General features: G+C 62.4%; 53 protein-coding genes (2 of these 53 only partly in view). 33 read left to right on the top strand and 20 right to left on the bottom strand.

From position 1 onward, the window contains the following. The 6 genes in view from RAH42_RS12650 to dapA are tightly spaced (at most 47 nt apart) and all read right to left on the bottom strand, a layout consistent with a single transcriptional unit that may run on beyond the window. Positions 1 to 388, bottom strand: the beginning of a protein-coding gene (locus tag RAH42_RS12650; protein ID WP_317539661.1) for a M20 family metallopeptidase. The gene continues 758 nt to the left of window position 1, outside the view; 388 of the gene's 1,146 nt are visible here — the first part of the coding sequence; the start codon lies at positions 386 to 388; its stop codon lies off the left edge, out of view. 47 nt (positions 389 to 435) lie between these two features. After that, a complete protein-coding gene (locus RAH42_RS12645; protein ID WP_317539660.1) occupies positions 436 to 639 on the bottom strand; it encodes a hypothetical protein in 204 nt (67 codons plus the stop codon). Between the two features lie 34 nt (positions 640 to 673). Then, the gene (locus tag RAH42_RS12640) at positions 674 to 1,918 is read right to left on the bottom strand and encodes an aspartate kinase (protein WP_317539659.1); all 1,245 of its coding nucleotides are present in this window, start codon (positions 1,916 to 1,918) and stop codon (positions 674 to 676) included. Positions 1,919 to 1,921: 3 nt separating this feature from the next. Then, positions 1,922 to 2,620, bottom strand: coding sequence for a 2,3,4,5-tetrahydropyridine-2,6-dicarboxylate N-acetyltransferase (gene dapD / locus RAH42_RS12635; RefSeq protein WP_317539658.1), 699 nt, complete (start codon positions 2,618 to 2,620; stop codon positions 1,922 to 1,924). 27 nt (positions 2,621 to 2,647) lie between these two features. Beyond that, on the bottom strand, positions 2,648 to 3,295 hold the full coding sequence (locus RAH42_RS12630) for a dihydrodipicolinate reductase C-terminal domain-containing protein (protein WP_317539657.1): 648 nt from the start codon (positions 3,293 to 3,295) through the stop codon (positions 2,648 to 2,650). Further along, complete coding sequence (gene dapA / locus RAH42_RS12625) at positions 3,295 to 4,185, bottom strand: 4-hydroxy-tetrahydrodipicolinate synthase (protein ID WP_317539656.1); 891 nt, start codon at positions 4,183 to 4,185, stop codon at positions 3,295 to 3,297. The genes RAH42_RS12630 and dapA overlap by 1 nt, the downstream gene beginning before the upstream one ends. On the opposite strand from dapA, the gene RAH42_RS12620 reads away from it, so the two are divergent. Next, positions 4,184 to 4,381, top strand: coding sequence for a hypothetical protein (locus tag RAH42_RS12620; RefSeq protein ID WP_317539655.1), 198 nt, complete (start codon positions 4,184 to 4,186; stop codon positions 4,379 to 4,381). The genes dapA and RAH42_RS12620 overlap by 2 nt on opposite strands. Positions 4,382 to 4,439: 58 nt before the next feature. Here the strand turns inward: RAH42_RS12620 and RAH42_RS12615 are convergent, their stop codons facing one another. The 3 genes from RAH42_RS12615 to RAH42_RS12605 form a co-directional block, all read right to left on the bottom strand. Then, entirely contained in the window at positions 4,440 to 5,426 is a 987-nt protein-coding gene (locus RAH42_RS12615; RefSeq protein WP_317539654.1) for an aspartate-semialdehyde dehydrogenase, read from the bottom strand. Between the two features lie 537 nt (positions 5,427 to 5,963). Further along, positions 5,964 to 7,337, bottom strand: a complete 1,374-nt coding sequence (locus tag RAH42_RS12610) for an MATE family efflux transporter (RefSeq protein ID WP_317539653.1) — start codon at positions 7,335 to 7,337, stop codon at positions 5,964 to 5,966. A gap of 244 nt (positions 7,338 to 7,581) precedes the next feature. Next, on the bottom strand, positions 7,582 to 8,781 hold the full coding sequence (locus RAH42_RS12605; protein WP_317539652.1) for a dicarboxylate/amino acid:cation symporter: 1,200 nt from the start codon (positions 8,779 to 8,781) through the stop codon (positions 7,582 to 7,584). A 336-nt stretch (positions 8,782 to 9,117) separates the two neighbouring features. Here RAH42_RS12605 and RAH42_RS12600 point away from each other — a divergent pair, with 336 nt between their 5' ends. Then, positions 9,118 to 10,566 (top strand): M20 family metallopeptidase, encoded by a 1,449-nt coding sequence (locus tag RAH42_RS12600; RefSeq protein ID WP_317539651.1) that lies wholly within the window; start codon positions 9,118 to 9,120, stop codon positions 10,564 to 10,566. 56 nt (positions 10,567 to 10,622) lie between these two features. Further along, positions 10,623 to 11,768 (top strand): DUF362 domain-containing protein, encoded by a 1,146-nt coding sequence (locus tag RAH42_RS12595; protein ID WP_317539650.1) that lies wholly within the window; start codon positions 10,623 to 10,625, stop codon positions 11,766 to 11,768. An 88-nt stretch (positions 11,769 to 11,856) separates the two neighbouring features. Here the strand turns inward: RAH42_RS12595 and RAH42_RS12590 are convergent, their stop codons facing one another. Continuing rightward, positions 11,857 to 12,555: an amino acid racemase gene (locus RAH42_RS12590; protein WP_288296860.1), complete on the bottom strand. Its 699-nt coding sequence runs from the start codon at positions 12,553 to 12,555 to the stop codon at positions 11,857 to 11,859. Between the two features lie 189 nt (positions 12,556 to 12,744). Here RAH42_RS12590 and cobT point away from each other — a divergent pair, with 189 nt between their 5' ends. From cobT to pcp, 11 genes are all read left to right on the top strand, one after another. After that, entirely contained in the window at positions 12,745 to 13,806 is a 1,062-nt protein-coding gene (cobT, locus tag RAH42_RS12585) for a nicotinate-nucleotide--dimethylbenzimidazole phosphoribosyltransferase (protein WP_317539649.1), read from the top strand. A gap of 113 nt (positions 13,807 to 13,919) precedes the next feature. Next, positions 13,920 to 14,240, top strand: a complete 321-nt coding sequence (locus RAH42_RS12580; RefSeq protein ID WP_078016442.1) for a cysteine-rich small domain-containing protein — start codon at positions 13,920 to 13,922, stop codon at positions 14,238 to 14,240. A 52-nt stretch (positions 14,241 to 14,292) separates the two neighbouring features. After that, positions 14,293 to 14,814, top strand: a complete 522-nt coding sequence (locus RAH42_RS12575) for a bifunctional adenosylcobinamide kinase/adenosylcobinamide-phosphate guanylyltransferase (protein WP_317539648.1) — start codon at positions 14,293 to 14,295, stop codon at positions 14,812 to 14,814. Further along, positions 14,802 to 15,590, top strand: coding sequence for an adenosylcobinamide-GDP ribazoletransferase (locus tag RAH42_RS12570; protein WP_168170062.1), 789 nt, complete (start codon positions 14,802 to 14,804; stop codon positions 15,588 to 15,590). The genes RAH42_RS12575 and RAH42_RS12570 overlap by 13 nt, the downstream gene beginning before the upstream one ends. Then, on the top strand, positions 15,575 to 16,150 hold the full coding sequence (locus RAH42_RS12565) for a histidine phosphatase family protein (protein WP_317539647.1): 576 nt from the start codon (positions 15,575 to 15,577) through the stop codon (positions 16,148 to 16,150). Before RAH42_RS12570 ends, RAH42_RS12565 begins: the two co-directional genes overlap by 16 nt. 52 nt (positions 16,151 to 16,202) lie before the next feature. Next, positions 16,203 to 17,120 carry an adenosylcobinamide-phosphate synthase CbiB gene (cbiB, locus tag RAH42_RS12560; protein WP_317539646.1) on the top strand — a complete coding sequence of 306 codons (918 nt, stop codon included), beginning with the start codon at positions 16,203 to 16,205 and terminating at the stop codon, positions 17,118 to 17,120. Between the two features lie 243 nt (positions 17,121 to 17,363). After that, positions 17,364 to 18,281 (top strand): NAD-dependent epimerase/dehydratase family protein, encoded by a 918-nt coding sequence (locus RAH42_RS12555; protein WP_317539645.1) that lies wholly within the window; start codon positions 17,364 to 17,366, stop codon positions 18,279 to 18,281. A 183-nt stretch (positions 18,282 to 18,464) separates the two neighbouring features. Then, positions 18,465 to 18,968 carry a winged helix-turn-helix domain-containing protein gene (locus RAH42_RS12550; protein WP_317539175.1) on the top strand — a complete coding sequence of 168 codons (504 nt, stop codon included), beginning with the start codon at positions 18,465 to 18,467 and terminating at the stop codon, positions 18,966 to 18,968. Positions 18,969 to 19,000: 32 nt separating this feature from the next. Next, entirely contained in the window at positions 19,001 to 19,342 is a 342-nt protein-coding gene (locus RAH42_RS12545) for a transposase (protein WP_317539644.1), read from the top strand. 243 nt (positions 19,343 to 19,585) lie between these two features. Next, positions 19,586 to 20,626 (top strand): aminotransferase class I/II-fold pyridoxal phosphate-dependent enzyme, encoded by a 1,041-nt coding sequence (locus RAH42_RS12540; RefSeq protein ID WP_199674714.1) that lies wholly within the window; start codon positions 19,586 to 19,588, stop codon positions 20,624 to 20,626. 43 nt (positions 20,627 to 20,669) lie between these two features. Then, the gene (gene pcp, locus RAH42_RS12535; RefSeq protein ID WP_317539643.1) at positions 20,670 to 21,287 is read left to right on the top strand and encodes a pyroglutamyl-peptidase I; all 618 of its coding nucleotides are present in this window, start codon (positions 20,670 to 20,672) and stop codon (positions 21,285 to 21,287) included. Positions 21,288 to 21,415: 128 nt separating this feature from the next. Here the strand turns inward: pcp and RAH42_RS12530 are convergent, their stop codons facing one another. From RAH42_RS12530 to RAH42_RS12515, 4 genes are all read right to left on the bottom strand, one after another. Further along, complete coding sequence (locus RAH42_RS12530; protein WP_317539642.1) at positions 21,416 to 21,817, bottom strand: nitroreductase family protein; 402 nt, start codon at positions 21,815 to 21,817, stop codon at positions 21,416 to 21,418. A 26-nt stretch (positions 21,818 to 21,843) separates the two neighbouring features. Next, positions 21,844 to 22,119, bottom strand: a complete 276-nt coding sequence (locus tag RAH42_RS12525; RefSeq protein ID WP_317539641.1) for a nitroreductase family protein — start codon at positions 22,117 to 22,119, stop codon at positions 21,844 to 21,846. Between the two features lie 167 nt (positions 22,120 to 22,286). After that, the gene (gene mnmE, locus RAH42_RS12520) at positions 22,287 to 23,663 is read right to left on the bottom strand and encodes a tRNA uridine-5-carboxymethylaminomethyl(34) synthesis GTPase MnmE (protein WP_317539640.1); all 1,377 of its coding nucleotides are present in this window, start codon (positions 23,661 to 23,663) and stop codon (positions 22,287 to 22,289) included. 110 nt (positions 23,664 to 23,773) lie between these two features. Then, the gene (locus RAH42_RS12515) at positions 23,774 to 24,631 is read right to left on the bottom strand and encodes an alpha/beta fold hydrolase (RefSeq protein WP_317539639.1); all 858 of its coding nucleotides are present in this window, start codon (positions 24,629 to 24,631) and stop codon (positions 23,774 to 23,776) included. 526 nt (positions 24,632 to 25,157) lie between these two features. Between RAH42_RS12515 and RAH42_RS12510 the strand changes: the two genes are divergently transcribed. The 3 genes from RAH42_RS12510 (at position 25,158) to RAH42_RS12500 (ending at position 29,117) form a co-directional block, all read left to right on the top strand. After that, positions 25,158 to 26,327: a hypothetical protein gene (locus RAH42_RS12510; RefSeq protein ID WP_078016408.1), complete on the top strand. Its 1,170-nt coding sequence runs from the start codon at positions 25,158 to 25,160 to the stop codon at positions 26,325 to 26,327. A 24-nt stretch (positions 26,328 to 26,351) separates the two neighbouring features. Next, complete coding sequence (locus tag RAH42_RS12505; protein WP_317539638.1) at positions 26,352 to 27,554, top strand: M20 family metallopeptidase; 1,203 nt, start codon at positions 26,352 to 26,354, stop codon at positions 27,552 to 27,554. Positions 27,555 to 27,770: 216 nt separating this feature from the next. Continuing rightward, entirely contained in the window at positions 27,771 to 29,117 is a 1,347-nt protein-coding gene (locus RAH42_RS12500; RefSeq protein ID WP_317539637.1) for an AAA family ATPase, read from the top strand. A gap of 214 nt (positions 29,118 to 29,331) precedes the next feature. Here RAH42_RS12500 and RAH42_RS12495 read toward each other — a convergent pair whose 3' ends face one another. Further along, positions 29,332 to 30,096: a VTT domain-containing protein gene (locus RAH42_RS12495; protein ID WP_317539636.1), complete on the bottom strand. Its 765-nt coding sequence runs from the start codon at positions 30,094 to 30,096 to the stop codon at positions 29,332 to 29,334. A gap of 151 nt (positions 30,097 to 30,247) precedes the next feature. Between RAH42_RS12495 and RAH42_RS12490 the strand changes: the two genes are divergently transcribed. Further along, complete coding sequence (locus RAH42_RS12490) at positions 30,248 to 30,817, top strand: hypothetical protein (RefSeq protein WP_317539635.1); 570 nt, start codon at positions 30,248 to 30,250, stop codon at positions 30,815 to 30,817. An 86-nt stretch (positions 30,818 to 30,903) separates the two neighbouring features. Here RAH42_RS12490 and RAH42_RS12485 read toward each other — a convergent pair whose 3' ends face one another. Next, complete coding sequence (locus tag RAH42_RS12485) at positions 30,904 to 32,088, bottom strand: amidohydrolase (RefSeq protein ID WP_317539634.1); 1,185 nt, start codon at positions 32,086 to 32,088, stop codon at positions 30,904 to 30,906. Positions 32,089 to 32,374: 286 nt separating this feature from the next. Next, entirely contained in the window at positions 32,375 to 33,058 is a 684-nt protein-coding gene (locus RAH42_RS12480; protein WP_317539633.1) for a GNAT family N-acetyltransferase, read from the bottom strand. Between the two features lie 79 nt (positions 33,059 to 33,137). On the opposite strand from RAH42_RS12480, the gene RAH42_RS12475 reads away from it, so the two are divergent. Beyond that, entirely contained in the window at positions 33,138 to 34,016 is an 879-nt protein-coding gene (locus RAH42_RS12475) for a LysR family transcriptional regulator (protein WP_317539632.1), read from the top strand. Positions 34,017 to 34,399: 383 nt separating this feature from the next. Here RAH42_RS12475 and RAH42_RS12470 read toward each other — a convergent pair whose 3' ends face one another. Then, positions 34,400 to 36,712 (bottom strand): hydratase, encoded by a 2,313-nt coding sequence (locus RAH42_RS12470; RefSeq protein ID WP_317539631.1) that lies wholly within the window; start codon positions 36,710 to 36,712, stop codon positions 34,400 to 34,402. 527 nt (positions 36,713 to 37,239) lie between these two features. On the opposite strand from RAH42_RS12470, the gene RAH42_RS12465 reads away from it, so the two are divergent. From RAH42_RS12465 to RAH42_RS12455, 3 genes are all read left to right on the top strand, one after another. Further along, positions 37,240 to 38,433, top strand: coding sequence for an OFA family MFS transporter (locus RAH42_RS12465; RefSeq protein WP_317539630.1), 1,194 nt, complete (start codon positions 37,240 to 37,242; stop codon positions 38,431 to 38,433). 87 nt (positions 38,434 to 38,520) lie between these two features. Then, entirely contained in the window at positions 38,521 to 39,789 is a 1,269-nt protein-coding gene (locus RAH42_RS12460; RefSeq protein WP_317539629.1) for a glycine/sarcosine/betaine reductase component B subunit, read from the top strand. A gap of 2 nt (positions 39,790 to 39,791) precedes the next feature. After that, complete coding sequence (locus tag RAH42_RS12455) at positions 39,792 to 40,838, top strand: glycine/betaine/sarcosine/D-proline family reductase selenoprotein B (RefSeq protein WP_317539628.1); 1,047 nt, start codon at positions 39,792 to 39,794, stop codon at positions 40,836 to 40,838. Between the two features lie 6 nt (positions 40,839 to 40,844). On the opposite strand, the gene RAH42_RS12450 is transcribed toward RAH42_RS12455, so the two are convergent. Continuing rightward, positions 40,845 to 41,207 (bottom strand): hypothetical protein, encoded by a 363-nt coding sequence (locus RAH42_RS12450; RefSeq protein WP_317539627.1) that lies wholly within the window; start codon positions 41,205 to 41,207, stop codon positions 40,845 to 40,847. Between RAH42_RS12450 and RAH42_RS12445 the strand changes: the two genes are divergently transcribed. From RAH42_RS12445 to RAH42_RS12400, 10 genes are all read left to right on the top strand, one after another. Continuing rightward, positions 41,206 to 41,814: a DsbA family protein gene (locus RAH42_RS12445; protein WP_317539626.1), complete on the top strand. Its 609-nt coding sequence runs from the start codon at positions 41,206 to 41,208 to the stop codon at positions 41,812 to 41,814. The two genes, RAH42_RS12450 and RAH42_RS12445, sit on opposite strands and share 2 nt — an antisense overlap. A 104-nt stretch (positions 41,815 to 41,918) precedes the next feature. Then, positions 41,919 to 43,496: a glycine/betaine/sarcosine/D-proline family reductase selenoprotein B gene (locus RAH42_RS12440; RefSeq protein WP_317539625.1), complete on the top strand. Its 1,578-nt coding sequence runs from the start codon at positions 41,919 to 41,921 to the stop codon at positions 43,494 to 43,496. Positions 43,497 to 43,702: 206 nt separating this feature from the next. Continuing rightward, positions 43,703 to 44,701, top strand: a complete 999-nt coding sequence (locus RAH42_RS12435; protein ID WP_317539624.1) for an ABC transporter substrate-binding protein — start codon at positions 43,703 to 43,705, stop codon at positions 44,699 to 44,701. A 99-nt stretch (positions 44,702 to 44,800) separates the two neighbouring features. Further along, the gene (locus tag RAH42_RS12430) at positions 44,801 to 46,978 is read left to right on the top strand and encodes an iron ABC transporter permease (protein WP_317539623.1); all 2,178 of its coding nucleotides are present in this window, start codon (positions 44,801 to 44,803) and stop codon (positions 46,976 to 46,978) included. Between the two features lie 30 nt (positions 46,979 to 47,008). After that, the gene (locus RAH42_RS12425) at positions 47,009 to 48,115 is read left to right on the top strand and encodes an ABC transporter ATP-binding protein (protein ID WP_317539622.1); all 1,107 of its coding nucleotides are present in this window, start codon (positions 47,009 to 47,011) and stop codon (positions 48,113 to 48,115) included. Between the two features lie 332 nt (positions 48,116 to 48,447). Continuing rightward, positions 48,448 to 49,392 carry a tripartite tricarboxylate transporter substrate binding protein gene (locus tag RAH42_RS12420; protein ID WP_317539621.1) on the top strand — a complete coding sequence of 315 codons (945 nt, stop codon included), beginning with the start codon at positions 48,448 to 48,450 and terminating at the stop codon, positions 49,390 to 49,392. A gap of 27 nt (positions 49,393 to 49,419) precedes the next feature. Further along, the gene (locus tag RAH42_RS12415) at positions 49,420 to 49,923 is read left to right on the top strand and encodes a tripartite tricarboxylate transporter TctB family protein (protein ID WP_296427059.1); all 504 of its coding nucleotides are present in this window, start codon (positions 49,420 to 49,422) and stop codon (positions 49,921 to 49,923) included. Positions 49,924 to 49,939: 16 nt separating this feature from the next. After that, positions 49,940 to 51,406 (top strand): tripartite tricarboxylate transporter permease, encoded by a 1,467-nt coding sequence (locus RAH42_RS12410; protein WP_078016395.1) that lies wholly within the window; start codon positions 49,940 to 49,942, stop codon positions 51,404 to 51,406. A gap of 195 nt (positions 51,407 to 51,601) precedes the next feature. After that, positions 51,602 to 52,972 (top strand): Trk system potassium transporter TrkA, encoded by a 1,371-nt coding sequence (gene trkA, locus RAH42_RS12405; RefSeq protein ID WP_317539620.1) that lies wholly within the window; start codon positions 51,602 to 51,604, stop codon positions 52,970 to 52,972. Further along, positions 52,969 to 54,435 carry a TrkH family potassium uptake protein gene (locus RAH42_RS12400; RefSeq protein ID WP_078016393.1) on the top strand — a complete coding sequence of 489 codons (1,467 nt, stop codon included), beginning with the start codon at positions 52,969 to 52,971 and terminating at the stop codon, positions 54,433 to 54,435. The genes trkA and RAH42_RS12400 overlap by 4 nt, the downstream gene beginning before the upstream one ends. 194 nt (positions 54,436 to 54,629) lie before the next feature. Here the strand turns inward: RAH42_RS12400 and RAH42_RS12395 are convergent, their stop codons facing one another. After that, a complete protein-coding gene (locus RAH42_RS12395; protein WP_296427065.1) occupies positions 54,630 to 55,514 on the bottom strand; it encodes a YitT family protein in 885 nt (294 codons plus the stop codon). Positions 55,515 to 55,726: 212 nt separating this feature from the next. Here RAH42_RS12395 and RAH42_RS12390 point away from each other — a divergent pair, with 212 nt between their 5' ends. Then, a protein-coding gene (locus RAH42_RS12390) for an LUD domain-containing protein (RefSeq protein WP_317539619.1) crosses the window boundary here: on the top strand, positions 55,727 to 56,299 show its 5' portion. Its footprint extends 30 nt past the window's final position; the window shows 573 of its 603 coding nt (coding positions 1–573); the start codon lies at positions 55,727 to 55,729; its stop codon lies off the right edge, out of view.

Here is a 56,299-nt window from a genome sequence, read left to right as displayed (position 1 = left end):
CGGGCTGAAAGAGCACGCGCAGGGTCGCCGCGCGTTTGCCCTCGCCGCGCAGCAGGCGCAGCGCTCCCAGAGCGCAGGCCATGTGCGCGTCGTGCCCGCAGGCGTGCATCTTGCCGGCGTGGCGCGACGCCTGAGGCAGCCCGGTGGCTTCCGTGACGGGCAGCGCGTCCATGTCGGCGCGCAGCGCCACGACGGGCGCGTCCGGCTCGCCCGCCAGCTCGGCGACGAGGCCGCCGGCGCAGGCGAAATGCGGCACGCCCATCTCGTCGAGGCGCTCCGCCACGTAAGCAGTCGTCTCGGGCAGGTCGCGGTCCAGCTCGGGAATGCGGTGCAGCGCCTGATGCACTTCCGTCAGCCAGGGCTGGATGGTTTGCGCTTTTTTATACATCGTCACACACCTCGTCGCGTTCGATCTGGATATTCGTCCGTATTTTCTCATGGCGCGGGAACAAAAGCTACCACGGAGACACGGAGAAAACCAAAAGAAAAATTCTTGAATATTTTTTGCGCGGAAAGTTTTTGCGAAAAATGGGCGAGAGTCTTCATTCCCGCACTGCAATTTTGCTTTTGGCTTTCGCCGCGCAGCGGCGGCGCGTTTTCCTCCGCTTCGCCGCTTCTCCGTGGCGCCCCTTGTTTCAAAAAAAGCCCCGCGGCGGGCGCGAGGCGGTGGTAATCACTCTCCGACCTTGCGGTCGAACTCGGTCATCAACGCGTCGGCGGCGCTCTGCGCCTGGGCGCGCGGCACGAGCACGGCGATCTTGATCTCCGAGGTGGTGGCGCCGAGCACGTCGATACGGGCGCGTTCGAGCGCGCCGAAAAAGCGCCCGGCCACGCCGGAGGCCGCCTGCATGCCGACGCCGATGGCCGACACTTTGGCGACCTCGCCGTCGACGGTCATCGTCCAGCCGTCCAGTCCCTGCAGGGCTGCTTCCAAAGCAGGACGGACCAGGGCCACGTCGCCGCGGATCACGGAGAACGTCACGGCCGCTTCGCCGCCCTCGGAGACGATGGCGATCATGTCGAGGTTGATGCAGCACGCCGCCAGCTCGTTGAAGACGCGCGTGTAGAGGTGCACGTCCTCGGGCAGACCGCGCAGGTTGACCTTGATCTGGTCGGCGTCGACGGCGACGCCGGTGACGACGGGATGCTCAAGCCATTCGGGAAGGTTTTTCACGATTCTCGTGCCTCTTTCGTCGGAAAAAGTGGAACCGCAGTAGAGCTCCACCTGCTGCTTGTCGGCGATCTCCACGCCGCGCGAGTGCAGCACTCTGGCGCCGCAGGAAGCCATTTCCAGCATCTCTTCGTAGGTGACATACTCCAGTTTTTTGGCGTCGGGGATGATGCGCGGGTCGCAGGCGTAGACGCCGTCCACGTCGCTGTAGATCTCGCACGGACAGTGCAGCGCCGCGGCGATGGCGATGGCGGACGTGTCGCTGCCGCCGCGCCCGAGCGTGGTCAAATCGCCGTTCTCGGCGACGCCCTGAAACCCCGTCACCACGACGACGCCGCGCGCGTCCAGCTCGAGGCGCAGCCGCCCGGCGTCGAGGTCGCGGATGCGCGCGCCGCCGTAGGCGTTGGTCGTCAGCATGCCGATCTGATAGGCGTTCATGGACAGAGCGTCGCATCCGAGGTCGCGCAGGGCCATGGCCAGCAGCGCAGCCGAGACCTGCTCGCCCGTGGCCATCAGCATGTCCATCTCGCGCTTGTAGCCGGCGCTGTTGCCGGACACGTCCGCGGCGAGGTCGATGAGACGATTGGTGGTCTTGCCCATGGCAGAGACGACGACGAGCAGGCGCTCGCCGCTCCGGCAGCGGGCGGCGACTTTGGCGGCGACGGCGCGGATCTTGTCCGCGTCGGCCACGGACGAGCCGCCGTATTTCAGCACCGCGGTGCGGACGATCTGTACGGGAGCCGCCATTTCCTAAAGCTCTCTCAGGGCTTCGACAACAGCCGTCTTGCCCTCGGTGCGGGAATCCACGTTTTTAATCACGCGCGCGGGCGTGCCGGCCACGACTACGCCGGCGGGAACGTCGGCGGTGACGACCGCGCCTGCGGCGACGACGGATCCGGCCCCGACGCGGACGCCTTCGAGCACGACGGCGTTGGCGCCGACGAGCACGCCGTCTTCGATCACGACCGGCTGGGCGCTGGCGGGTTCGATCACTCCGGCGATGACGGCGCCGGCGCCGATGTGACAGTTTTTGCCCACCTGCGCACGTCCGCCGAGCACCGCGTTCATGTCGATCATCGTGCCTTCGCCGACCGAAGCGCCGATGTTGATCACCGCGCCCATCATCACCACGGCGTTTTTGCCGATCTCCACCATGTCGCGGATCACCGCGCCGGGTTCGATGCGGGCCTCGTAACGGGTCAGGTCGGCGAGCGGCACGGCGCTGTTGCGCGCGGCGACTTCCACCTCGCAGTCCTCGATGCGGTCGCCGTTGGCTTCCAAAACTTTGAGGATCTCGGGCAGGTCGCCCTTGACGGTGCCGAAGTCGGAACTGCCCACGAAGTGCAGCGCGCCCCACTCGACGTCTTTCAGGTCGCCGGCCACAAAGACGCGGGCGACGGTGCGCTTTTTTGACTCCTTGATGAGGCGGATCACTTCTTCTGTGTTCATCGCGAAAACTCCTCCGTAACGGCGCGCTCAGCCGCGCACCACGTCTTCGAATGTGAACAGCCCCTTGTCCTTCGTCAGCGCGAAGCGGGCGGCCCTGACCGCGCCGATGGCGAAGACGCTGCGGCTGATGGCGTGATGGCGGACGCTGAGCGTCTCGCCCTCGTTGCCGAACAGGGCCTCGTGATCTCCCGGCAGGCCGCCGAGGCGGAAGGAATGCATGGGCACGTCGCGCCCCAGCGCTTTGCCCAGCATCAGCGCCGTGCCGGAGGGCGCGTCTTTTTTGTGGACGTGGTGCGCCTCGGCGATCTCGGCGTCCCAGTCGGCCAACAGCGGCGCGAACTCGCGCAGGATCATGGCCATGACGGCGATGCCAATGGAATAGTTGAAGCTCTGTACGACCGGAACTTCCTCGGCGAGATCGCGCAGCGCGGCCATGTGCCCGTCGTTCAGCGCCGTGGTGCCCATGACCAGCGCGCTTTTGTGGCGGCGGCACAGCTCGACGGTATGCGGCAGGACGGCGGCGGACGAAAAGTCGAAGATGACGCGCGGCGTACCGTCGCAGGTTTCGCCTTCGTCCCAGACGCAGAGACAGGGAGCTCCGCCGGCGGCGGCCGCGATCTCGCGCCCCATGCGTCCGGTAGAGCCGATCACGCCGTAGGAAACGGAGAGCGCCATTACTCGGCCTCCAGCGCGCTCAGCTCGAGCAGGTCGGCGCGCACCAGCTCGCGCGTTCTTTCGCCGGCGGGCACCAGCGGCAGACGCAGCTCGTCGCGGCACAGTCCCAGCTCGCCGGCGGCGAACTTGACGGGGATCGGGTTGGATTCGTTGAAGAGATCCTTCATCAGCGGCAGCAGCCGAAGATGCAGCCGGCGCGCCGCCGTCACGTCGCCGCCGAGCGCGGCGTCGATCATCGCCACGGTCTGCGCGGGCAGCACGTTGGACAGCACGGAGATGACGCCGTCGCCGCCGCCGCAGACGAGATGGAATGCCTGGTCGTCGTTGCCCGACCAGACGCGGAAGTCGGGGCGCACGACCTGAAGCGAACGGATCAGGCTGTCGCACTGATACTGGTTGCCGCTGGCTTCTTTGACGCCGACGATGTTCTCGATCTGGGCTAGGCGCAACACCGTTTCCGGCGCCAGATTGACGCCCGTGCGCCCGGGCACGTTGTACAAAATCACGGGGATCCTCACGGACTCGGCCACGGTGCGGAAATGCCGGTACAGCCCTTCCTGGTTGGGTTTGTTGTAGAAAGGCGTCACCACCAGCGCGCCGTCGGCGCCCAGTTCCTCGGCGCGGCGCGACAGGTCGACGGTGGAAGCCGTGTTGTTGGTGCCCGTGCCGATGACGACGGGGATTCGCCCGTCCACCGTGCGCAGCGCGAAGGAGATCACCTCGTCGCGTTCCGCGGGCGTCAGCGTCGCCGCCTCGCCCGTGGTGCCGAGCACGATCAGCGCGTCGACGCCGTTTTCCACCTGAAAGTCCAAAAGCTCGCCCAGCGCGTCGAAGTCGACGGCTCCGTTGCGAAAAGGCGTGATCAGCGCGGTGCCTGTACCTCTGAACATGAAAAATGCACTCCTTTGCGTGAAAGTCTTCTTAAATCAAAACAAAAGCAACCACGGAGAAACGGCGAAGCGGAGAAAAATAAAAAAATACCGGAAAAACATGGCGGCGCGCCGCCGTCAGACGCGCGAAAAAAGGGGAACTCTTTCTCCGCCGCGAAAGTCAGATGACGATAAACTCAGCAACTCCAAAGGGTGAAAAGGCGGAACTCGAAAAATGTTCCACGTGGAACATTTTCACATGAACGGCGAACCGCTCAGCGCACGCCGTTCAGCGCCGCATGACGGAGCAGGATGCGCACGGCGTTGGTAGCCGCGCCCACGCGCACGTTGTCGGCCACGTTCCACTGCAAAAAATGCCGGTCGTCGAAGCTGCGCACGCGGCTGACGAACGTCGCGTCCGTGCCCGCGGCGTCGACCGCGGGCGTGATTACGGGCTCGTCGCTGACGGTCACGTGTTCCTGCGTTCGCATCACTTCGAGCAGATCCTCGACCGTGCCGAAAGGGTCGCGCGTCTCCGCGAAGACCGCTTCGCTGTGGCCGTACAGCACCGGCACGCGCACCGTCGTGGGCCAGCACATGATCGAATCGTCGCGCAAGATCTTGCGTGGCTCGTCGACCATCTTCATTTCTTCCTTGGTGAAGCCGTTGTCCAGAAACGCGTCGATCTGCGGCACCACGTTGCGGTGGATCGGCGCCGCGAACTTCTTGTACTCCGTGCCGCCGCGCTCCTGCGCCAGCAGCTCGTCGATGCCGCGCCGTCCCGCGCCGCTGACGGCCTGGTACGTGCTGACGACAATGTTTTTGAGGCCGAAGCGCTCGTGCACCTTGTACAGCCCCAGCACCATCTGGATCGTCGAACAGTTGGGATTGGCGACGATGCCGCGGTAGCCCGCGAGCAGATCGCCGTTGATCTCCGGCACCACCAGCAGCTTTTCCGGATCCATGCGCCAGCGCGAGCTGTTGTCGATCACCACCGCGCCGCGCGAGGCGGCGACGGGGGCGAACCACGCCGACAGCTCCGACCCCGCCGACATGATCACGTAATCGAACGTCCCGGCGGGGACCCACTCTTTCGTCAATTTCTCGACCGCCACGCGGCGGCCGGCGAACTCCAGTTCCGTCCCCGCGCTGCGGGGCGAAGCGAAAAATCGGATCGTCCCGGGGCGGACTCCCTGCTCTTCCAAAACGCGGACCATCGTGCGGCCGACTTCGCCCGTCGCGCCTACCACCGCCAGTTTCATTTTACCCGACTCCTCCCTGTGAAAAAAGCGTTTCAATTTTTCTGCGATTAAAATTTCGGCTCAAAAACGGCGCGTCTCCGTGCGCCCGAAACTGAACGCACAGGGACGCGCCGTTCAGCCTCCAGCACGCGGTACCACCCTGCTTGAGCGCGATTTCGCGCCGCCGCGCACGGCGTACCGCCATACTAAAAAACTCGTCCCCACATCGTTCTGTAGGGACGAGCCATCACAGTCTCGCGGTACCACCCTGCTTGGACGCATTCCATCTCACGCCCCGCTTGGACCCCGGTCACGGAGGGTCAGTTCGGGAAATGTACTCCGGCACACAAGCCTTTCCATTCCGGCTCCCCGGGCCTTGCTCCCCGAAAAAATCGCGCTGAAAGCCCTTTCAGCCTGCGGGGCTTTCTCTCTGGCACGGCGACACGCTCTTCAAGGAGATCCGGTTCAACGCCTTTATATCGCTCTTCAGTTATGGGTGAAATTATAGCCTCATTTCTCAAACTGTCAAGGGAGAAAATTCTCACGATTTTGAAAATATCACGCCGCCGCATGCAGATGCCCCGCCCGGGCGATGCTGCGTTTCATCCAGCCGCTGAAAAAATAGTACAACACAAACAACGCCGCCGTCTGCGCCCAGCTGATCGGATAGCTCCAGGCCACGACGCGGATGTCCCAGTGCGAAGGCACTACCAGCCACATCCAGGCCAGCCGGAACGCGCACACGCCGACGGCCATGATCGCCGTAGGGGCCAGCGAATCGCCCGTGCCGCGGATGCCGCCGGAGATCGTCTCCACCACCACGTAGGAGAAATACCACGGCATCATCAGCCGCATCAGCATGAGCCCCTGGCCGATGACCTGCGGATCGTCGGTGAAGATGCGGAACCAGAATTCGCCGCCCGACAAGAATGCCGTCACGATGATCCCCGTGGCGACGAAAGCCATCAGCGAGCAGACACGAATGCTGCGGATCACGCGGTCGTAGCGCCGCGCCCCGAAGTTCTGTCCCGAGAACGTCGACAGCGCCATGCCGAACGCCGACATCACCATCCAGTAAAGCGCGTCGATCTTGCCCAGCGTCGCCCAGGCCGCCACCACGTTCACGCCGAACTTATTGGTGACCGCCTGAATGATGACGTTGGAAAACGAGTACATCGTCGCCTGGATCCCCGTCGGCAGACCGATGCGGATGATGTTCTGCAGCAGCAGCCAGTCGCAGCGCAGCTTGCGGAGCTCCAGCCGAAACGGTCCCGATTCGCGCGCCAGCAGGCACCACACGCCCGCGGCGCAGAATCCCTGCGAGAGGATCGTGGCGTAGGCTACGCCGTCCACGCCGCAGTGATAACGCACGATCAGCAGCAGATCGGCGGCGAGATTGACCGCCGTGCCGCCCGCCAGCAGATAGAACGGGCGCTTCGAGTCCCCCTTGGCGCGCAAAATCCCCGAGCCCATGTTGTACAGCAGCGAGGGAACGATGCCCGCGAAGTAAATGCGCAAGTAGGACACGGCGTGAGGCATCACGTCCGGCGGCGTCCGCATCTTTTCCAGCGTCCACTCCGCGGCCGTCACGCCCAGGACCGTCATCGCCGCGCCGGCCGCCAGCGCCAGAGCCATGGCCGTGTGCACCGCACGCGACGTGCGTTCCGGGTCGTCGGCGCCGTAAAACTGCGCGATCACCACCGTGGCGCCCGTCGACAGCCCGGCGAAAAATCCCACCAGCAGCGCGATCACCGTGCTCGTCGGGCCACCCACGGCCGCCAGCGCCACCTTGCCCACGTAGCGGCCGACCACGACCGCGTCGACCGTGTTGTACAGCTGCTGAAAAAACGTCCCCAGCATGATCGGGAAGAAAAAAGCCAACAGCTGCTTCCAGATCACGCCCTCGACGATTTGATTGTTCCCGCGCTCCATACGATTCACCCGATTTCATAAACGACGCCCGCGCCCGTAAAAGCATGATTGATTATTTTATCACCGCGACGCCGCCGCACTGAAAGAGTTAAGTCGTTCAAGACTTTTTATACCTTGCCAAGCGGGGAAAAACAACGACGTCGCCCGCGCCGGACAGAACACGAAAAAAACGCTCTCCCGCGACACTGTCGGGAGAGCGTTTCTTGTTCTCAATTCGCTGTCGTCGATTTTTCCCCGCTCGAACTTACAGTTCGGCGCCTTCGCTCTTGGCTACCACCGTCGCCACGGCCGCGTCGCCGGTGATGTTCAGCGACGTGCGGATCATGTCGAGCACCGCGTCGATGCCGGCGATCATGGCCACGCCTTCCATGGGCAGGCCGGCCTGGGTGGTGACGAGCGTGAGCATGATCAGCCCGCCGCCGGGAACGCCGGCCGTGCCGATCGAACCGAGCGTGGCGGTGACGAGAATGCCGAGCTGCGCCGTAACGCTCAGCGGGATGCCGAAGGCCTGGGCGATGAACAGCGCGCAGACGCCCTGATACAGCGCCGTACCGTCCATGTTGATCGTCGCCCCCAAGGGCAACACGAAGGACGCCACCTTGTCGGGAACGCCCATGTTATGGCAGCACTCCATCGTGACGGGCAGCGTGCCCGAGCTGGAACGCGTGACGAACGCCGTCAGGCTGGCTTCCTTGATGCCCTTGAAGAACCACAGCGGGCTTTTGCGGGCAAAAACGGCGACCAGTCCGGAATAGACGAGCACGGCGTGCAGGATACAGCCGATGTAGACGGCGCTAATCACTTTTATAAAAGGAAGCAGTACCGCGGCGCCGTACTTGGAAACGGTCACGGCGATCAGCGCGAAGACGCCGTAAGGCGCGAACTTCATGACGATCGCGGTCATCTTGTACATCGTCTCCGCCAACGAGTTGAAGAAGTCGAGCGCGGGCTTGCCCTTCTCTCCGGCCAGCGTCATGGAAACGCCGAGGAACAGCGCGAAGACGATGATCTGCAGCATGTTGGCGTTGACCATCGACGCGAAGGCGTTCTTCGGGAACATGTTCGTCAGCACCTGCCCCAGCGAAGGCGCGGCCTTGCCCTCGACCGCCTTGGCAAGGGCGATGTCCATGCCGGCGCCCGGCTGCATGAGGTTGCCCAGTGCCAGACCGATGGCGATGGCGACCGCCGTGGTGACCAGATAAAGGGCGATCGTCTTCACGCCGATGCGGCCCAGCGACTTGAGGTCGCCCAGCGACGCCACGCCGACGACGAGGCTCGACAGGACCAGCGGCACGATCAGCATGCTCAACAGGGCCATGAAGATCTTGCCGAGGGGATCCACATACGCCACCACATCCGGCGCGGCCATTCTGCCGAACAGGATGCCGGCGACAAAACCGATGCTGATCTGCCAAATCAAAGGAACTCCGCGTTTCTCTGCCATGAGAACCCCTCCTCAGATAAATAAAAACGATAAATAAAAAATCGCAGCAAAAAAACTGCTTAAGTAAAATTATATAACATGAAACAGGTGATTCAATGCTGTCTTTTAATGAAAATTTCGACGGCCTCCGCGAGATTTTCGTCGAAAAATATTGAGAATAGACCGCAAATTCAGAAAGTCTCGCCATGTTCTATCCGCGCGCCCGGCCGGAATGTGGAGAGCCGAAAGTTTTCTTGCGCAGGAGAAAAGGGAGGCGCTATAATAAAACTCTCAAACATTCCGCTGCCGGCATGGACCTGCGGAAGCGGCGTCATTCTTTGAAGGGAGCGATGTTCCATGGACAAGAAAAAGATCGGCGAGATCATCGAATCGCGCGGCACCCGTTACGCCGAAGCCGCCGACGAGATCTGGGGCTACGCGGAGACGGCGTTTCGCGAGCACAAGTCGATGGCGGCGCAGATCCGCCTGCTCGAGGAAGAGGGATTCAACGTGGCGACGAACGTCGGCGGCGTGGAGACGGCGTTCTGCGGCGAATGGGGCGAAGGGCGTCCCGTGATCGCCTTCCTCGGTGAGTTCGACGCGCTGGCCGGGCTGAGCCAGAAAGCCGGGCTCGACCGCAGGGATCCGGAAGTCCCCGGCGGCAACGGCCACGGCTGCGGACACAATCTGCTCGGCGTCGCCTCCATCGCCGCCGCCGCGGCGCTGAAAAAAGTCATGCAGGAACAGGGGCTGAAAGGCACCGTGCGCTATTACGGCTGCCCCGGCGAAGAGGGCGGCAGCGGCAAAGCCTTCATGGCCCGCGAGGGCGTCTTCGCCGACGTGGACGCCGCCGTCACCTGGCACCCGTCCAACTGCACCTTCACCGCCGGCACCTCGTCGCTGGCCAACGCGCAGATCTATTACCGCTTCCGCGGCGTCAGCGCCCACGCGGCCGCCGCGCCCCATCTCGGCCGCAGCGCCCTCGACGCCGTCGAGCTGATGAACGTGGGCGTGCAGTTTTTGCGCGAGCACGTCATTCAGGAAGCGCGCATGCACTACGCCATCACCGACGCGGGCGGCGTCTCGCCCAACGTCGTGCAGCCCTACGCGGAGGTGCTCTACCTGCTGCGCGCGCCCAAGAGCGGCCAGGTGAAGGAGATCGTCGAGCGCGTCGACCGCATCGCCCAGGGCGCGGCGCTGATGACCGACACGACGGTGGAAAAGGATTTCGTCAAATCCTGCGCCAACATCGTCAACAACGAAACGATGGAGCGCTGCCTGCAAAAAAATCTCGAATTCTTCGGCGCGCCCCACTTCGACGCCGCCGACGAGGAGTTCGCGCGCAAGATCTTCGAGACCACGCCCGAGCCGGGACGCTTCGAAGACCTGGAAAAGCGCGTCAGAGGCGCCGGCGAGGCGGGACGCCGGGCCCTCGAAGAAGCCAAAAAGGATCCGCTGCCGCGCCGCATCCTGCCCTACGTGCCTTCCGGCGTTCCCATGGGCGGCTCCACCGACGTGGGCGACGTCTCCTGGCAGACGCCCACGGCCCAGATCTACATGGGCACCTGGCCCAACAGCACGCCCGGCCATTCCTGGCAGGTCGTGACGGTCGGCACGTCGCCGCTGGCGCACAAAGGCATGCTCCAGGCCGGCAAGGTCATGGCCGCGGCCGGCTACGATCTGATGACCAACCCCGAGCTGCTCAAAAAAGCCCAGGACGAGCTGAAAGAACGCCTACGGGGCGAGACCTACGTCCCCATACCCAAGGGCGTCACACCGCGCGGTCTTTCCGGCGCCAAGAGCTGAACGCACCCCGCCTTCTCCGCCCCGGCCGGCGGATTTTTCCCAAGGAGAGTCATCCCATGACGACCGTCGCGTTTTTTCACTGTGAAGACTACGCGCCCGCCCGGCTCGACCCGATCGTGCGGGAATGTCTGTCGCTGCGCGCTTTCCCGCGCGGCGGCCGCGTGCTGGTCAAACCCAACATGCTCGCCGCCCGCGCGCCGGAGAAATGCGTGACCACGCACCCGGCGGTCGTCGATTCGGTTTGCCGCGCCCTGCTCGATCTGGGCTGCCGGCCGGTGATCGGCGATAGTCCGGGCATCGAACCCTTCGCGCTGGTGGCGAAGGCGTCGGGCATCGGCGAGGTGGGAGCGCGCCTCGGCGTGCCGGTGCAGGAGTTGGGGCGCTCCACGCTCTGCCCTCCGGCGCCGGGGCGAGTCAACAGGCGTCTCGAGCTTTCGGCCGACGCGCTCGAGGCCGACGCCGTCGTCAGCCTGCCAAAAATGAAAACGCACTGTCAGATGCAGCTGTCGCTGGCGGTCAAAAATCTTTTCGGCGCCGTCGTCGGCACGCGCAAGGCCCAATGGCACTACGCCGTGGGGCTGGACCGACGCCGCTTCGCCGATCTGCTGCTGGACATTTCGCTGTCGCTGCCGCCGCTGCTCTCGATCGTCGACGGCGTCATCGGCATGGAAGGGCGCGGCCCCAGCAACGGCCGGCCGCGCGCTTTCGGACTGATCGGCGCGAGCGGAGATACGGTGGCGCTCGACTCGGCGCTGTCGGCCATGATGGGGCTGCCTCCGCAGGATTTTTTTCTGCTGCAGGCGGCTCGCGTCCGCGGCTTCGCAGGCTGCGATCTGAGCGGCGTGGAATGGCGCGGCGACTTCGATCCCGCCGGCCGTTTCCCCGACGTCGACATTCCGGCGCTGGACGCGCTCAGCCTCATGCCGCGCTTTATGGACCGTTTCGGGCGGCGTTTTCTCGCCTCGCGTCCCGAGCAGATCCGCGAGCGCTGCATCGCCTGCGGCCGCTGCGTCGCCGTCTGTCCCGCCGGGGCGTTGAAGCTGGAAAACGGGACGCTGTTTTTCGACTACGCCGCGTGCATCCGCTGTTACTGCTGTCACGAGATGTGTCCCCGCGACGCCGTCGCTTTCCGCGAAGGGGCGCTGATGAAGCTGTTCGCTCTGCTGAGGAAAACGCGCCGCGCCGGGCGCGGGAAAATTTGAATCCGGCGCGAAAAACCGCGAGGGCGGGCGATTGGATTTTGGCCAATCGTCCGCCCTCGCGGTTCGTGATCTCTGTTCGTCTTTTCTCTTACTCTTCCGCGTAGAGGGCTTCGAGGCAGGCGCGCGCGAGGCTGCGCAGGCTGGAGATGCCCATTTCCGGCGGCAGCGAGCTGGCGTCGTAGGCGAGCGGCAGTTCCGTGCAGGCGGTGACGATCGGGGCGCGGCGGACGGCCCACAGCCTGGCGGCGATCTCGTCCATGACCGCGCCGCCGGCTTTCAGCTCGCCGGCCTTGACGTGGACGATGGCTTGGGTCGCCAGTTCGCGGACCTCTTCGCTGGCGTCGAAAAAACGGTAGCCGCGGCGCGCCGCTTCCTTCTCGTAGATGCCCGAGGCCAGCGTCGCGCCGGTGGCGATGATCCAGCAGCCGTCGGGCGCGGCTTTGACCGCGTCGGCGACGGTAGCTTCGACGATGTGGATCAGGGGGGCTCGCAGCTGGGCGCGGAACGGGTCGATGAAGATGTGCGCCGTGTTGCAGGGCACGGCCAGCAGATCGGCGCCCCAATCGCACAGCGTGTCCAGACCTTGGCGCAGCGCGGCGGCGGGGCTTTCGCCGCGGCCGAAAAACGCCGCCGTGCGGTCGGGCGTCTGCGCGTTGGAATAGACGTAGACGACGGGGTGCTCCTGATCGCGCTTCGCCGGGGCCATCGCCGCCAGCAGACGCATGAATTCGGCCGAGGCCGCCGGGCCCATGCCGCCGTAAACGCCGAGGATTTTTCGAGGGATCATGTCGTTCACCTGCGTTTCGCAAAATTTAACGCTCGCAGAGCGCGCGCCGATTATCTTATTCCCGTTTGCGGGCGCTGTCAAACGGCCGCCGTTTGGGGGAACGGCGCGCGAGTGATAGAATAGAGGCGAAAAAAAGCGCGCGGCTGGCCGGGCGCGGAAAATTCCGCACGATCAAAGGAGAAAATTCTCGTGAACGTCGATCTGAACGAAATCAACTCGCGCCTGACCGGCCTCGACGAGGCGGCGGTCAAGGCCTCGCAGGAAAGATGGAGCGTCGTCGCCAAGCCTTTGAAAAGCCTGGGGGCGCTCGAGGATCTGGTGACGCGGATCGCCGGGATCACGGGCGAGGCGCGCTTCGACATCGGCAAACGCGCGCTGGTGGTGATGTGCGCCGACAACGGCGTGATCGCGCAGGGCGTGACGCAGACGGACGAGTCGATCACGGCGCTGGTGGCCGCCGACCTGGCGAAGGGATGTTCCTCCGCCAATCTGATGGCGCGCGTGGCGCGCGTGGACGTGATCCCCGTGGACGTGGGCGTGAAAAATCCGCCCGACGCGCCGGGGCTGATCAGCCGCCGTATTGCCGCCGGCACGCGCGACTTCACTTCCGGGCCGGCAATGACGCGCGAACAGGCGCTGCGGGCGATCGGCGTCGGCATCGAAACGGCGCGCGAGTGCCGCGAAAAGGGCTACCGCCTGATCGCCACGGGCGAGATGGGCATCGGCAACACCACGACCAGCGCCGCCGTGGCCGCCGCGCTGCTGGGCTGCGAGCCGCGCGGGATCACGGGGCGCGGGGCCGGGCTTTCGGACGAGGGGCTGAAGCGCAAGATCGCCGCGATCGAAAAGGGCATCGCCGTCAACCGCCCCGACGCGGACGACGCGCTGGACGTGCTCGGCAAGCTGGGGGGCTTCGACATCGCCGCCATGGCGGGGCTGTTCATCGGCGGCGCGCTGGCGCGCCTGCCCGTGGTGATCGACGGCGTGATCAGCGCCGTCGGCGCGCTCGTGGCGCGACGGCTGTGCCCCGGCTGCGCCTTCGCCATGATCCCCAGCCACATGTCGGCGGAACCGGCGGCCCGGCGGGTCTTCGGCGAGCTGGGGCTGGAGCCGGTGATCCGCGCCGGGATGCGCCTCGGCGAGGGTACGGGCGCGCTGTGTCTGTTCCCGCTGCTGGACATGGCCATGGCGCTCTACGACGGCCTCGTCTTCAGCGATATCGGCATGAAAGCCTACACGCCGCAGTCATAAAGTTTTTGAGGACAAATCCGCCACGAAAAAACGCCGCCGGCGACTCGCGAAAGACCAGGCGTTTTTCTCCGTTCGCCGTCATAGCCTTTGTTTCCCGCACAGGAGGGGATTGCGTGAGCAGAAAAGACGTCATGAACAAAAAGCCGGAGGAGTGCAATTATTCGTTCTTCAGCCACAAGGACTGCGAGTTCTTCCCGTGTCACAGGGGCATCGCGCCGGAGGACTTCAACTGCCTGTTCTGCTACTGTCCGCTGTACTGCCTCGGGCGCGAGTGCGGCGGCAACTTCCGCTACCTCGAAAACGGCGTCAAGGACTGTTCGAACTGCCTGATCCCGCACCGGCGCGACAGCTACGGCTACATCGCCGCGCGCTTCACGAAGATCGTCAAGGCCATGCAGGAGCGCGAGCGGGCCGCGGCAAAGGACGGAGAATGAAAATGTTCCACGTGGAACATCTTCGCGCCCGAAGCCGCACGAGGCGTCGCGAATGCTGATTTTTCTGACCGGCGCCGCCAACAGCGGCAAAAGCCGTTTTGCCGAAACGATCGCTGCGCGCTTTCCCAGCAAAAAAATTTACGCCGCGACGATGATCCCCTGCGGGGCCGAGGGCGCGGCGCGCGTCGACAGGCACCGCCGCCAGCGTGCCGGGCAGGGTTTCGTCACCGTGGAGTGTCCGCGCGGGCTCGACGGGATTTCCGCCGGGAAGAACGCGCTGGTGCTGCTCGAGGACGTGTCCAACCTGCTCGCCAACGAGATGTTCGGCCGCGGCCGCCCCGGCGCGGAGGACGAGGCGCTGCGCCAGATCGTTTCTCTCGCCGGGCGCGCCGCCGTGGTGATCGCCGTGACGATCGGCGGCGTCAGCGGCGAGGGCTGCGACGCGGCCACGAAAAATTACGCGGCGGCGCTGAACCGCCTCAACGAACGGCTTGCCGCCGCGGCCGACGCGGTGATCGAAATGCGCGGCGGCGCGCCGCGGCTGCTGAAGGGAGAATGCCCATGGATTGCTTGAAACCGCTCTGGATCGCGCTGTCCACGTATTCGGCGATTCCCGTGCCGCAGTGCGGATGGGACGAAAAGTCGCTGGCCCGTTCGTTCTGTTTTCTGCCCGCGGTCGGCCTGCTGATCGGCGCGGCGCAGGGCGCGTGGCTGTGGCTGTGCTGGTTTGCCGGCTTCAATCTGCTGCTGCGCAGCGCTGTGGCCGTGGCCGTGCCGCTGCTGGTCAGCGGCGGCATCCACATGGACGGCTTCTGCGACACCATGGACGCGCTTGCATCCCATCAGCCGCCGCGGCGCTGTCTCGAGATCATGAAGGACTCGCGCGCCGGCGCGTTCGCGATCATTTACTGCGGCGTCTACCTCGTGCTCGATCTCGGGCTGGTCAGCGAGGCGGCGGGGCTGCCAGGGGTCTTCTGCCTGATCTTCACGATGTCGCGCGCCGTTTCCGTGCTGTCGGTGCTCAGCCGTAAAAACGCCCGCGGCGGCGGCATGCTGGCGCAGTTTCAGCAGCCGGCGCAGACTCTGCTGGTGCGACGCTGCGCCTGGGGCTGGATCGTCGTCTGCGCAGTCGTGATGGATTTCTGCGACCTGTACGCCGGCACCGGCGCGCTGCTGGGGGCCGTGGCGGCGTGGTTCGCCTATCACGCCATGGCGGAGAGGCGCTTCGGCGGCATCACCGGCGACACGTCGGGATTTTTCGTGCAGACGCTCGAGCTGGCCATGCTGGCCGGCATGGCGCTGGGACAGGCCGCGGAGATCGCGAGGTTCGCGCTGTGCGGATCCTTCTGATCCGTCACGGCGCGACGGCCAGCAACCGGGCGCGTCTCTATCTCGGCCGCCGCGACGAGCCGCTTTGCGAACTCGGCGTCACGCAGGCCCGCGTCTGCGCCGCCGGACTGCCGCCGGTGGAAAAAATCTTCGTCAGCCCGCTGCGCCGCTGCCGCCAGACCGCCGCGATCCTCTTTCCGCGCCTCGAACCGGTCGTGATCGGGGCGTTCGTCGAGATCGACTTCGGCCGCTTCGAGGGGCGGTCGCACGACCAGCTCGCAGGCGGCGACCCCGCCTACGCCGCCTGGCTCGAATCGCGCGGCGAAGGGCCGATCCCCGGCGGCGAAGACATGGCGGCGCTGCGGCGGCGCTGCCGCCAAGGATTTATGGACATGACCGCGCAGTCGCGCGGCTGCGGCCGTATCGCCGCGGTCGTTCACGGCGGCACGATCATGGCCGTCCTCAGCGAGTTCTGCGAGCCGCCGCGCCCCTTTTACGACGGCTTCGTGAAAAACTGCGGCGTCGTGCGCTGCGTCTGGGACGGCGCGCGCCTGCGCCTCGAAGGCGGCGACCTCGCATGACGTTCCCCGCTTCGGCGGCGGCGCTGACCGTCGGCTTCGCGCTCGATTTGCTGTGCGGCGACCCGCACGGCTTTCCCCACATCGTCGTCTTCGCCGGCAAACTGATCGCCTGGGGCGAAAAGATCCTGCGCCCGCTGTTCCCCCCACGAAATGGGGCGAGCGCGCCGCGGGGGCTCTGCTGGCCCTGACCGTCGCCGCCGTCTGCACGGCGCTGCCGGCGCTGCTGCTGCGCGCCCTGTACGCCCGTTCGTTCTGGACCGGGCTGGCGGCGGAGAGCTTTTTCTGTTATCAGCTTTTGGCGGCGCGTTCCCTCCGCGACGAAAGCCGCAAGGTCGCCGCGGCGCTGGAAGCCGGCGACTTGCAAAGCGCGCGTTACTGGCTTTCGATGATCGTCGGGCGCGACACCGAGTTCCTCGACGAGACCGGCGTCGTCGAAGCCGCCGTCGAGACCGTGGCCGAGAACACCGCCGACGGCGTGGTCGCGCCGCTGTTCTGGACCGGACTTTTCGGCGTGCCCGGAGGCTGCTTCTGCAAGGCCGTCAACACCATGGACTCGATGATCGGCTACAAGAACGAGCGTTACCGCCGGTTCGGCACGGCCGCCGCTCGCCTCGACGACTTCGTCAACTTCATTCCGGCCCGCCTGGCCGGGCTGCTGATGGTCGCCGCCGCCGGACTGTGCCGCTTCGACATGGCCAACGCGTGGCGGATCTTCCGCCGCGACCGCCTCAGGCACGCCAGCCCCAACTCCGCCCACGCCGAAGCCGCCTGCGCGGGGGCGCTGCGCGTCCAGCTGGCCGGCCCCGCCAGCTACGGCGGACAGGTCGAGGCCAAACCGTTCCTCGGCGATCCGCTGCGCCCCGTGGAGACCGCCGACATCGCCCGCGCCCACAAGCTCCTTTTCGCGACCGCCGCGCTCTCCTTCTTCTTCGCGCTGGCGCTGCGCCTTCTGATTGTCCGCGGCTTTTGATACTAATTTTTGATCAAAACGCTGACATAGTTTGCAGGGCGCTGCGGGGGAGTCCAGTCGCTCAGGACTATCTCGACCGCTGCGCGGTCTGCGCAGCTCGCTTTGTGAATCTCCCCCGCAGCGCCCTTGCGTTCGGCTTTTTAATTAAGAAATAGTATGAGCCGCGCCGGGGTACATGCGCCGCCGTCTTTTCGACGCAGGGGCGATCGGTAAAATCCAGTTTGCGAAAGCGGGAGGACGACGATGAAAAAAATTTTGGTTACGGGCGGAACGGTATTTGTGAGCCGTTATGTCGCCGAATACTGCGCCGCGCGGGGGCATGAGGTTTTCGTGTTGAACCGGGGCACCAAAACGCAGCCGCCCGGCGTCAGCCTGATAAAGTGCGATCGTCATTCCATCGGGGACAAGCTGAGAAACATCCGTTTCGACGCGGTCGTCGACGTGACGGCGTACGACGCGCGGGACATCGTCGATTTGACCGGCGCGTTGGGCGACTGCGGCGCTTACGTGATGATCAGCTCCAGCGCCGTCTATCCCGAAACGGGAGCGCAGCCGTTCCGGGAAGAAAGTCCGTTGGGGCCGAACAAGTTCTGGGGTGAGTACGGCGTCGGCAAGATCCTCGCGGAACGGGCGCTTCAGGCGCGCTTCCCCGGCGCGTATATTTTGCGCCCGCCGTATCTGTACGGAGAAATGAACAACGTCTACCGCGAGGCGTTCGTTTTTGAATGCGCGGAAAAAAAGCGCCCGTTCTTCCTGCCGAAGGACGGGGCGATGAGATTGCAGTTTTTCCACGTAAGGGATCTGTGCAGGTTCATTGACGTTGTTCTCGAAAAACGACCGGAACGCCATGTTTTCAACGTTGGAAACAACGATCCGATCACCGTGAAAGACTGGGCGGCCCTGTGCTATCGGATCGTCGGCCGAAAGCCCGAATACGTCGGCGTCCACGAGGACGTCGAACAGCGGAACTATTTCAGCTTTTACGATTACGAGTACCGCCTCGACGTGGAAAATCAGCGCGCGATGATGCCGGAGACGACGTCCCTGGAGGACGGGCTCGAAAGAGCGTACGCATGGTACCGCGGCAATCGGGAAAAAGTCGGCGTCAAACCGTTTATCGCTTATATCGACGAGAACTTCGGACGGATCCCGAAGTTATGATCGGCTGCCTGTACTGGCGGCCGCCGCCTCGCCCTGGAAGCTTGACTGATCCTCTTTTCGACACCTCGAGAGCCGCCGTCCGTACGGCGGCTTTTATTTTCATCGGCGCTGTGTTATACTATTTCATTATAGTATAGCCAAAGTATCCGTACCTCAGTTATAATGCCCCCGAGGTGATGGAGAATGCCCGTAAAATACGAGATCACATCGGAACAGCAAGCGGAAATCGAAGCGGCGCGGAAAAAGAATCGCAACAAGAAGATCGAAGCCAAACTGAGAATCCTCAGCTTGCGCGCCGAAGGGAAAACCCTGAAAGAAATCAGCGAAATCACGGAATACCACTTCACGAACGTCAGCAAGATCATCTCGCAGTTTATCCATCGCGGTCTCTCGTATGTGCTGCAATGCCATTACCTCGGCAACCATCGGAACATGACCTATGAGCAGGAAGAAGCCGTACTTGCTCCTTACCTGGAGAAAGCCGGGAAAGGAGAAATCGTTTCGGTGGCGGAAATAGCCCAAGCCTATCAGACCGCGGTGGGACATACTATCAGTCCGACTCAGATTTACGCGGTCCTGAAACGTCATGGCTGGAGAAAAGTCATGCCGCGCAGCCGTCACCCCAGGAAAGCGAACGAGGAGGCCATCGAGGCCTCAAAAAAATTAACGCTCAAGTTCAGGAATTAAAAGAGTTATCCACAACAGGGAACGTCAGACTGATGTTTCAGGACGAAGCCGGCTTCGGCAGAATCAACACGCCCAAATACTGCTGGTGCAGGAAAGGCATTCGACCGAACGTTCCCTGCCTTCACATCCGCGAATACCGCTATGCTTACGGTGCCGTAGAGCCGCTTACGGGAGAAAGCCTCTTTCTGATCATGCCCAACTGCGACAGCGATTGCATGAACGTTTTCCTGCGGGAACTTTCACACCGATTTCCGGAAGACCATATTCTGCTCTGCTGTGACGGAGCTGCCTGGCACAAGTCCAAAGCGCTTCAGGTTCCTGCCAACATCACCCTGTTCCATATTCCCCCTATACCCCGAGATGAACCCCATTGAGCAGATCTGGAGAGAGCTGCGCTGTCAGGGCTTTCGAAACGAGATTTTTTCGACGCTTGAGAACGTTGTCGAGCGTCTGTGCCGCACGATCAGAAATCTCACCGCTCAGACCATAAGGAGTATTACCGCAAGACAATGGATTGTTAGGTGCTTTAAATGAGAAATAGTATTAGTATGACGGCAGTCCGCCCCTGCTCGGCCTGGCGTCTTTCCGAAAGCGGGGGCCATTTGGGAGGCTTCGCTTTGAAAAAATTCGACCACGGCGGAGACGTTTATTCCCGCGACGTCGATCTCGATTTCTCCGTCAATCTCAATCCGCTGGGCATGCCGCCGGCGGTGCGCGAAGCGCTGCGGGCCGGCGTCGATTCCTACGCCGCCTATCCCGACCCGCACTGCCGCGCGCTGCGGGCGGCGCTGGCCCGCGCGCTGCGCGTCGAGCCGTGGCAGCTGCTCTGCGGCAACGGCGCTGCCGATCTGATCATCCGCCTCTGCCTGGCCCGAAAGCCGGAAAAAGCGCTGCTCTGCGCGCCGACCTTTTCGGAATACGAGAAGGCCGCGCTGCTCTCCGGCGCTCGGGTGAAGAAGTTCATCCTGCGCGAGGAAGACGACTTCGCTCTCGGCGGCGGGATCCTCGGCGAATTGACGGGCTCCTACGCGCCGGACCTATTTTTCCTCTGCAATCCCAACAATCCCACGGGACAGCTGACCTGTCCCGCGCTGATCGGCCAGATCGCCGCCGTGTGCGAGAAGCGGGGCACGCTGTTCGTCGTCGACGAGTGCTTTCTTCCCTTCACCGGGGCGCCGTCGGCGCGCCCGCTGCTGAACGCGCATCCGCATCTGGTCATCGTCGATGCGTTCACCAAGCTGTACGCCATGGCCGGCCTGCGGCTGGGCTTCATGATTTCGGCCGATCGCCGGCTGGTCGAAAAGGTCGCCGCTTTCGGCCAGAGTTGGAGCGTCTCCGCCCCGGCACAGACGGCCGGCCTCGCGGCGCTGTCCGGCGACGGGGAATGGACCGCCCGTACCCGCGCCGTCGTCGCGGCAGAACGAGCCTTCGTCCGCGCGGGGCTGCGCGAACTGGGATTCAAAGTCTACGACAGCGCCGCCAACTACATTCTCTTCCGCAGCGAGAAGCCGCTGTTCGAGCCCATGCTCGCGCAGGGCGTCCTGATCCGTTCCTGCGCCAATTACACGGGTCTCGACGAACGTTACTACCGCGTCGGCGTCAAACGGCGCGCCGAAAACGAACGGCTGCTTGCCGCCCTGCGCCGCGCGCTGGCGTGAATTTCACACTCTGCGATCGAAGAAAGAAGGAATGACCGTGAAAATGCTTCTCACTGGATTCGAGCCCTTCGGCGGCGAGACGATCAACCCCGCGCAGGAAGCGCTGGCGCTGGTGCCCGATCGGATCGGGGCGCTGGAGATCGTCAAGCTGATCCTGCCCGTCGTCTTCGGCACGTCCATCGCCGTGATCCGCGCCGCGCTGCGCGAACACCGGCCCGACGCCGTGCTCTGCGTCGGCCAGGCGGGAGGACGCATGGAAGTCACGCCCGAACGCGTGGCGCTGAACCTGAGCGATGCGCGCATCCCCGACAACGAGAACAATCGTCCCATGGACGAACCGATCTTCGCCGACGGCCCCGCCGCCTATTTCGCCACGCTACCCGTCAAGGACATGGCCGCCGCCATCCGTATCGCCGGTCTGCCGGCGCGCGTCTCCAACACGGCCGGGCTTTTCGTCTGCAACCACGTGATGTACGGCGTGCTCTATCACCTTGCCCACGAACTGCCTCATGCCATCGGCGGCTTCATGCACGTGCCTTACGCCCCCGAACAGGCCGCCCGTCAGGCCACGGCCCAGCCTTCCATGGCCAAAGACGACATCGCCCGCGCCATCGCCGCCGCCATCGGCGCCATCGAGCGCCATCTCGCGGCGCGGCGGTAAATCTCGAACGATGGACGGGAGCATCCATTCCGTTTCGCCTCGGCGTTGACCGCCCAACGCGATCCTCGACACAAAAAAGCCGCCGCTTTCGCATCGGAAAAGCGGCGGCTTTTTTATCGAACCATGAGTCAACGCCAGATCAGCAGTTCTTCCACGGACTTGCGCGGGCGCGCGGCGGGCGTTTCGGCGGGGCGTCCCAAAGCGATCAGCGCGGAAACCGACTGCCCCTCGGGCAGGCCGGCGAGACGGCAGACGTCGTCGTTGTCGAAGACGCCCATGATCACCGTTCCCAAACCGGCTTCATGCGCGGCAAGACAGAAGGCCTCGGCGGCCAGGCCGGCGTCGAACGACTGCCAGTGGCTGCCCTTGGAGGTGGACGGCACGCCGTCCTTGTCATAACCGCTGACGCCGTCGAGCGTTATGAGCAAAATCAACGCGGGCGCGCCGGCGACGATCTGCGCGTTCCGCTCGAAGCCCATCAGTCCCTCGGCGGCGATCCGGCCTTTCAGGGCCGGATCGAGCACGGCCATGTAATACTAATTCTTGATAGAAAGTATTAACATAGTTTCCTGGGCGCTGCGGAGGAGTTCAGTCGCTCAGGACTCCCTCGACCGCTGCGCGGTCTGCGCAGCTCGCTTTGTGAATCTCCTCCGCAGCGCCTCTGCATTCGGCATTTTAATTGAGAAATAGTATAACGTACCGTCTGCGAGTTCTTCCACGTCGGGGCGAAACGCGCCGTGTCCACGATGCGCTCGATCTCTTCCTTTGCCACGGGCGCGTCCGAAAATCTGCGCACGCTGCGGCGCCCTCTGATGCATTCGAGAGCTTCCATAGGTCCCGCCTCCTTTGCGTTTTTGACGATTTCAGCGTCCGGCTCGTCGCCGGACGACCGTCGCGGATGTTCCACGTGGAACATCCTTTCCGCGCGGCGCACGATGATCCGCTGGGCATCACGCGCCGCGCGCCCTTTGAATATTTTCCGGCGAAAAGTTTTCGCCGTTATTTGCCGATGCAGAAGCGGCCGAAAATCTCGTGCAGCAAGTCTTCGTCGCGGTCGCCGCCGAGGATGCGGGAGAGCGAGCGGCGGGCGTCGCCGACGCAGCCGGAAACGAGCGCCTGATCGAGACCGTCGCCGAGAGCTTTCAGTCCCGTGCCGACGCTGGCGATGGCGCCGCGCAGCTCCTCCACCTGGCGCGAGCTGGCGTTCAGGCCCGTATCGAGCGCGCCGGTGCCGGAGACAAGGCCGACGAGGGATTCCTTCAGTTCGTCGAGGCGCAGTCCCTTGGCCGCCGACACGGAAATCACCGTGCTGGCGGGGATCAGGGCCGTCAGCGAGGCTTCGCTGATCTGCTGCGGCAGGTCGGCCTTGTTGAGGACGACGAGGTGCGGCGTGTCGGCCAGCTCGTGGACGCGGTCCACGTCTTCCTGATGGAGCGGTTCGCTGCCGTCGATGACCCAGACGCAGACATCGGCCTCTTTCATGGCGGCGCGGGCGCGCTCGACGCCGATGGCTTCCACTTCGTCGTGATAGTTCTCGGTGATGCCGGCGGTGTCGACGAGGCGCAACGGGATGCCGCGGTAGGTCAGCACGGCTTCGATGACGTCGCGCGTGGTGCCGGGGATGGCGGTGACGATGGCGCGCGACTCCTTGAGCAGCGCGTTGAGCAGCGACGACTTGCCGGCGTTGGGGCGGCCGACGATGGCGACGCGGATGCCCTCGCGCAGGATGACGCCGGAAGAGCAGCGCTCGAGCAGATCCGCCAGCGACTGGCGCACGACCTCGAGGCGGCCGGCCAGCGACTCGTCGGCGACGTAGGGCACGTCTTCCTCGGGAAAGTCGAGGCCGACTTCGATCTCGGCGCCGAGGGAGGTCAGTTCTTCGTAAATCTCGCCGACGGCGCGCGTCAGCTCGCCGTCCAGCGTACGGTTGGCGGCGCGCAGGGCCTCGTTGCTGCGAGCCTGGATCAGCGCGCCGACGGCTTCGGCCTGCGAGAGGTCGAGGCGGCCGTTTTCGAAGGCGCGGCGGGTGTACTCGCCGGGCAGGGCCATGCGCGCGCCGCCGGAAATCAGCAGCTCGAGGCAGCGCTGCGCCGCCAGGCTGCCGCCGTGGCAGTGCAGTTCCACCAGATCTTCGCCGGTGTAACTGTGGGGCCCACGAAACGGCAGCACGAGGATGTGGTCGATCACCTCGCCCGCTTCGTCGAGCAGCACGGCGTTGCGCGCGAAACGCGCTTTCAGCGGCGCCTCGGTCTGAAGACGCACCTGGCGCTGCGCGATCGACCAGGAATCGGGGCCCGAAAGCCGCACAATGGCAATGCCGCTGTTTCCCCAAGCCGTCGAAATTGCCGCGATCGTGTCTCCGAACACAATGGTCACCTCCCCGAAAGAGTCGCCTTGCTTTCTCGTCTCCAACTTCCCGGTTTTATTATAGCAGAGCGCAAATTCATTATGACGATTTTAGTTAAAAAATCAAGAGCCGCAAATTTTCACCGCGCCAGCGAGTCGGCGATGAAGCGGGCCGCAAATTCCGCCAACGCCACCCGCGAGCCGCAAAGGCCGTGCGCGGCGGGATAAACGGCCAAGCGGCGCAGCGCGCCGCTTCGGAAGTTTTGCAAGCTTGCCCACAGCCGCCCCATCATCGGCTCGAAAGGCGCGACGGTATCGGCCGTGCCGGCGGCGCAGCAGACGTCCATGTCCTTCACGGCGTCGAAGGCGTTTTCGAAACTCCAGTCCCGCACGGAACGCACGTTTTCAAAGAGCGCTTCGGGGCCGTCGGAGTTCAGCACGGAACCGCTTTTCAGCAGTTCCTTCAACGGCCGCGGCTCGCCTTCGCGCAGGAAATACGTGGGATCATAGGGAGCTATCAGAATGAGCCCGCGCAGCCACGCCAGCCGACGGGCCGCGTTCAGGCTCGTCCAGCCGCCGACACTGTGCCCGGCCAGGAAGACCGCTTCGGGATCGATGTTGTGCCTCCGTCCCGTTTCGCCGCAGCGCGCTTCGTTCGCCAAGGCCACGGCGTCTTCGACGCAGTGAGTGAACGTGTATGTGCCCCGACTGCCCCAGGCGCCGCGATGGTGCGGCACGATAACGACGCAGCCGATGCGGCGCAAAGCCTGCGCCAGATCGTCGTTGCGTCCCGTGCCGGGGAAGCCGTGCAGCAGGATCACGCCGGGGCGCGCCCTTCTGAAGCTGCCGTCGGGCCACATCACCTGGCCATAGATATGTCCGCCGTCCACGGCCAGGTCGATGGCGTCGTAATCGGCAGGCGCAACGCCGTCTTCGCACGGTTTGTCCTTCGTCAGCCAGCGCAGGTCGACGCGCCCGTTTCCGCTCGATTCGTCCATACGGATCGCCCCTTTTCGGCAGCGTCTCCTCCCGAGACGCGCCCTTGTGATCTGTTCTTCATCAGATATACCGCGCCGCGTCCGCGCGGTCAAGTACGGACGAACGCTTTTCCGCCGCTTTCGTCTCATTTCGTCCTTGACAGCGAATAATTTTCGTGCTATAAGATGCCTCAAGCGATTTCCAATCTTTCGCAAAGGCGTGGATTTTCATGATCTCGGCAACCATCCCAAACAGCTTTGACAACGGCATGTGGTGGCGCAGCGTGGGGACTCTCTTCGACGAGGACCGACGCGCTGTCGTGCTGCGGTCTGAATAAATCCGTCCGGATACGAAGAGCCGGTTCCCATTCACGCGGGGACCGGCTCTTTTTATTTTATGCTCGGCGTCCGGAAAGGGGGATGTCCATGGAGCCCGGTTGGCGGCTCAAACAAAGCGAACAGCGCAGCGTGCGGAACTCGGCGGCCGTCGTCGGCCGGACTTCACGGATCCCCGCGGGATCCCGTTCATCTCAGGGAGGTTTTTGTCATGCAGTTCACTCAGCTTCAGTCGATTCTCGTCGTTCTCGGCTTCTTCACCGTCGGCGATCTGATCGCCTCGCGCACCCGGGCGCTCGTTTCCATGCGTTTCGTCTCCTCGGCCATGATCCTCGCCGCTTTCTGGCTGGGGATGCCCGCGGACTTGTTCAAGACTACGGGCCTGATGAGCCTGGCGATGACGTTCATTCCCGTGCTGATGGTGCACATGGGCACGATGATCGACGGCCGGGCCATGCTGGCGCAGTACCGCACCGTGCTGATCGCGCTGGCGACGATGTGCGCCGCCTCGGCCGCCGTGATCCTGATCGGAAGTCCGCTGATCGGCATGAACTTCGCTCTCACCGCCACGGGCCCCATCTCCGGCGGCAACGTGGCCATGCTGATCATGAGCGAAGCCGCCCAGGCCAAAGGGCTGAACGACATCCTCGTGTTCATCACGATGCTCTTGATCCTGCAAGGGTTCATCGGCGTGCCCATCGCCAGTTTCTGCCTGCGCCGCGAAGCGCGCCGCCTCAAGGCCGCCTTCGCCGCCGGCGGGCAGGTTGCGGAAACCGAAGCTGAAAAGGGCGAGCGCAAAAAGCTGATCCCCGAACTGCCGAAAAAGCTGCGCACGCCGTTCGTGCTGCTGTGCAAGAGTTTTCTCGTCGCCGCTCTGGCCGTCGCCGCCGCGCAGGCGACCGGCAACCGCGTCCATCCCTTCGTGATGGCGCTCGTCTTCGGCGTCGCCGCGTACGAGCTGGGCTTCCTCGAGGGGCGCATCCTCGACATCGCCGCCTCCAGCGGCCTCTCCATGTTCATCATGCTTTTGCCCACGTACGTCAACCTCAGCAAGGCCACGCCGCAGATGGTGCTGTCGCTCTTTTACCCGATCGCCGTCTCCTTCGCCGCCGCCGTGATCGGTTTGGTCGCCTCGGCGTACCTGATCAGCCGTTTCGCGAAAAGTTCGTTCGACATGACGCTGGCCATCGGCGCCTGCTGCCTGATCGGCTTCCCCGGCACCTACATCGTCGCCGACGAAGTGTCGCGCAGCTTCGGCGACACGCCCGCGGAAAAGGAGTTCATCGAAAGCCGTATCATGCCGCAGATGCTTGTTTCCGGCTTCACGACCGTGACCATCGCCTCGGTGTTTCTGGCCGGATTCCTGGTCAACTTCATGTGATCTCGAGAAAGGAAGAATAAAATCATGGACAAAGCGAAGATCCTCGCGCTGGCCGCTCAGGCCGAAGGCGAAATGACCGCGTTCCGCCGCGAGCTCCACCGCCACCCCGAACTGGGCTGGCAGGAAGTGCGCACCACCGACGCGATCGAACGCGAGCTGAAAAATCTCGGCTGCGCCGTTTTCCGCCGCGGCTTCTCCGGCACGCGGTGCGGCATCGTCTGCGACGTCAACCCCGACTCGCCCGGCCCCTGCGTGGCCGTCCGCGCCGACATCGACGCGCTGGCCGTGGCGCGCGAAGACAACGATCTGGAATACGCCTCCGCCGTGCCCGGCGTCATGCACGCCTGCGGGCACGACGCCCACGCCGCCTCGCTGCTGGGCGCGGCCAAAATCTTCAAGGCGCTCGAAAAAGAGCTGCCCGGCCGCGTGCGCCTCATGTTCCAGCCTTCGGAAGAGCAGGCCACAGCGCCCGGCGCCAAAGCCCTCATCGCAGAAGGCATGCTCGACGGCGTCGACGCCGTCATCGGCTATCACGTGCGCGCCGGCGCGCCCGAAGGCGAGATCCAGTTCACGCCCGGGGCCGCCACCACTTCCGGCGACATCTGGGAACTCGACGTCATCGGCAAGGGCGGCCACGGCAGCCGCCCGCAGGACGCCGTCGACCCCACCGTCGCCGCCGCGCAGATCATCTGCGCCCTGCAGACCGTCGTCAGCCGCGAGATCCCGCCCGGAGAGCGCGTCGTCGTCAGCATCGGCACGCTCAAAAGCGGCAGCGCCGTCAACGTCATCCCCGAAAAGTGCGAGATCGCCGGCAACATCCGCACCACCAACCCCGATATCCGCGCCGCGCTGCCCGAACGCATCGAACGCATCGCCAAAGGAGTCGGCCTGGCCATGCGCTGCCGCACCGATTTCCGCTTCATCCCCGTCTATCCCAGCATCGTCAACGACGAAGCCATGTGCCAGCTGCTCGAAGAGGCGGCCGGCGAACTGTTCGGCGCCGAAAAAGTGAAGCGCGTCCCCATCTCCTCCGGCTCCGACGACTTCAACTTCTACTCCGCCGAACGCCCGTCCGTCTACTTCAACGTCGGCATGGGCGGCCCCGGCACGCCCTACGCCGCCGCCCACCACTCGCCCCAGTTCCGCACCAACGACGCCATCCTCAAAACCTGCGCCGCCGCCGTCGTCGCCACGGCGTGCAAATTTCTGGAAGCGAAAACGAAATAAAGCATGAATGCAGCGCGAGGCTGCCTTTTTTCCCGCTCTCAAGCGGATCAAAAGGCAGCCTCGCGCCGTGCGTCCCGTAGTGTTATCTGCCTTTTCGTGAGAAAACTGCCATCTATAAAGTGCCTTTTCGTGATAAAATGGGAACAAACAAAGTGCCTTTTCGTGATGCACAACGACTGCTCGCTTTTAAACAGCGACGTGTGGAAGGAGGAAATCATGGCGGACATCAGACGAAAAATTTATGACCGGATGCTCGAGTGGAAGCGCCGCAACCGCGGCGCCAGCGCGCTTCTGATCGACGGCGCCCGGCGTGTCGGCAAGAGCTATATCGCCGAAAAATTTGCGAGGAGCGAGTACCGTTCGTATATTCTCATCGACTTCGCCAAAGCGCCGCAGACGATCAAAGATCTCTTCGACGAAGACGCGGACGACCTAGACCTGTTGTTCGGCAAGCTGTCCGCCTACTATGGAACGCCTTTGCACGAGCGCGATTCGGCGCTGATCTTCGACGAAGTGCAGATGTGCCCGTCCGCGCGCCAGCTCGTCAAGTACCTCGTACAGGACGGGCGATACGATTACATCGAGACCGGTTCGCTGCTGACGCTGAAACAAAACGTGCGGGACATCGTCATCCCCTCGGAAGAGGAGCATCTCGAGATGTTCCCGCTGGACTTCGAGGAGTTTCTCTGGGCGCTGGGAGACGAAACGACCATCCCGTTCCTGAAAGAGCGTTTTGACACCCTGACGCCGGTAGGACAGGCACTGCACCGCAAGATCATGAACGATTTCCGCCAGTACATGCTGGTCGGAGGGATGCCGCAAGCCGTCGCCGCATACGCAGGGAACAAAGATTTCGCGCAGGCTGACCGGATCAAAAAAAGGATCCTCAATCTGTACCGCGAAGACGTCTCGAAATTCGCCCGAGGCTATGAAAGCCGAGTCTACGCCATTTTCGACGAGATTCCCGGACAGCTGTCAAAAAAGGACAAAAAATACCGTCTGACGTCGCTGAACAAAAAGGCGCGTTTCCGAGAATATGAAGACGCGTTCGTCTGGCTCAGCGAAGCCATGATCGTCAACACGTGCGTCAACGCCACCGATCCGACGGTAGGACTGTCGCTGAGCCGCGATCATACGACGCAGAAATGCTACATGGCCGACACGGGACTGCTGGTGACTCAGACCTTCGTGGACGACTCCTTCGCGGACAACCGGCTGTACCGGGACATCCTTTTCGACAAGATCAACGTCAATGAAGGCATGGTCATGGAGAATGCCGTCGCCCAAACGTTCCGCAGCGCCGGACACAAACTGTTCTTTTATTCGAGAGCGGACACGGATCACCGCGAAAACCACATGGAAATCGATTTTCTGATTCGCCGCGACCGGAAAATCTGTCCCGTTGAAGTCAAGTCCGCCGCCTACCGCAAACACTCCTCGCTCGATAAATTCATGAAGAAATTCAGAGGCCGGCTCGGCCAGGGCTACGTGCTGTATCCCAAAGACGTGATGGTCAAAGGCGGCGTCGTCCATGTGCCTCTGTACATGTCGATCTTCCTTTGAAGCAAAGCCAGAGTGCCGTAAATAAACGACGTCGGACGACGGCTGCATGAGCCAGCCAGCGTCCGACGTCGTTTTAAAATCGGTTGAGTGCGGCCTGAGATAAAGCGGCGTTCCCTCGCAGAGCGCAACGACCTCGGCGCGATTGACCGAGCCCCGTTTTCGGACAAGGGGCGAAGCCGACGTGTCTGTCTTGGAAGTACCGCTCCGCAAGGCGTTACTTCCGGCGCGGCTTTATGACCAACGCGCGGATCTTTTCTTCGATGATCTCCCAGAAGATCCACAGCGGGATCGAAAGGACCATCAGCGCCGTGAACAGGACCTTCACGCCCACCGTCAGCCCCGAGGTCAGCTCGGACCCCAGCAGCGACAGCACCGCCATGCCGGGAGCGCGCCCCAGCAGGCAGACCAGCGACAGCGGCAGCAGTCTCAGTTTCGTCATGCCGGCGATGAAACACACCGCGTCGTCGGGCAGCGCCGGCAGCAGGAAGATCATGAAGAACATCGTGTAGCCGCCTTTCGTCAGCAGCGAGTCGAAACGCTTCATCACGCCGTCGGGCACAAGGCGGCGCACGAATCTCTCTCCCAGCAGACGCGCCAACAGCATGGCGAGCAGACTGCCCAGCGCCAGTCCCAGCGTCGTCAGCGCCCAGCCTTTCCAGAAGCCGAACACGAAACCGCCGGCCAGCGCCACTGCCTGGCCGGGGATCGGCGCGAACAACACCTGCAGCACCTGTACGCCGACAAAAAACCACGGCGCCGCCCCGCCCTTGCGCAGCAGCAGGTCGCGAAAACTCCGCGGATCGGCGAAAAACTGCCCGACGAACGACTGCCATCGCCCGGCAACATCTTCGGGCAGCAGCCACAACGCCGCCTCATACACGGCGAACATCGCCGCCGCGATCGCGCAAGCCGCCACGACCACCGCCGCCAATCCCGCCGCCTTGCGCCGCAGCAGGGCGAGGAACTCTCTTTTGTTCACCGGGGCATCCTCCGTTCAGATACGCGCCATCATCCCGATGCGGGCGGCGGCAAACCGCCGCTGCGCCGGCCGGAAAGATTCTTTTTCGTTCCACTTTACGCTACAATAGAGGCCGTTTCCCTTAGTCTCCTCCAAAGGAGTGGTTCCCTTGATGCGTCTTGGACTCCTCGGCGGCATCGTCGGCGTGCTCTTCGTTCTCTGGCTGATCCCCACGCTCGTGAGCGTTTTTTTCAGCCTCGTCTGGTTCCTGGTCAAGCTGCCGTTCCGCCTGCTTCATCTGATCGTCGTCGACGGGCTCTTCGGCCTGCTCGGACTCGCCTGGAAGCTCTGCAGCGGCTTTTTCGCCCTTTTCGGCGTCGTCGGTACCGTCGTCATGTGGCTGCTCATCGCCGCCGCCGGCGTTTGGGTCGGCATCTCCCTGCTCAACGCGTGCGCCGGAACTTCGCCGCCCCGCAAAAGCGGCGGCGCCTCCCCAGCGCCGCGCGCTCCCGAAGAAAATTCGACGCCGGAGCGCCGCGCTTCGCTTCGCGCCGGTGGGCGCTGGGGATTTTCGGCCTCGGCAGCGACGCTTCGCAAAGCGACATCAAAAGGCGCTATCGCGAGCTCGTCGCCGCGGAACATGCCGATCGTCCTGCGTCCGGCGCCGCCCCCGACGGAACCGGCGAACGGCGGCTGGCGCAGATCGACCAAGCTTACGAAATCCTCACCCATTGAATTATAAATCGTCACGGCAGCGCCGGCAAATCATTTTCCGGCGCTGTCGCGACGATGTCGGCCGCTCACAAGATCGCCGCGCTTCTCAAAGATTCAGCGCGCCTTGTTCGGCAGGGCGTTCCGCTCGAAATCGGCCTTCATCGCGGCGCGCAGCTCCGGCGACTGGAACACGTCGAGGCCGGTCATGGCCAGCCCCTTGGCGGCCAGCAGCACCACCTCGTCGGCGCGGCGAGACACGGCGGCTTCGCGCAGCTCGGTCGTGTGGCCGCCGACGCCAGGCGCGTGCAGCGACAGATAGGGATGGATCGACGGCGTGCGCACCGACACGTTGCCGATGTCCGACGAGCCGCTCATGCGGTCGGGCTCGGGCCATGACATGGGCTCGCCCAGCGCTTCCATGTTGGCCTTGAAAGTCTCGTCCAGCGGCCGGTTCGGATAGCGCTCGGAGCAGAACGGCGTATGGACGATCTTCAGCTCCGCTCCGGTCATGGCCGCGGCGGCCCGCGCCAGACGCTCGAGATCGGCGTACATCGGCCTGAGCTGGTTCAGCTTCTCGGCGCGAATGGAGAACGCGCAGGCGCTGAACTCGGGGATGATGTTCGGGGCCGTGCCGCCGGCGGTGATGATGCCGTTGATCTTGCTCTTGTTGGGCCAGAGATGGAGCTGGGCGTTGACGGCCGCAAACAGGTGCAGCGTCGAGGTCAGCGCGTTGACGCCGAGAGCGGGGCGCGAGGAATGGGCCGACGTGCCGTGAAACTCGACGAACACGTCGGTGACGGCCAGGCTGCCGGCGCCGACGAGATTTTCGCTGGGACTGGGATGGAACATCATGGCGCAGTCGAGCCCGTCGAACGCCCCGGCGTCGGCCATGGCGATCTTGCCGCCGCTCGTCTCCTCGGCCGGCGTGCCGAAGAGGACGACCGCGCCCTCCCTGCCTTCCAGCGCTTCGGCCAGCGCGATAGCCGCGCCGCAGGAGGCCGCGCAGATCATGTTGTGTCCGCAGGCGTGACCAAGGCCGTTGAGCGCGTCGTATTCGGACAGAAAGCCGATCTGCGGCCCTTTGCCCGGCGTGCCCTTAACGGCGCGGTACGCCGTGTCGAGCCCGCAGCAGGGATTTTCGACGACGAAGCCGTATTTTTCCAGCAGCGTCTTCTGCCAGGCCACGGCCTGGCGTTCCCGCATGCCCAGCTCGGGATGAGCGTGTACCTCATGGCTCAGCGCGATCAGCTCGGGGGCAAGACGTTCCACCGCAGCGGCAATTTTCTGTTTCGGATCCATCACCCAACCTCCTTAAAATAAACTCTTAAAAGATTATCCGATCGTATTTAAATTTTTGTTTCAGCCCAGTGTCGTTATTCTACACGCTCCCCTTCAATTCCGCAATCGAAAAAGCCATGCCGGCGCCGAGTTCTTCATCGGCGGCAGAGACACGCCCCGCCGCGCAAAAAACCGCGCCCCGAAAAACAAAATTTCGGAGCGCGGTTTTGTCGTTTTCGTCGCAGCCAGCACCCGATCCGCCCCGGCGAACGCCCGATGCGGAACGTTATGGCATGGCGAGCCTTTTTCAGGCGTTTCCCCGCGAACCCACGAAGGAGGCCCTTCCGGTCCCGTTCCCTTCGCCGCCCGCGGGCGCCCATTCGTAATAGGCCCGCTCGTCGGCTCCGGCTCCGAAGCGCACCGCGTTCTTCCTGCCGGCGCAACGGAAGCCCAGCTTTTCGCACAGACTCACGGCGGGCACGTTGCCCGACCACACGTCGAATCTCACGGCACGGCAGCGCATGCGGGAAGCCGTCTCCATGACGAAGTGCATCATCTGCGTGCCCAGCCCTTCGCGAAAGCGCAGCGGCGAAACGCACAGCGCCCGCACAACCACAACCGACCGCGGCAGAGCGCGGAACTTCCAGTTCACGCGGGCGTAGTCCTCGGGCTGCTCCCGGCTGATCGCCATGGCCGCGTAAATTTTTTTGCCCTCGCCCTTCTCGTCCCAGAGCGCGTACATTTCCTGCTTGGCGACGGCGCGGCGCACCGTCGTGCGGTCGGGATAAACGCCCGACACCCATTTGGAGTACGCCTCGTGACGGCGCTCCCAGGCGAACAGCTCCATGTAGATCTGCTGCACCGCGTCGATGTCGCGTCCCGTCGCTCTTCGTATCATGCGGAACTCGCCCCCCTTCGCAGACTGCGCCCAGTTTAGCACGAAAGGACGCGGAAGGGAACCGGGCGCGGCGCGCCCCCATGCCGACGTCATCCTTCTTTTCCGTTTGGCGCAATAGCGCCGTTTGGAGGAAAGACTGCTACAATGAAGCGGAAAAAAGGAGGCGAGGTGCATGAACGAGAAGGATTGGACACTGCTGACGGCGCTGGCGGCGGAAAAAAATCTCACGCGCGCGGCGCAGAGGCTGTACGTCACCCAGCCGGCCGTGACGCGGCGCATCCAGCAGATCGAGCGGGAGCTGAACTGCGCTATCGTCGTCCGCGGAGCGCGCGGCGTCGAGCTGAGCGCCGAAGGCGAAGCGCTGGCCCGTTACGCCGCCGAGGAACTGCAGCGTTTGCAGGCGCTGCGCGAATACATCGACAACCGCGGCGCCGACGTGCGCGGCACGATCCGCCTGGCCTGCGCCAACGCCTACGCGCGAGCCTGCCTGCCGGGGATCCTCAAAGAATTCTCCGCCCGCTGCCGCGGCGCGGACGTCCACGTCGTCACCGGGCACAGCGCCGCTCAGGCGCGCCGCCTGAGCGCGGGTGAAGTCCACGTGGCCATCGTGCGCGGACCGTTCGATTGGCCGGAAGAAAGTTTGCCTCTCGACGCCGATCCTTACTATTATATCGTCAGCGCCGCGCCCGTCGAGCTGGAGCGCCTGCCCGACCTGCCCCAGATCCGCATCACCACCGACGCGCCGCTGGAAGCTGAACTGCACCGCTGGTGGACGGAGCGCTACCGCCGGCCGCCGCGCGTTTCCACCGTCGTCGATCGTTCCGACATCTGCGTGGAGATGGTGCGGCGCGGGCTGGGCTACAGCCTGCTTTCCGGGCTCGACGTACAGGGCTGCCCGGATCTGTTCCGCGCGCGGCTCGTTTTCGCTTCCGGCAAACGCGAACTGCGCCGCGACACGCGGGCTTACTGCCGCGCCGCCTCGCTGCAGCTTCGCGCCGTCAGAGCCTTCTGGGATTTTCTGCGCGAACGGGGCCAGCGGAGCGAAAATTGATTTTCCACCCCCGCTGTGATATTTTGAAATCGCCGCGGCGCTTTCGCGAAAAGAAACGTCGCATCATTCGAGAGGGGTCGACCAAAAACAACACGTTCCCCCAACGCTGCCGATCGGCAGCATTGGGGGAACGTGTTGTTTTCACAAAGTATCTCGTCCTGATGGAGATAGTTCAAAACCAACGGCGCCCAGAGAACAAAAACGACCGCCTTGAGTACGCGGGAGAACCATCCCATTTTGGTGTACTTTTTCATCGTAAAGCCAGCGGCGCCGTAAGCACAAGCAGGAGCCGGAGCAGCCATAGGCATGGTCTTCGAAAAGCCGAAGCTTTCAGAGATTATTTTATCCTCCGGAAGCTTCGGCTTTTATTTCCTCTGCTATGGCTACTTGTCGTTGCGATACGCGTTCATCAGACAGCCGGCGAGGAGCATGTCCCGTTCGCCGCGCGTGACGCCGGGCAGCGACAGCGTCACGGGGAGGCGCGTTCCGCCGTCGAGCAGTTCGGCTTCGATCTCCGTGCCGTCGCCGCTCACGAACGCCTTCACGCCGGGGATGAAAAGCCAGGCGCCGGTTTTGAACTTGGCGCGGTCTGCGTCGCCGACGATCCACGGGGCCATGCCCCAGTTGACGAGGTTGCTGCGGTAGCGCTTGGTGGCGTACTCGCGGGCCACGTTGGCCTGGCCGCCCAGCATTTTCTGGCTGCTGGCGGCCTGCTCGCGCGCCGAGCCGTCGCCGGGTTTGACGGCGCAGACGAGGCTGCCGAGGCCGACGCGTTCGGCGGCGATCCCGGCGAGGTCGAGCAGTTTTTTCAGCTCCGCGGGCATCTCGCCGCCGTCTTTCACCGCCGCGGCGCGCGCTTCTTCGAGCGCTTTCGCCCTCTTGGCCGCGGGCACGTAATTTGGATCCTTGCGCTGCAGCGTGAACTCGGCCAGCTTGAGCGGGTTGCTGCGCAGCGACGAAGTTTCGCCGGAAGGGATCAGCTCGTCGGTGGTGGTGACGGGATCGTCGATCACCGAGGCGACCAGCAGCAGCTGGTTCTCCGGCAGCGGGGCGATCTCGGGCCACGGCTTGATGTTGGGGCCGTAGCGGAGCGCCGTCTCCGGCCGCGGCCTGCCGAAGCCGTTATAGACGCGTTTGGCGTAAATTTCGCCGTCGAAGACGTACGGCTCGTGTCCCGCGAGGCGGTCGGCGAACTCGAAAGCGCTGGTGAGCACGCCGCCGTTGGCCGCCGTGGCGGCGATGCTGCGCGCGTCCATGAGGGCCACGGCCGACCACTGGCCGGCGTTGGGCTTGGAACCTTCGCGATTGGGGAAGTTGCGCGTCGTGTGTCTGACGCTGAAGCCCTGGTTGCAGGGCGTTTCGCCGGCGCCGAAGCAGGGGCCGCAGAAGGCCGGATAGTTGACCGCTCCGGCGCTTAGTAGTTTCTGCATCCAGCCGCCGTTCATCAGCGCCTCGCCGACGGGCATGCTGGACGGATAGACGCTGAGGCCGAAGCTGCCGCAGCCGGTGCTGCCGCCGTCGAGGATCTGCGCCGCGGCGACGAGGTTTTCGAAGTTGCCGCCGGCGCAGCCGCAGATCACGCCCTGTTCGACGTGAAACGTTCCGCCGCGCAGCTTGCCGGTCAGGTCGATGTCCAGCTCGGGATTGTCCATCAGTTCGCGCGCGTCCCGTTCGGCCTGACGCAGAATGTCGCCGGCGTTGGCCTTGAAGTCGGCGATGGTGTAGGCGTTGCTGGGATGGAACGGCACGGCGATCATCGGCTCGACGGCGCTCAGGTCGACGACGAGCGCGCCGTCGTAACGGGCCGCCGCGTCGGGTTCGAGCGGGGCGTAGTCCTGAGGGCGGCCGTGGACGCGGAAGAATTCGGCGATCTTCTCGTCGGTGCGCCAGATCGAACTCCAGCAGGCCGTCTCCGTGGTCATCACGTCGACGCCGAGGCGGAACTCGGCGCTCAAGCTGGAGACGCCGGGGCCGACGAACTCCATCGCTTTGTTTTTCACGAATCCGTTTTTAAACACCGCGCCGCAAATCGCCAGCGCCACGTCGTGAGGCCCCACGCCGGGACGTGGCGCGCCGGTCAGATAGACGGCGATCACGCCCGGCCAGGCGAAGTCGTAGGTGCGGCCGAGAAGCTGCTTGACCATTTCCGGCCCGCCTTCGCCGACGGCCAGCGTCCCCAGCGCGCCGTAGCGGGTGTGGCTGTCGGTGCCGAGGATCATGCCGCCGCTTTTGGCCACGGCCTCGCGCATGTACTGGTGGATCACGGCCAGGTGACGGGGCACGAAAATGCCGCCGAACTTCCGCGCCGCCGTAAGGCCGAACATGTGATCGTCCTCGTTGATCGTGCCGCCCACGGCGCAGAGGCTGTTGTGGCAGTTGGTGAGCACGTAGGGCACGGGGAACTTCTCCAGCCCGCAGGCGACGGCCGTCTGCAGCGCCGCCACGTAGGTGATGTCGTGCGAAGTCAGCGCGTCGAACTTCAAATGCATCAGACCGTCGCCCCGAGCGGAATCGTGCGCGGCGACGATGCGGCGGGCCATCGTGCCCTCGCCGCTTCCGACGGGCAGCGCGCCTCCGTAGTGAATTCCTTTTTCCGCGAGCCGCGCGTTCAGTTCCCGCGCCTCGAGTTTTTCCGCCTCGGGCACCAGCGCCGTTCCCCCGAACAGCGTCACCGGCCTGTCGATCAAAGTAATCATGCAAGCACCCCGCTTTTACTGAAGGATAAAATATTCTATTTGCTACTATAACTGCATTCTTCCATAAAAACAAATTTCATCTTTTTATACTCTATCATGAGATTTCATCATGGCTAAAGACATCATCCGCAAGATATCTTTACGAAAATAATAATTTTCCTATATCACGTGAAAATAAATATTGCTTCAATTTTTATTGCAAGATTATCATCGTCAAGCAATTTTTTTTCCAAAGACATACGTTTTCCTTCCGCCAGATACTTCACAATCGCCCATAAATGTATCTTTTTTTTTACATTATGCGGCATTTGTAAAATGAATTTTTAAACTTTAGCGGATAACATGTTCATGCATAAAGTAATGGATCGGCCGATTTGACGTGCTGTTCGGGAATAAACGGGAGGTAGATAGAGCATATATAAATTTATAACGCAGCAAAAATTCTGCCATTATGCCACTATATCTAAAAACTTTACGTCCCTCTAAGGTGTCTTTTGTCTTATCTCAAGTTACGGGAGGAAAACATCATGAACCAGGGAAACGGTTCCAACAGGTGGGCAATATTGTTTTTCGGCATGATCTGCATGTTGATCATGGGAGTGTGCTACACATACAGCCTCTTTCAACCCTACATCATGCAGCACTTCAACGTGGATTCTCCCACGGCGAGTCTGCCATTTACCATCTTCATCGCCATTTTCTGTATCGGCAACTTTGTCGGCGGCCGCATGCAGCAGAAATACAGCATCAAGAGAACGCTGGTCGTCGGTTACGTTTTGATGGTCCTCGGCTGGCTCATCTCCGCTTATCTGCCCGCCGACATGTTCTCGGCTATGTACATAACCTTTGGAGGTCTCTTCGGTATCGGCGACGGGATCGTCTACAACGTCATTGTCTCACTGATGCCTAAATGGTTCGTTGACCGCAAGGGGCTTGCTTCCGGCCTGACCATGGCGATGCTCGGCATGTCCGCAACTGTCTTCAGCCCTTTCGTCAGCAGCTGGCTTAAGACCTACGGCTACACGACCGCTTTTCTTATCGTCGCCGCCATCTATGCCGGCGTCGGCGTGCTCGGAACCATCACAATGAAATTGCCGCCTGCGGGCTTCATGTCCGACTATGTGGGCACGGGGCCTGTGGTTACCTCCAAGAAACAGTATGAGGTCGGCGAAGTGCTTCGCCTCAAAGAATTCTGGATCATTATGGGGTTATATTTCTGCGCTGTCCCCGCCTATCTGCTGCTCAGCGCTATCTTTGTCAGCTACGGCGCCGACAGGGGGCTGACTCCTGCGCTTGCCACGCTTGGTGTCAGTGTTGCTTCCATGTGCCAAGTCGGGGGCCGCTTCCTTATCCCTACTATCAGCGACAAGATCGGACGCAAAGCTGCCTTTGCCCTCAGTTTTCTGATCACGGCCGGAGGCGTTGCTCTGCTCAGCGTGGCGACGGGAACTCTGTACGTGACCTGCTTCGGCCTTTTGAGTTTCTCCTTCGGCGGATGCCAGGCCTGCTTTGCGCCGATCGCCGCCGACCGTTTCGGCACCAAGAACGTCGGCACCATTTTGTCTCTGACGATGATCGGATTCGGCACCGGTTCCATCGCCAGCTCTATCGCCGCCAAGATGCTCGGCACCACTGCCGCTTTCACCTGTGCCGGTACCGTAGCTGTCATTGGTATCCTGCTGGTCCTCGCCCTTCCAAGTGCAAGAAAGGCCGAGGCCTAGTTCGTCGTTCGTTGGATTTTGGTGATTACAGCCTCCCTTCCTCCTCTTAAATGGAGGAAGAGGATTTCTGGAGAGGAAGTGCAAATTATGGGTAAGAGATTGCAGATCGACTATGTTCACGTCCGCGACGTACAGTTTGGTGAAAAAACTTCCCTTGTCAACGGTGTGCTGACCATTAACAAGGAAGAGGCAATGAAGATCGTCAGCAGCGATTTATTCGGTACGATCGATCTCAAGATTGCCAAGCCCGGCGAAAGTTGCCGAATCCTGAGTATTCACGATGTTATGCAGCCTCGCTGCAAGGCAGATCATCCCGAAGAGTCCTATCCTGGCATCTGGGGCAAACTGGCCCCCGCCGGCGAGGGACGCACGGTGGCGCTGAAAGGTGTTGTCATCTCCGACATCTACTATGCAAAGTGCAACATCAAGTATTACATGGACATGGGCGGAGAATGCGCTAAATACAGCAATTTCTCCCGTCACATCCATATCTGTATTGACGCCACTCCCGGCGAAGGGGTAGCCGACGTGACGTATGCCGAGGCTCTCAAGCACGCCTCGCTGTCGCTGAACGTTTATCTGGCCAAGCTGGCCATCGAACTCAAGCCCGACGAGACGGAGGTTTACGAGCGCAAGTCCGTGGATCCTTCAAAACATCTGCCTAAAGTCGCCTATCTCGTCACTCATATGGCGTCGCACGACACGTGGAATTTCCTGTACTACGGCCAGAGCGCGTTGAATTTCCTGCCCATGATCGTGCAGCCTACGGAGATTCTTGACGGCGCTATGATTTGGCGCTACTGGGAACCTAATTACTTCCTGCAGAATGAGGTTTACATCAAGGAACTGATGAAACGCCACGGCAAGGATCTGGAGTTCGTGGGCATCGTTTTTGCCAACAATGTCATGAAGATCGACGGCAAGGACACGATGGGCATGATCGCCGCCACTTTATGCAAGGATACGCTGGGAGCCGACTGCGTCATGTTGAACAAATCCGGGATGGGGCACTGCCAGCTCGACTCCGCTCTAGCGTTCAACTGGTGCCAGAAACTCGGCATGCCCGCCGCTTTGAACCTTTCCGCCGTTTCCAACGACCAGCCCGGCGACATGTTGGTCATCGCCGATCCCAATGTCGATGCCGTTATCAACAGCGGGCGCAACTGGGATCTGCACCATCCCAGAGTTGAGCGTCTGATCGGAGAACATTCCAACGTCCCGTGCCTGCTCGGCGTCGATCCTTGGGGACCCTTCATTCACACCACGAACTTCTGTTATCAGGGGATTTGGTCTCAGCTTGGCGACTGTTACGTGACTACCGATAGTGACATTATCCCCGCTGTTAAGGAGGTTTAATCATGACCAAGAAAGTAGTGCATTACATTAATCAGTTTTACGCCGGCATCGGCGGCGAAACGGAAGCCAGTATCGGATTGTCGGTCAAGGACGGTCCCGTCGGCCCGGGGCTCGCCCTCAAAGCCGCTTTGGGCGATGAGTATGAGATTGTCAAGACGATCATCTGCGGCGACAATACCATCGCTGAAAAGGCCGAAGTCATCCTGCCTCAGATTGTACAGGCCGTAAAAGATGCGGGTGCCGACCTCTTTGTCGCCGGCCCCGGATTCAACGCCGGACGTTACGGCCTGGGGTGCGGCAGCGCTACCGCAGCCGTCACGGAACAGCTTCGCATTCCCGCGGTAACGGCTCTCTACTCCGAGAACCCCGGTACGGATCTTTACAAGAATCGTTGTTACATTTTACAGACCAGCAATAACGCACATCAAATGGCAGAAGTCCTAAAACAGATCGCTGAATTCGCAAAGCGTCTTGTCTCCGGCGACGCGATCCGCGACGGCAAGGAAGAACACTACCACGGCAGCGGTCCCGCGGTTGTCATTGATTACTCTACTCCCGCGGCCGTCCGCGGCATCGACATGCTGTTGGCCAAAGTTGCCGGAAAACCTTACCATACCGAAGTTATTATGCCTAACCATGAACAGATCCCTGTCCCCACACTGAATAAGCCACTGTCCGAATGCCGTATTGCTGTGGTGACCGATGGCGGTCTGGTTCCCAAAGGCAATCCCGACGGTCAGGTCCCCACAAATTCCAAGGCGTTCAAGGAATATTCCGTGGCAGGAATGGACAGTCTCCAGGCCAAGGATTGGGAGGTCAGCCATCAGGGCTATAATAATGCCTTTGTTCTTGCTGACCCTAACCGCCTCGTTCCTATCGACGCCTTGCGTCGCTTAGCCAAGGCCGGGGTCATCGGTTCCGTTAACGACACGATCTTCTCCACCGCAGGCGTTATGACGCCCATGGAAAAATGCAAGTCGTTCGGCGAAGGCATCGCCGAGCTCTTGAAAAAAGAAGGCGTCGACGCGGTGATAGAGACAAGCACCTGAGGCACTTCAAGTCGTGGCGGGTCCATGATTACAAAAGAAATTCAGCGCGCGGGCATTCCCGTTGTCCAAGTTACCAATCTTACCAAGATTGCTGAAGGTATCGGCGCAAATAGAATCCTTCGCGGTAATAGCGTTCTCCACGTTTTTGGAGATCCCTCGCTGCCTTTGTCCAGTGAGCAGAACTTCCGCGAAGAGAAGGTAAAGCAGGCGCTTGACCTTCTTGAAAAGACTCCCGCGGAAGGCAAAACGGCCATCGTCGAAGAATAAAGGAACCAGAAGAAAAACAAAAAGAGCACGGACAGCCTTCTTTCGGCTGCCCGTGCGTTTCGCATGTTTATAAACATGACGCATTCTCAGGAGGAATTCCATGATTCAAATAAAGATGTTTACCGATATTATATGCGAGTGGTGTTATCTAGCTTGGAATATATTGGATACTCTTCATGACTCCTATGATTTTAAAGTTGATTGTCTCTGGTACGAGATTCACCCAGAGACCCCACCTTTGGGAATACCGATGAAGCAGCACAACATTCGCTACAAGCACTTTTTTAAGGTTCTCAATGAACTGGGCGCTCCTTACGGCCTTGAGCTCGCCTGCAAAGAGCACTTTGCCAATACACATCATGCGCTGCTGATGATGATCTATGCCCGCGAGGCAGGCAAGGGGGGCTCTTTCCTGCGGTCTGTGTGGGATGCATACATGAAACAAGGGCACGACATCAGCACGCCGGAGCAAGTGGCAGAACTGGCTCTGGGCGTGGGAATTCCTCCCGCCGGCATTCAGCAGGCCTTTTCTGACCCACATTATGCTGATGTGCTGGAACATAATTACCAGCTCAGCCTTGCCTATGACACAAAGAGCGTTCCCGCTTTCATCGTCAACGATGAATATCTCCTCACCGGTGTACAGTCCCGTGCTACATGGGCGCAGTTGTTTGATAAAATTCTCAGAGACAACAAAGAAATGAAATAACTTTAGAGCCATACATAATAGGAACATGATATTTAGTTCTCTATGGCTTCAACGTATTACCGCTGCATACATCTCCAGTTCCTTTCAATATAAAGGAGTCCCTCATGTCGAGAAATGAGATCACCAAGTCTGCCTTAGCAGCTTCCCTGCGAGAACTCATGAAAGAAAAGGAGTTCAGTCAAGTCACTATCAAGGATATCTCCGCTCGGTGCCAAGTCAGTCGGAACGCTTTTTATTACCATTTCCACGACAAATACGACTTAGTGAACTGGATCTTCTGTTCCGAAGCGCTGCCCCTCATTGACAGTTCGTCTTCCCTCGAAGGCAGCTGGGACGGCTTCATTGCTCTCTGCCATCATCTCTACAAAGATCGTAAATTCTATTCGGAAGTCTTCCACTATACAGGTCAGAACTCCCTGTTCGACGCCCTCGAGAATATCTATTTCGAACTGATGAAGACTTATATCTCCAGCACCAGCCGACAGACCGGCAACCATATCAATGAGGAACAGCTATCTATTGTAGCTCGTATGTATTCCCATGCCTTCGCTGGCACCATTGGAGACTGGATCAAAGGCGGCATGCGTGCCGAGGGGATTTCTCGCTTCGAAAAGTTAAACTCCATTAAGCCTAAACTTTCCATCATGCTTCTCGGTATGGCCGGAAGCCAGAGCTATGCCGCCATCCAGAACAGCCTGCAGGAACTCAATACGGCCCACGCCAGTTCCTTCTCTCAGCTGAAACAACTGCTTTTTGCCTTTTCCCCCGCTCTAGGGGAACATCAGACTCAGATCGTTGACGGTTCCCATTTTAAATGCATCAAACGTTGCCGTTCCCTCAACAGTAACTCATCCTGCGCAAAATGCAGCGCCAATCCTTCCTGCCAATCTGTTCCTGTCATTGATTACCACATTCCCGCAGCGCAGCGCGGCATCAACATGCTGCTGGCCAAATTTCGCGGCCGGAAATTCCGAAGCGAAGTCCCCATCGTTTGCCCGCAGTTCCAGCCCGCGCCTGTACTGAAGAAAAAGCTTAGCGATACCCGGATTGCTTTTGTCACCGATGGAGGACTCGTCCCTCGCGGCAATCCTGACAATCTTGTTCCTATCAATGCCGACCGTTTCTATGTCTACTCCTTCAAGGAAAAACGCAGTCTATTGCCCGAGGATTACGAGATCAGCCACCAGGGTTATGACAACCGATTTGTGCTTGAAGATCCTAACCGTCTTGTACCGTTAGACGCCGCTCGTATCCTTGAATTCGCCGGACAGATCCGAGAAGTTTCCGAGTCCTTCTATTCCACCACTGGCGTTATGGTCTCCGTAGAGCGAAGCAAACAACTGGGCTGTAAAATTGCCGCCGCTGTGGCCAAGAATGACGTTGATGGCATATTCCTTATTTCCACCTGTGGTACCAGTACTCGTTGCGGTGCCTACATTGCCTGCAGTATTGAGCAGTTAGGCATCCCTGTCGTACATGTTACCAACCTTATTCAGATATCCGAAGGAGTAGGATGCAGTCGTATCCTGCAAGGCAATAGTGTCAGCTGTCCTTTCGGCCGCCCTGACCTCTCTCCTAAACAGGAACGCATCTATCGTCTTTCTCTTTTCAAAAAAGGGTTGGAATTGATGAAAGCTGTGCCTGAAGACAATTCCTGTCTTGTCGCCTCATTGGCGTTGTAGAGATTCATCTGCGCTTCCTACTCACTATGCCGAGGCCGTCTCAACAGTCAATTGAGACGGCCTCGCTCCTTTCTCTACGCAGTTGAATGGTTTATTTCTTCGTTTTCTATGATAAAATCATATTGGTTAGTAAAAGTTCGTTTTATGAAGTTGCTCCTTCAACAGGGCAATTTCAAGAGAAAATCTTTTCGAAAGGACGAGATCTCATGAAAAAGTTTTTGGCCGCGCTGCTGTGCGTGACGGCGCTTTGCGTTCCCGCTCTGGCGGCGGACAAGGTGCGCGCCTACACGACGCTGGAAGAAGTTTTCGCGAAGGAGATTTTCGACGCCTTCGAGGCCGACACGGGCATCAAGGTGGAGTGGGTGCGTCTGGCCAGCGGCGAGGCCGTGGCCCGCATCGAGGCGGAGAAGGAGAACCCGCAGGCTTCCATCTGGGTGGGCGGCGTCGGCACGCTGCACATCAACGCCAAGAACAAGGGTCTGACGGCGCCGTACCGCTCGCGCGTGGCGGCCGAGAACGTGCCCGCGCGTTTCCGCGATCCCGACAACTGCTGGTCGGGGCTGTACCTCGGCTGCATCGCTTTCGCCACCAACAACGACCGCGCCAGGGCGCTGAACGTCGCCGCGCCCACGAAGTGGGCCGACCTGCTCAAGCCCGAGTACGCCGGGATGGTGCGCGTCGCCAATCCCGCCACCTCCGGCACAGGCTACAACGTGGTCACCAACGTGATCCGCATCAACGGCAACGACGAGGACAAGGGCTTCGAGTTCCTCAAGAAGATGAACGCCGCCATGGATCAGTACACCAAGTCCGGTTCCGCACCCGGCAAGTCCTGCGCGATCGGCGAGGTGCCCATCGCCATCGGCTATCTGCACGACCTGATCAAGCTGGTCGTCAACGGCGCGCCGATGACGCTGGCCGTGCCCGAAGAGGGCGCTGGCTACGAGACGGCCTCGATGTCGCTGCTCAAGAACGGGCCCGAACCGGTCGAGGCCAAGAAGCTCTACGACTGGGTGCTCAGCCCCAAGGGACAGAAGATCATCGGCGGCTGGTACGTGATCCCGCTCGGCGCGGACGCGGAGATCCCGGTGCTCGGCAAGAAAGTCTCCGAGCTGAAGTTCGTCGATCAGGACGACGTGTGGGACGCCGCCAACAAGGATCGCCTGCTGGCCCGCTGGAACGCCGAAGTTCCCGACGCGAAGTAATCGAATCCGAACCGCTGTGACGGGACAAGGCGAATCCTTTGTCCCGTCTTTCGTATCTCGGGTTCGTCGCGCGCTTTTATACAATAAGGAAGTGATCCCGTGACGTACAAGAAAAAGCTTCCGCCGCTTCTGGCCGCGCTGATCCTGTTCGGCGGCTGCGTCTGGTGGGTGTGGAGCAGCCTTTCCGGTTCGTTCGCCTCGCTGACGGCGTCTCAGCAGAAGAGCGCGATCCAGAGCGCTCTGGCCGGCGTGCCGGGAAAGCCGGGGGAGATCGCGCTCTGGCTCGCGCGTCTCAAGGAGCAGAAAAGCGGCTTCGACCTGCTCTACGTCCCGCTCGGCGCGGGCGAGGCGCAGAGCGGCAGCGCGGAACTGGCGGAATTTTACGGCGCGCGCAGGGAGTCGCCGCTTTTCCGGCGCGGTTTCGAGTCCGCCGAATACGAGGAGATCTTCGACGCCGGGCGCTTCGAGGTGGGCGGTTCGCCGCGGCAGCTGCTGTTCGCGCCCGTGTACGACGCCGAACGTTACGTTTCCGGCGTGGCGCTGTTCAGCTTCGACGTGGCCTCCGGCGCGAAATACCAGCATCTGCTGACGCTGTTCGCCGTCGGCGGCTTCTGCCTGTTCGCGGCGCTGCTGTGCATCGGCCGTCTCAGCCGCGATTCGTTCCTGAGCTTCTCCGTGCTGGGGCTGGTGCTGATCGCGCTGGTCTTTATCGTCTACCCGCTTTATGCGGCCGTGCGGCTGACGTTCATGCCCGACGGCCGGTTCGACCTGCGCGTGTGGCGGGGCGTCCTTTCCAGCAAAAGCTCGCTGGAGGCGCTGTTCGGATCGCTGAAGCTTGGCGTCTGCACGGCGACGCTGTCGACGCTGGTCGGCTTTCTCTTCGCCTTCGTGCTGACGCGCACGCACGTGAAGGGGCGCAGGTTCCTCGGCGCGATGGCGACGCTGCCGGTGATCTCGCCGCCGTTTTCGCTGACGCTGTCGATCATTTTGCTCTTCGGCAACAACGGCCTGATCTCCAAGGCGCTGGGCTGGACGAACGCGAGCATCTACGGCCTCGGCGGGCTGACGGTGGTGCAGACGATGGGCATGTTCCCGATCGCGTTTTTAACGCTGTCGGGGGTGCTCGAAGCGATCGACTCGACGCTGGAGGACGTGGCGCTCGACCTCAGCGCCACGCGCTGGACGACGTTCCGCACGGTGACGCTGCCGCTCTCGGCCCCGGGCATCCTCAGCGCCTGGCTGCTGGTGTTCACCAACTCGCTGGCCGACTTCGCCAATCCGATGATCCTCGCCGGCAGCCTCAAGGTGCTGTCGGTCGAAGCCTATCTCGAGGTGACGGGCATGAACCGCCTCGGCGAAGGCGCGGCGCTGTCGCTGCTGCTTCTGCTGCCGACGCTGACGGCTTTTCTCGCGCAGCGTTTCTGGGTGGCGCGCACGTCGTTCGTAACGGTGACGGGCAAGCCATCGGGCCGCCTGCGCGAGATCACGTCGCCGGGCTGCAAGCGCGCGCTCACGGCCGGCGTGTGGGCCATCTCGTTCTTCCTGATCGCCCTCTACGGCACGATCGTGGCCGGCTGCTTCGTCAAGAACTGGGGCATCGACTACACGTTCTCGCTCGACAACATCGCCGAGGCGCTGTCGCGCGCCAAGGACGCCTTCGCCGACACGATGACGCTGGCATCCTGCGCCACGCCGATCGCCGGTCTGCTGGCGATGCTGGCGGCGGTGATCCTCGTGCGGCGGAAGTTCCACGGCAAGCGCCTGCTCGAAGCGCTGCTGATGACTCCCTTCGCGCTGCCGGGGACTCTGATCGGCATCAGCTACATCCTCGCCTTCAACAAGCATCCGCTGCTGCTGGTCGGCACCGGGGCGATCATCGTCGTCAACTACGTGGTGCGCGAACTGCCCGTGGGCATCGAAGGCGGCGTGGCCTCGCTGCGCCAGATCGACCCGTCCATCGAGGAGGCCGCGCAGGATCTGGGCGCGAACAGCGCCGTGGTCTTCAAGACCGTCGTGCTGCCGCTGCTGCGTCCCGCCTTTTTGTCGAGTCTTTCCTACACGTTCGTGCGCGCAATGACCGCCGTCAGCGCCATCATCTTCCTGATCTCGGCCAGGTGGAACCACCTTACGGTGCTGATCCTGAACTTTTCCGAGAATCTGCGCTTCGGCTACGCCAGCGTGCTCTCCACGGTGCTGATCGTCATCGTGCTGGCGGCTTTCGGGCTGATGCGCGTGATCGTGCGCAAAAACGAAAACCTGGAAAAGAACCTGGTCTAGGTTCCTTTGAGCCGTAAACGGAGGATTTCCATGAGACGAAGCATCTCGGTGACTCTGGAAGGGGTCTCGAAAGTTTTTCACGACACGCAGACGGGGCGCGACGTCGCCGCCGTGGCCCCCTGCGATTTCACGATCGAACCGGGCGAACTGGTGACGCTGCTGGGTCCGTCGGGCTGCGGCAAGACCACCATGCTGCGCATGATCGGCGGTTTCGAGCTGCCCACGACGGGGCGCGTCCTTATCGGCGGCGGCGACGTCACGGCCCTGCCGCCCAACCAGCGCGACACGGCCATGGTGTTTCAGAGCTACGGCCTGTTCCCGCACATGAACGTGTTCGACAACGTGGCCTACGGCCTGCGGCTGCGCAAAGTCCCCGCCGCGGAGATCGCCTCGCGCGTCGGCGAGTATCTGAAGCTCGTCGGGCTGGAAGAGCTGGCGCTGCGCCCGCCGTCCCGCCTGTCCGGCGGCCAGCAGCAGCGCGTGGCGCTGGCCCGCTCGCTGATCGTCAATCCCGGCGTGCTGCTGCTCGACGAGCCGCTTTCCAACCTCGACGCGCTGCTGCGCGAACAGATGCGCGTCGAGATCCGCCGCATCCAGCGCGGCCTCGGCATCACCGCCGTCTACGTCACGCACGACCGCGTCGAGGCCATGAGCCTGTCCGACCGCATCATCGTCATGAGGAAGGGGCGGATCGCCCAGATCGGCACGCCATACGAGATCTACCTCGATCCCGTTTCGGCGTTCGTGGCCGAGTTCTGCGGCAAGGTCACGTTCTTCCGCGGCCGCGTGAACGCGATCGAAGCGGACGGCTGCGCCGTCGAAGTGTGCGGGCAGACGCGCCTGTTCCCGCGCTGGTCGAAAGAGCTGAAAGCCGGCGACGAATGTTCCGTGATGTGCCGCCCCGAGTCGATGGGCGTGGCCGAGCCGGGCGCGGGCTTTATCGACGCCGCGGTGAACACGAACGTGTACCTCGGCCACAGCATGGAGACGTACCTGAAGGACGACCGGGGCGCGGAAATCCTCGTGCAGATCGACGACCCGCACGCGCACAGGATCTACCGCGAAGGCGAGCGCTGCGCCGTGACCATCTCCGAAGAGGCGGCCAAAGTCCTGCCCGTGGAAGCGGAGCCGCGCTGAAAAAACGCCATTCCCCGCATCTGCCTTTTGAGACCGCGACCCAAACCCGATCCCGAGAGGGACCGCATGCAAATATTCCCTCTGCTTCGTTGTATTTGGCCTAATTATTCATCCCTAAACGATTTCGACATAAAGAGCGGCGGCGCTTCTGCATCGGACGAAGCGCCGCCGCTTTTCCGCCTCGAAGGCGCCGACGGCGGGATCGTTTTTCGATTTCCAAAAGAAATTCTTTTTTCCGTCAACTTTCCTTTGAAAAAAAACTCTCTGAATTGTACAATAGAGAAGCGGTTTGTTTCACCAACATCATATCCAAAGAACGGAGTGATCGTTTCATGAAGAAACTGTTTGCTGTTCTCGCTTTCGTCGCTGCGGTGGGCTGCGCCGGCGCGGCCGCGGCCGCCTATCCCGAAAAGCCGGTGCACGTGATCGTCCCCTCCGAGGCGGGCGGCGGCACCGACACGATGGCCCGCCTGCTGGCCAAGTTCGGCGAGAAGTATCTGGGCGCGCCGATGGTGATCGACAACCTGCCGGGCGCCGGCGGCCAGATCGGATTCCAGGCCATCGCCAACGCCAAGAAGGACGGCTACACGTTCGGCTGTCTCTACACGCCGCACCTGACGGCCCACGTCTCCGCCAAGCGCGCGCAGTACACGCTGGCAAGCTTCGACTACGTCGGCAATCTCGTCACCGATCCGGGCGCGATCGTCGTGCCCGGCAACAGCCCGATCATGGATCTGAAGGGGCTGGCCGAATACGTCAAGAACAACGAGAATTGCACGGCCTCCACGTCCGGCCCCGGCGGCGACGACGATTTCGCCCGCCTGGCCACGGAGGCCTCTCTCGACATCAAGCTGCGCCCCGTGCCCTCCAAGGGTTCGTCCGCGGCCAAGGCCAACGTCATGGGCGGACACGTCACGGTGGGTTTCATGAACGTCTCCCAGGTCGAGGCGCAGGTCCGCTCCGGCGAGATGCGCTGTCTGGCCGTGATGGCGGGCAAGCGCAGCGACATGATGCCCGACGTGCCCTGCACGGCCGAGCTCGGCTATCCGACGATGGTCTCCGACTCTTCGCGCGGCTTCGCCGCCCCCGCCGGCATGGATGCCGAGGCGCTCGCCAAGATCCGCGAGATGTTCACCAAGACGATCGCCGATCCCGAGTTCCAGGAAGCCGCCAAGGGCGTGCTGCTGATCAACGAGATGAACGGCGACGAGTACAAGGCGTATCTCGAAGCGCTGCAGGCGGCGACCGACAAGGCCTACGAAGTCGCGCCCTGGTAAATTTTCGCCGCAGACATCCGAATCCTTATGAACAAGAAAACGGTCAGCATCCTTTCCGGCGCCGCGGGGATTTTCCTCGCCGGCGCCATCTATTCCGAAGTTCTCAAATTTCCGGCGTACGCCGTGCACGCTTCGCAGTACGTCAAATTCCTGCTGGCGGTGATGGCGATCCTCTGCGCTCTGCTGATCGCCGCGTCGCTGCGCGGCGCGGATCCCGGCAAACCGCAGTGGGTGAAGGCTCCCGGAGCGTTTACCGCCACGGTGGCGCTGACGCTCGTTTATGTGCTGTCGCTCAAATACGCGGGATTTTACGTTGCCAGCGCCGTTTATATGCTCGTCTTGGCGTTCCTGCTGGGGCTGCGCCGGCCGCTGCTGCTAATTGCCAGCGCGGTCGTGCTGCTGGCGCTGGTGTACGGGGTGTTCGTGCGCTTCCTCGGCGTGCCGGTGCCGCTGGGGATCTTCGAGGAATTCACGTTCGCCGACGTGCCCGGCTCGCTCGCCAAGGCCAGAGCGGCTCTGGCGCTTCTGTGAAGGGGAGTGACGGTCTATGGAAATGATCATTGAGGCGGCGCTGAGCCTGTTCGCTCCCGCGCCGCTGCTCGCCATCGTCGCGGGCACGCTGGGAGGCGTCATCATCGGCGCCATTCCCGGTCTGACGGCGACGATGGCCGTGGCGCTGCTGATCCCCGTCACGTTCGGCATGAATCCCGTCGTCGGTCTGGCGCTGATGGGCGGCGTCTATTCCGGCGGCATGTTCGGCGGCGCGATCTCGTCGATCCTGCTGTCCACGCCCGGCACTCCGGCCGCGGCGGCCACGGCGCTCGACGGCTACCCGATGACCCGCAAGGGCAAAGGCGGCGTGGCGATCACGATCGCCACGGTGGCCAGCTTCTGGGGCGGCATCATCTCCACACTGGCGCTGCTGCTGGTGGCGCCGGTGCTGGCCAAGTTCTCGCTGCGCTTCGGACCGCCGGAGAACTTTCTGCTCGCCGTCATGGGGCTGACGAGCATCGTCACGCTGACGAGCGGCAATCTGATCAAGGGGCTGATCTCGGGCGTGATCGGTCTGCTGATCGCTTCGATCGGCATGGATCCGATGGACGCCTATCCGCGCTTCGCCGGCAGCGTGCCGGAGCTGTTCGACGGCGTCAAGGACATTCCCGCGCTGATCGGCCTGTTCTCGGTCAGCCAGCTGCTCGACCTGACCGGCGAAGCCAGCATCGTGCAGGAGCTGGCGGCCGACGTTTCGACGCTGAAGGACAACAAGCTGCCCAAGGGGCTGGCGCCGACGATCGCGCGCGGCGGCGTCATCGGCACGATCGTCGGCATGCTCCCCGGCGCGGGCGCGACGATCTCGGCCTTCATCTCCTACAACACGGCCAAGTCGCTCGACAGGGAACCGGAGACGTTCGGCCACGGCAACCCGAAGGGCGTGGCCGCGTCGGAGAGCGCCAACAACGGCTGCGTCGGCGGCTCGCTGGTGCCGATGCTGACGCTGGGCATTCCCGGCAACTCGGTGGCGGCCTGTCTGATGGGCGGCCTGACGATCAACAACCTGATCCCGGGGCCGGAGCTGTTCACCAAGTACGGCACGATCACCTACGGCTTCATTCTCTCGCTGTTTCTCGCCAACGTCGTGTTCCTGTTCCTCGGCATCTACCTGGCGCCGTTTTTCGCGCGCATCTCCACGGCGCCCAACTCGCTGCTGGTGCCGGCGATCGCCGTGCTCTCGGTGGTGGGCAGCTTCGCGATGCGCAACATGATGTTCGACGTCTGGACGATGCTGGCTTTCGGCGTCGGCGGTTACTTCCTGCACCGCATGGGGTTCGATCTCGGCGCAGTGGTTCTGGGGCTGATCCTCGGGCGCATCACGGAGGAGGGCTTCGGCGGCGCGCTGGCGATCTCCAACGGCTCGCCGGCGATCTTCTTCACGCGCCCGCTCTGTATCGTGCTATGGGCGCTGATCGTCCTGCTTCTGTTGCCCGCGTTCCGCACAAAAAAGAAAACGGCTTGATTCGCGCAAAAAAAATCCTCTCGCCGCGGCGAGGGGATTTTTTTACAAAAATTTTTCCGCTTCAAGCGCCGCCTCTTCGTCGGCGCAGTCGCTCTATGCTATAATCTGAACCGGAGTTCCCGAACTGTCTGATATTACAAAGAAAAGAACGCCGCGAAGCGGTTTTTTTCCGCTGCGGCGCAGGAGCGTGAGATCATGAAGATAGTGGTCGTAGGCGCGGGCAACGTGGGGTATACGGTGGCGCGCACCCTGTCCGCCGAAGGGCGGGACGTGGTGATCATCGAGCGCGACGCCGAGACCGCCGCCCGTCTCGAAGAGGAACAGGACGTCAGCGTCGTCCGCGGCAACGGCGCGCGTCCCGCCGTGCTGGAAAAGGCCGGCGTCGTCAAAGGCGGCGATGTGGACGCGCTGATCGCCTGCACCGATCGCGACGAGACGAACCTGATGGCCTGCTGGCTGGGCAAACGCGCCGGCGTGCGGCAGGTGCTGGCGCGCGTCAGAGATCTGGAATTCACCGACACGCCCGACTGGGCCGAAGACCTCGGCATCGACGTGCTGGCTTCGCCGGAACGTTCGCTGTCGCGCGAGATCGCGTCGCTGCTGCGCTTCAACGCCGCCGTCCATTCGTCGGAGCTGTTCAACGGCCGCGCCGGCAGCTTCGCGTTCCGCGTCGAGGCCGATTCGCCGATCTGCGGCATGAGCCTGCGCGAGTTGGGCGTCAAGTATCCGGGGCTGGGGGCCATCATCGTCTACGTGGAACGCGGCGACGACGGCTTCGTGCCCTCCGGCGACTGGACGGCGCGCGAGGGCGACCTGTGCTTCGCCGTGACGCTGCACGAGCGCGTGCCGTCGCTGATGCGGCTGTTCGACGTGGAGCATCACAAACGGCTGTCGCGCGTCATCATCGTCGGCGGCGGCAAGCTGGGGACCAATCTGGCGCACCGTCTCAGCTCCAACGTGCCGCACGTGGAGACGACGCTGGTCGAAAAGGATCTGGAAAAATGCGCGCGTCTGGCCCGCGAGTTCCCCGACGTGAAGGTCATCAACGGCGACGGCATGGACAAGGATCTGATGCTCCAGCTCGGCGTGGACAAGGCCAACGGAGTCGTGGCCGCCACGTCCAACGACGAGATGAACGTGATCATCGCCGCGCTGGCCAACGTGCAGGAAGACGTGAAGACCATCGCCGTCGTGCGCAAGGACGTGTACGAGGATCTGGAGGACAAGCTGCCCGTGGACGTGCTGGTCAATCCCAACAAGACGCTGGCGTCCACGTTCCTGCGCTACATCCGCTATCCCAATTCGGCCGGCATGCTCTCGCTGATCGACCGCATCGGCGCGGAGATGCTCGAGTTCCTGCTGCGCCCCGGCAATCCCGCCGTCGGCAAACGCATCATGGATTTGAATCTGCGCAAGGGGATCCTGATCGCCATCATCAAGCGCGGCGGCAAGTACCTCGTGCCCGGCGGCGCGGAGGTGCTGCTGGAGGGCGACGTGATCTCCGTCTTCGCCATGGCCGAGATGATGCCCGAAGCGATGCGCTTCTTCAAGGTCGATCAGGCATGAATTTCCGCGTTGTCCTTTTCGTGCTTTCGCTGATCGGTTCGATCGTCTCCGGCAGCATGTTCCTGCCCGCCGCCTGGGCGTGGTTCGACGGCACGCCCGACGCCGCCGTGCTGCTGCGCTGCGCGGTCTTTTCGCTGGCCGCCTGCGTCGCGCTGGCGCTGGTCACGCGCCCTTCGCGCAAAAGCGCTCCCGGCCGTAGCGACATCGGCGTGCGCGAGGCGTTCGCCATCGTCTCCTTCTCGTGGGTCGTGGCTTCCGTCATCGGCGCGCTGCCTTACGTGCTCCACGGCACGACGGCGAACTTCACCGACGCGTTCTTCGAGGCCATGTCGGGCTTCACGACCACAGGGGCGTCCATCCTCGTCAACATCGAGGGAAATCCCCGCGGCATCCTGCTCTGGCGCGCGCTCACGCACTGGCTCGGCGGCATGGGCATCATCGTCCTCAGCCTCACCATCCTGCCCTTCATCGGCGGCGGCGGTATGCAGCTTTTCAAGGCCGAATCGCCGGGGCCGCTGCCGGAAAAGCTCACCCCCCGCCTGCAGCAGACGGCCGCGATCCTATGGGAGATCTACATCTTCCTCACCGCGCTGGAGGTCGGCGCGCTGATGCTGTGCGGCACTTCGTTCTACGAGGGCGTCACCCACGCGTTCGCCACCGTCGCCACCGGCGGCTTCTCCATCTACAACGACAGCATCGCCCACTTTCGCAGCCCCGCCGTCGAGTGGGTCGTCACCGCGTTCACGTTTCTGGCCGGCGTGAATTTTTCGCTGCACTATCTGTTCCTGCGCGGCTGCTTCGGCGCCTATTTCAAGGACGACGAGTTCCGCTGGTACGTCCGCATCATCCTGATCGTCGCCGCGGCCGTCGCCTGCTCGGCGCTGAAAAGCGGCATGGACATGCCCTTCGGCCAGGCGCTGCGCCACGCCGCGTTCCAGACCACAACGCTGATGACCACGACCGGTTTCATGGTCACCGACACGCTGCAGTGGCCGTACTTCGCCCAGATGGCGCTGCTGGCGATCATGCTCGTCGGCGGCTGCGCCGGATCCACCTCGGGCGGCATCAAGGTCGTGCGCTTCATGATCGCCGCGCGCCACGCCAAAAACGACATGATCCGCTCGCTCCAGCCGCATCGCGTGCTCTGCGTGCGCGTCAACGGCAAGCCGCAGGAGAGCCGAGTGGTCAGCACAGTGCTCTCGTTTTTCGTGTGCTACATCGTTATCCTCATCGCCGTCAGCCTGTTTTTGGCCGCTCTCGGCATCGACCTGCTTTCGTCCTTTTCAGGCGCGCTGGCCTGCGTCAGCAACGTCGGCCCCGGGCTGGGCGCCTTCGGCCCCGCCAGCAACTACGCCTCCGTCCCCGCCGCCGGCAAATGGGTCCTGGCCTTCGCCATGCTCGTCGGCCGCCTGGAACTCACCACCGTGCTGCTGCTGTTCGTGCCCGACACGTGGAGACGCTGAGACGCCACGACGCTTCCGCCCGTCTCCGTTCCCGATCGGGGCGGAAAACTTTTCCTTATAAAAATGACCGCGCCGATGTTCCACGTGGAACATCGGCGCGAAAAACGCCCGGCAGCTCAGCGGCTGTCGGGCGTTGCTTTATGTTCGGATATTCGCGTTTTTTGTCTGCCGTCGTTTTTTTGAAAACGGCGGCGCTACGACTCCCACTTCTTGAAACCTTCGCCGACGACTTCGGAGACGTCGCTGAGGATCAGGAACGCGGCCGGGTCGATGGAGCGCACGAAGCGCTTCAGTTCCACGGCCTGACGGCGCGTGAGGATGACCATGACCATCTCCATGGGAGCGCGGCGATACGCTCCTTTGGCGGCCACGAGCGTGGCCGTGCGTTCCAGCGAGTCCATGATGAAACGGGTGATCTCGTCGGTCTTGCCGCTGATGACCATGACCTGCGTGCGGCGGTCGAACGACTTGATCACCCAGTCGATGACGACTGACTCCACATAGAGGCTGAAAGCGCCCATGAGGATGCGCTCGAAATCGACGGCCACGAAGGACAGCACGAGGATGCCGACGTTGACGAAGAACGACGCCGAGCCGACGTCCACGCCCCAGCGTTTTTTCGCCACGGCAGCCGCCACGTCCATGCCGCCGGACGAAGCGCCCTCGCGAAAGAGGATGCCCATGCCGAGGCCGCCGACGACGCCGCCGAACAGCGCGGCCAGGATCGTGTTGCTGATCAGCGGATAACGGAACATCTCGAACAGCGGCAGCGCCAGCGAGGTGAGCAGGGTGTTGTACAGCGTCCAGAGAGCGAAGCGCGGCGACAGGGCTTTCCAGCCCCAGGCAAGCAGCAGCGCGTTGCCGCCCGTGAGCACCCAGACGGGCGAAATTCCCCAGAGGTAGTTGGTGATCAGGCCGACGCCGGTCACGCCGGTGCTGGCGAACTGATAGGGTTCGATCAGCGCGGCGATGCAGAGACAGATGAGCAGCGTGCCGACGGTAACGTTCAAAAACGTCCCCAGCTCCCGCCGGCAGGCCGCCCGAAGCGCCAGCCCGCCGATTTTCAACCGTTTATCCATGGACATGCCCCCTTGCAGAGCGAAAATAATTTTAACGAGTCAACCGGGATATGATAGCATAAAAACGGCGCGCGGAGAAATTATTCAACCGCGCTCGACGCGTCGGTTCATTTTTTTCGCACCGAGGCAAAACCGGCTTGCCTCGCGGCCGAATCCTTTTATAATAGAGGCACCGTCGGCGCTGCCGCAAAAAAACTTTCGGAGGTGAGCCCATGCCCTGTGAAGAATTCATCGCCAATCTGCGCCGCAACCGTTTTCAGGCCGTTTATTTCGCCGCCGCCGCCGAGGCCGCCGACTATCTGGCTTCTCGGGTGCGGAACAAGACCGTCGGCTTCGGCGACTCGCACACGCTGCTGGAGATGGGGCTGGCCGAACGGCTGCGCGAGCACAACGTCGTTTACGATCCCACGCCGCTTTCCGGCGCCGAATTCAAGGCCGCGGCGGACCGGGCCATGACGGCGGACGTCTTCATGCTGTCGGTCAACGCCGCCGCGGAAACGGGTGAACTGGTCAACATCGACAGTTCAGGCAACCGCGTCGCCGGCTCGCTGTGGGGGCACGAAAAAGTCTATTTCGTCTTCAGCGCCGACAAGATCGAGCCGACGCTGGAAGCGGCGATCTTCCGCGCCCGCAACACGGCGGCGGTGATCAACGCCTCGCGCTTCGGCTTCAAGACGCCGTGCGCCGCCAGAGGAGACAGATGTTACGACTGCTCGTCGCCCGACCGCATCTGCAACACGCTGGTCGTGTACATGAAAAAGGAGAAGTCGATGGACATGGAAGCG

The organism is Pyramidobacter sp. YE332 (assembly GCF_033060595.1).
In the GTDB taxonomy this organism is placed as follows: Bacteria; Synergistota; Synergistia; order Synergistales; family Dethiosulfovibrionaceae; genus Pyramidobacter.
The sequence above is the reverse complement of the archived record's forward strand: the minus strand, read 5'-3'. Positions and strand labels throughout refer to the sequence as shown.

What these genes read in the sequence shown, in the direction of transcription:
- RAH42_RS12640 (WP_317539659.1), bottom strand. Translation starts at nt 1,918, where the DNA reads ATGGCGGCTCCCGTACAGATCGTCCGCACCGCGGTGCTGAAATACGGC.
- dapD (WP_317539658.1), bottom strand. Translation starts at nt 2,620, where the DNA reads ATGAACACAGAAGAAGTGATCCGCCTCATCAAGGAGTCAAAAAAGCGC.
- RAH42_RS12630 (WP_317539657.1), bottom strand. Translation starts at nt 3,295, where the DNA reads ATGGCGCTCTCCGTTTCCTACGGCGTGATCGGCTCTACCGGACGCATG.
- RAH42_RS12620 (WP_317539655.1), top strand. Translation starts at nt 4,184, where the DNA reads ATGAAAAATGCACTCCTTTGCGTGAAAGTCTTCTTAAATCAAAACAAA.
- dapA (WP_317539656.1), bottom strand. Translation starts at nt 4,185, where the DNA reads ATGTTCAGAGGTACAGGCACCGCGCTGATCACGCCTTTTCGCAACGGA.
- RAH42_RS12615 (WP_317539654.1), bottom strand. Translation starts at nt 5,426, where the DNA reads ATGAAACTGGCGGTGGTAGGCGCGACGGGCGAAGTCGGCCGCACGATG.
- RAH42_RS12610 (WP_317539653.1), bottom strand. Translation starts at nt 7,337, where the DNA reads ATGGAGCGCGGGAACAATCAAATCGTCGAGGGCGTGATCTGGAAGCAG.
- RAH42_RS12605 (WP_317539652.1), bottom strand. Translation starts at nt 8,781, where the DNA reads ATGGCAGAGAAACGCGGAGTTCCTTTGATTTGGCAGATCAGCATCGGT.
- RAH42_RS12600 (WP_317539651.1), top strand. Translation starts at nt 9,118, where the DNA reads ATGGACAAGAAAAAGATCGGCGAGATCATCGAATCGCGCGGCACCCGT.
- RAH42_RS12595 (WP_317539650.1), top strand. Translation starts at nt 10,623, where the DNA reads ATGACGACCGTCGCGTTTTTTCACTGTGAAGACTACGCGCCCGCCCGG.
- RAH42_RS12590 (WP_288296860.1), bottom strand. Translation starts at nt 12,555, where the DNA reads ATGATCCCTCGAAAAATCCTCGGCGTTTACGGCGGCATGGGCCCGGCG.
- RAH42_RS12575 (WP_317539648.1), top strand. Translation starts at nt 14,293, where the DNA reads ATGCTGATTTTTCTGACCGGCGCCGCCAACAGCGGCAAAAGCCGTTTT.
- RAH42_RS12570 (WP_168170062.1), top strand. Translation starts at nt 14,802, where the DNA reads ATGGATTGCTTGAAACCGCTCTGGATCGCGCTGTCCACGTATTCGGCG.
- RAH42_RS12555 (WP_317539645.1), top strand. Translation starts at nt 17,364, where the DNA reads ATGAAAAAAATTTTGGTTACGGGCGGAACGGTATTTGTGAGCCGTTAT.
- RAH42_RS12550 (WP_317539175.1), top strand. Translation starts at nt 18,465, where the DNA reads ATGCCCGTAAAATACGAGATCACATCGGAACAGCAAGCGGAAATCGAA.
- RAH42_RS12545 (WP_317539644.1), top strand. Translation starts at nt 19,001, where the DNA reads ATGTTTCAGGACGAAGCCGGCTTCGGCAGAATCAACACGCCCAAATAC.
- pcp (WP_317539643.1), top strand. Translation starts at nt 20,670, where the DNA reads ATGCTTCTCACTGGATTCGAGCCCTTCGGCGGCGAGACGATCAACCCC.
- RAH42_RS12530 (WP_317539642.1), bottom strand. Translation starts at nt 21,817, where the DNA reads ATGGCCGTGCTCGATCCGGCCCTGAAAGGCCGGATCGCCGCCGAGGGA.
- RAH42_RS12525 (WP_317539641.1), bottom strand. Translation starts at nt 22,119, where the DNA reads ATGGAAGCTCTCGAATGCATCAGAGGGCGCCGCAGCGTGCGCAGATTT.
- RAH42_RS12515 (WP_317539639.1), bottom strand. Translation starts at nt 24,631, where the DNA reads ATGGACGAATCGAGCGGAAACGGGCGCGTCGACCTGCGCTGGCTGACG.
- RAH42_RS12510 (WP_078016408.1), top strand. Translation starts at nt 25,158, where the DNA reads ATGCAGTTCACTCAGCTTCAGTCGATTCTCGTCGTTCTCGGCTTCTTC.
- RAH42_RS12505 (WP_317539638.1), top strand. Translation starts at nt 26,352, where the DNA reads ATGGACAAAGCGAAGATCCTCGCGCTGGCCGCTCAGGCCGAAGGCGAA.
- RAH42_RS12500 (WP_317539637.1), top strand. Translation starts at nt 27,771, where the DNA reads ATGGCGGACATCAGACGAAAAATTTATGACCGGATGCTCGAGTGGAAG.
- RAH42_RS12490 (WP_317539635.1), top strand. Translation starts at nt 30,248, where the DNA reads ATGCGTCTTGGACTCCTCGGCGGCATCGTCGGCGTGCTCTTCGTTCTC.
- RAH42_RS12485 (WP_317539634.1), bottom strand. Translation starts at nt 32,088, where the DNA reads ATGGATCCGAAACAGAAAATTGCCGCTGCGGTGGAACGTCTTGCCCCC.
- RAH42_RS12480 (WP_317539633.1), bottom strand. Translation starts at nt 33,058, where the DNA reads ATGACGTCGGCATGGGGGCGCGCCGCGCCCGGTTCCCTTCCGCGTCCT.
- RAH42_RS12475 (WP_317539632.1), top strand. Translation starts at nt 33,138, where the DNA reads ATGAACGAGAAGGATTGGACACTGCTGACGGCGCTGGCGGCGGAAAAA.
- RAH42_RS12470 (WP_317539631.1), bottom strand. Translation starts at nt 36,712, where the DNA reads ATGATTACTTTGATCGACAGGCCGGTGACGCTGTTCGGGGGAACGGCG.
- RAH42_RS12465 (WP_317539630.1), top strand. Translation starts at nt 37,240, where the DNA reads ATGAACCAGGGAAACGGTTCCAACAGGTGGGCAATATTGTTTTTCGGC.
- RAH42_RS12460 (WP_317539629.1), top strand. Translation starts at nt 38,521, where the DNA reads ATGGGTAAGAGATTGCAGATCGACTATGTTCACGTCCGCGACGTACAG.
- RAH42_RS12455 (WP_317539628.1), top strand. Translation starts at nt 39,792, where the DNA reads ATGACCAAGAAAGTAGTGCATTACATTAATCAGTTTTACGCCGGCATC.
- RAH42_RS12445 (WP_317539626.1), top strand. Translation starts at nt 41,206, where the DNA reads ATGATTCAAATAAAGATGTTTACCGATATTATATGCGAGTGGTGTTAT.
- RAH42_RS12450 (WP_317539627.1), bottom strand. Translation starts at nt 41,207, where the DNA reads ATGGAATTCCTCCTGAGAATGCGTCATGTTTATAAACATGCGAAACGC.
- RAH42_RS12440 (WP_317539625.1), top strand. Translation starts at nt 41,919, where the DNA reads ATGTCGAGAAATGAGATCACCAAGTCTGCCTTAGCAGCTTCCCTGCGA.
- RAH42_RS12435 (WP_317539624.1), top strand. Translation starts at nt 43,703, where the DNA reads ATGAAAAAGTTTTTGGCCGCGCTGCTGTGCGTGACGGCGCTTTGCGTT.
- RAH42_RS12425 (WP_317539622.1), top strand. Translation starts at nt 47,009, where the DNA reads ATGAGACGAAGCATCTCGGTGACTCTGGAAGGGGTCTCGAAAGTTTTT.
- RAH42_RS12420 (WP_317539621.1), top strand. Translation starts at nt 48,448, where the DNA reads ATGAAGAAACTGTTTGCTGTTCTCGCTTTCGTCGCTGCGGTGGGCTGC.
- RAH42_RS12415 (WP_296427059.1), top strand. Translation starts at nt 49,420, where the DNA reads ATGAACAAGAAAACGGTCAGCATCCTTTCCGGCGCCGCGGGGATTTTC.
- RAH42_RS12410 (WP_078016395.1), top strand. Translation starts at nt 49,940, where the DNA reads ATGGAAATGATCATTGAGGCGGCGCTGAGCCTGTTCGCTCCCGCGCCG.
- trkA (WP_317539620.1), top strand. Translation starts at nt 51,602, where the DNA reads ATGAAGATAGTGGTCGTAGGCGCGGGCAACGTGGGGTATACGGTGGCG.
- RAH42_RS12400 (WP_078016393.1), top strand. Translation starts at nt 52,969, where the DNA reads ATGAATTTCCGCGTTGTCCTTTTCGTGCTTTCGCTGATCGGTTCGATC.
- RAH42_RS12395 (WP_296427065.1), bottom strand. Translation starts at nt 55,514, where the DNA reads ATGGATAAACGGTTGAAAATCGGCGGGCTGGCGCTTCGGGCGGCCTGC.